This window comes from Nocardioides sp. Leaf307 (assembly GCF_001423135.1).
In the GTDB taxonomy this organism is placed as follows: domain Bacteria; phylum Actinomycetota; class Actinomycetes; order Propionibacteriales; family Nocardioidaceae; genus Nocardioides; species Nocardioides kribbensis.
In genome coordinates this window covers 689,484-746,553 of sequence record NZ_LMNY01000002.1, presented here as the reverse complement: position 1 = coordinate 746,553, position 57,070 = coordinate 689,484, and the positions used below count along the sequence as shown (strand labels likewise).

The 57,070-nt window shown below is 74.9% G+C and carries 53 protein-coding genes (2 of these 53 only partly in view); 36 read left to right on the top strand and 17 right to left on the bottom strand.

The window, feature by feature from the left end:
• Together fdxA and dapC are read left to right on the top strand one after the other, a co-directional pair.
• Positions 1-227: the 3' portion of a ferredoxin gene (fdxA, locus tag ASF50_RS12720; protein WP_056862274.1), read on the top strand. The gene continues 100 nt to the left of window position 1, outside the view; 227 of the gene's 327 nt are visible here — the last part of the coding sequence; its start codon lies off the left edge, out of view; its stop codon occupies positions 225-227.
• Positions 224-1,348, top strand: a complete 1,125-nt coding sequence (dapC, locus tag ASF50_RS12715) for a succinyldiaminopimelate transaminase (protein WP_056905011.1) — start codon at positions 224-226, stop codon at positions 1,346-1,348. Before fdxA ends, dapC begins: the two co-directional genes overlap by 4 nt.
• Positions 1,349-1,357: 9 nt before the next feature.
• On the opposite strand, the gene ASF50_RS12710 is transcribed toward dapC, so the two are convergent.
• On the bottom strand, positions 1,358-2,326 hold the full coding sequence (locus tag ASF50_RS12710; protein WP_056904671.1) for a hypothetical protein: 969 nt from the start codon (positions 2,324-2,326) through the stop codon (positions 1,358-1,360).
• Between the two features lie 76 nt (positions 2,327-2,402).
• A complete protein-coding gene (dapD, locus tag ASF50_RS19690) occupies positions 2,403-3,380 on the bottom strand; it encodes a 2,3,4,5-tetrahydropyridine-2,6-dicarboxylate N-succinyltransferase (protein ID WP_056904670.1) in 978 nt (325 codons plus the stop codon).
• 201 nt (positions 3,381-3,581) lie between these two features.
• Here dapD and ASF50_RS19685 point away from each other — a divergent pair, with 201 nt between their 5' ends.
• A complete protein-coding gene (locus ASF50_RS19685; protein WP_056904669.1) occupies positions 3,582-4,841 on the top strand; it encodes an ATP-binding protein in 1,260 nt (419 codons plus the stop codon).
• A 147-nt stretch (positions 4,842-4,988) separates the two neighbouring features.
• A complete protein-coding gene (locus tag ASF50_RS12695; protein ID WP_056904668.1) occupies positions 4,989-6,014 on the top strand; it encodes a lipase in 1,026 nt (341 codons plus the stop codon).
• Between the two features lie 95 nt (positions 6,015-6,109).
• Here ASF50_RS12695 and ASF50_RS12690 read toward each other — a convergent pair whose 3' ends face one another.
• Entirely contained in the window at positions 6,110-7,564 is a 1,455-nt protein-coding gene (locus ASF50_RS12690; RefSeq protein WP_414855741.1) for a SulP family inorganic anion transporter, read from the bottom strand.
• 314 nt (positions 7,565-7,878) lie between these two features.
• Between ASF50_RS12690 and ASF50_RS12685 the strand changes: the two genes are divergently transcribed.
• Positions 7,879-8,328, top strand: coding sequence for a MerR family transcriptional regulator (locus ASF50_RS12685; RefSeq protein WP_200920136.1), 450 nt, complete (start codon positions 7,879-7,881; stop codon positions 8,326-8,328).
• 99 nt (positions 8,329-8,427) lie between these two features.
• Here ASF50_RS12685 and ASF50_RS19915 read toward each other — a convergent pair whose 3' ends face one another.
• Positions 8,428-9,141, bottom strand: a complete 714-nt coding sequence (locus ASF50_RS19915) for a PepSY domain-containing protein (protein WP_156718263.1) — start codon at positions 9,139-9,141, stop codon at positions 8,428-8,430.
• Between the two features lie 464 nt (positions 9,142-9,605).
• On the opposite strand from ASF50_RS19915, the gene ileS reads away from it, so the two are divergent.
• Positions 9,606-12,923: an isoleucine--tRNA ligase gene (ileS, locus tag ASF50_RS12675; protein WP_056904666.1), complete on the top strand. Its 3,318-nt coding sequence runs from the start codon at positions 9,606-9,608 to the stop codon at positions 12,921-12,923.
• Between the two features lie 64 nt (positions 12,924-12,987).
• Positions 12,988-13,656, top strand: coding sequence for a VOC family protein (locus ASF50_RS12670; protein WP_056862281.1), 669 nt, complete (start codon positions 12,988-12,990; stop codon positions 13,654-13,656).
• 10 nt (positions 13,657-13,666) lie between these two features.
• Here ASF50_RS12670 and ASF50_RS12665 read toward each other — a convergent pair whose 3' ends face one another.
• The gene (locus ASF50_RS12665) at positions 13,667-14,482 is read right to left on the bottom strand and encodes a TetR/AcrR family transcriptional regulator C-terminal domain-containing protein (RefSeq protein WP_082499895.1); all 816 of its coding nucleotides are present in this window, start codon (positions 14,480-14,482) and stop codon (positions 13,667-13,669) included.
• A gap of 179 nt (positions 14,483-14,661) precedes the next feature.
• Positions 14,662-15,291, bottom strand: a complete 630-nt coding sequence (locus ASF50_RS12660) for a hypothetical protein (RefSeq protein ID WP_056904665.1) — start codon at positions 15,289-15,291, stop codon at positions 14,662-14,664.
• A 149-nt stretch (positions 15,292-15,440) separates the two neighbouring features.
• Here ASF50_RS12660 and ASF50_RS18525 point away from each other — a divergent pair, with 149 nt between their 5' ends.
• The 7 genes from ASF50_RS18525 (at position 15,441) to ASF50_RS12635 (ending at position 20,584) form a co-directional block, all read left to right on the top strand.
• Positions 15,441-15,614 carry a CsbD family protein gene (locus ASF50_RS18525; RefSeq protein WP_082503152.1) on the top strand — a complete coding sequence of 58 codons (174 nt, stop codon included), beginning with the start codon at positions 15,441-15,443 and terminating at the stop codon, positions 15,612-15,614.
• 288 nt (positions 15,615-15,902) lie between these two features.
• Positions 15,903-17,015 (top strand): succinyl-diaminopimelate desuccinylase, encoded by a 1,113-nt coding sequence (dapE, locus tag ASF50_RS12655; RefSeq protein WP_056904664.1) that lies wholly within the window; start codon positions 15,903-15,905, stop codon positions 17,013-17,015.
• Complete coding sequence (locus ASF50_RS12650) at positions 17,012-17,743, top strand: TIGR00730 family Rossman fold protein (protein WP_056862284.1); 732 nt, start codon at positions 17,012-17,014, stop codon at positions 17,741-17,743. Before dapE ends, ASF50_RS12650 begins: the two co-directional genes overlap by 4 nt.
• Complete coding sequence (locus ASF50_RS18520; RefSeq protein ID WP_082503151.1) at positions 17,743-18,135, top strand: DivIVA domain-containing protein; 393 nt, start codon at positions 17,743-17,745, stop codon at positions 18,133-18,135. The genes ASF50_RS12650 and ASF50_RS18520 overlap by 1 nt, the downstream gene beginning before the upstream one ends.
• 15 nt (positions 18,136-18,150) lie before the next feature.
• Positions 18,151-18,573, top strand: coding sequence for a hypothetical protein (locus ASF50_RS12640; RefSeq protein ID WP_056904663.1), 423 nt, complete (start codon positions 18,151-18,153; stop codon positions 18,571-18,573).
• A gap of 231 nt (positions 18,574-18,804) precedes the next feature.
• A complete protein-coding gene (locus ASF50_RS18515) occupies positions 18,805-18,972 on the top strand; it encodes a DUF3117 domain-containing protein (protein ID WP_082499897.1) in 168 nt (55 codons plus the stop codon).
• A 7-nt stretch (positions 18,973-18,979) separates the two neighbouring features.
• Entirely contained in the window at positions 18,980-20,584 is a 1,605-nt protein-coding gene (locus ASF50_RS12635) for a leucyl aminopeptidase family protein (RefSeq protein WP_056904662.1), read from the top strand.
• A 176-nt stretch (positions 20,585-20,760) separates the two neighbouring features.
• On the opposite strand, the gene ASF50_RS12630 is transcribed toward ASF50_RS12635, so the two are convergent.
• Complete coding sequence (locus ASF50_RS12630) at positions 20,761-21,402, bottom strand: O-methyltransferase (protein ID WP_406603384.1); 642 nt, start codon at positions 21,400-21,402, stop codon at positions 20,761-20,763.
• A gap of 413 nt (positions 21,403-21,815) precedes the next feature.
• Here ASF50_RS12630 and sigE point away from each other — a divergent pair, with 413 nt between their 5' ends.
• From sigE to ASF50_RS12615, 3 genes are all read left to right on the top strand, one after another.
• A complete protein-coding gene (gene sigE, locus ASF50_RS12625) occupies positions 21,816-22,451 on the top strand; it encodes an RNA polymerase sigma factor SigE (RefSeq protein ID WP_056862877.1) in 636 nt (211 codons plus the stop codon).
• A complete protein-coding gene (locus ASF50_RS12620; RefSeq protein ID WP_056904661.1) occupies positions 22,448-23,056 on the top strand; it encodes a zf-HC2 domain-containing protein in 609 nt (202 codons plus the stop codon). The genes sigE and ASF50_RS12620 overlap by 4 nt, the downstream gene beginning before the upstream one ends.
• A gap of 194 nt (positions 23,057-23,250) precedes the next feature.
• The gene (locus ASF50_RS12615) at positions 23,251-24,660 is read left to right on the top strand and encodes a S1C family serine protease (protein WP_056904660.1); all 1,410 of its coding nucleotides are present in this window, start codon (positions 23,251-23,253) and stop codon (positions 24,658-24,660) included.
• A 49-nt stretch (positions 24,661-24,709) separates the two neighbouring features.
• On the opposite strand, the gene ASF50_RS12610 is transcribed toward ASF50_RS12615, so the two are convergent.
• On the bottom strand, positions 24,710-24,949 hold the full coding sequence (locus ASF50_RS12610; RefSeq protein WP_056862290.1) for a helix-turn-helix domain-containing protein: 240 nt from the start codon (positions 24,947-24,949) through the stop codon (positions 24,710-24,712).
• A 101-nt stretch (positions 24,950-25,050) separates the two neighbouring features.
• Between ASF50_RS12610 and ASF50_RS12605 the strand changes: the two genes are divergently transcribed.
• Both ASF50_RS12605 and ASF50_RS12600 read left to right on the top strand, forming a co-directional pair.
• The gene (locus tag ASF50_RS12605; RefSeq protein ID WP_156718261.1) at positions 25,051-25,764 is read left to right on the top strand and encodes a hypothetical protein; all 714 of its coding nucleotides are present in this window, start codon (positions 25,051-25,053) and stop codon (positions 25,762-25,764) included.
• 3 nt (positions 25,765-25,767) lie between these two features.
• A complete protein-coding gene (locus tag ASF50_RS12600; protein WP_056904658.1) occupies positions 25,768-27,105 on the top strand; it encodes an AAA family ATPase in 1,338 nt (445 codons plus the stop codon).
• 75 nt (positions 27,106-27,180) lie between these two features.
• On the opposite strand, the gene ASF50_RS12595 is transcribed toward ASF50_RS12600, so the two are convergent.
• Genes ASF50_RS12595 through ASF50_RS12585 form a run of 3 tightly spaced genes read right to left on the bottom strand, consistent with a single transcriptional unit; the run spans position 27,181 to position 29,863 of the window.
• Positions 27,181-28,020 carry a thioesterase family protein gene (locus ASF50_RS12595; RefSeq protein WP_056862293.1) on the bottom strand — a complete coding sequence of 280 codons (840 nt, stop codon included), beginning with the start codon at positions 28,018-28,020 and terminating at the stop codon, positions 27,181-27,183.
• Positions 28,017-29,414 (bottom strand): hypothetical protein, encoded by a 1,398-nt coding sequence (locus ASF50_RS12590; protein WP_228943282.1) that lies wholly within the window; start codon positions 29,412-29,414, stop codon positions 28,017-28,019. The genes ASF50_RS12595 and ASF50_RS12590 overlap by 4 nt, the downstream gene beginning before the upstream one ends.
• A 2-nt stretch (positions 29,415-29,416) precedes the next feature.
• Entirely contained in the window at positions 29,417-29,863 is a 447-nt protein-coding gene (locus tag ASF50_RS12585; protein WP_056862294.1) for a hypothetical protein, read from the bottom strand.
• 276 nt (positions 29,864-30,139) lie between these two features.
• Here ASF50_RS12585 and ASF50_RS12580 point away from each other — a divergent pair, with 276 nt between their 5' ends.
• From ASF50_RS12580 to pruA, 3 genes are all read left to right on the top strand, one after another.
• Entirely contained in the window at positions 30,140-31,714 is a 1,575-nt protein-coding gene (locus ASF50_RS12580) for a WS/DGAT/MGAT family O-acyltransferase (protein WP_082503150.1), read from the top strand.
• On the top strand, positions 31,711-32,127 hold the full coding sequence (locus tag ASF50_RS12575; RefSeq protein WP_056904656.1) for a DUF6912 family protein: 417 nt from the start codon (positions 31,711-31,713) through the stop codon (positions 32,125-32,127). The genes ASF50_RS12580 and ASF50_RS12575 overlap by 4 nt, the downstream gene beginning before the upstream one ends.
• A 63-nt stretch (positions 32,128-32,190) precedes the next feature.
• The gene (pruA, locus tag ASF50_RS12570) at positions 32,191-33,819 is read left to right on the top strand and encodes an L-glutamate gamma-semialdehyde dehydrogenase (protein ID WP_056904655.1); all 1,629 of its coding nucleotides are present in this window, start codon (positions 32,191-32,193) and stop codon (positions 33,817-33,819) included.
• Between the two features lie 115 nt (positions 33,820-33,934).
• Here the strand turns inward: pruA and ASF50_RS12565 are convergent, their stop codons facing one another.
• Positions 33,935-35,044 carry an alkene reductase gene (locus ASF50_RS12565; protein WP_268778357.1) on the bottom strand — a complete coding sequence of 370 codons (1,110 nt, stop codon included), beginning with the start codon at positions 35,042-35,044 and terminating at the stop codon, positions 33,935-33,937.
• A 66-nt stretch (positions 35,045-35,110) separates the two neighbouring features.
• On the opposite strand from ASF50_RS12565, the gene ASF50_RS12560 reads away from it, so the two are divergent.
• Positions 35,111-35,395, top strand: coding sequence for a hypothetical protein (locus tag ASF50_RS12560; RefSeq protein WP_056904654.1), 285 nt, complete (start codon positions 35,111-35,113; stop codon positions 35,393-35,395).
• Between the two features lie 29 nt (positions 35,396-35,424).
• On the opposite strand, the gene ASF50_RS12555 is transcribed toward ASF50_RS12560, so the two are convergent.
• The 3 genes from ASF50_RS12555 to ASF50_RS12545 form a co-directional block, all read right to left on the bottom strand.
• Positions 35,425-35,919 carry a DUF2505 domain-containing protein gene (locus ASF50_RS12555; RefSeq protein WP_056862298.1) on the bottom strand — a complete coding sequence of 165 codons (495 nt, stop codon included), beginning with the start codon at positions 35,917-35,919 and terminating at the stop codon, positions 35,425-35,427.
• Between the two features lie 118 nt (positions 35,920-36,037).
• The gene (locus tag ASF50_RS12550) at positions 36,038-38,560 is read right to left on the bottom strand and encodes a glycoside hydrolase family 65 protein (RefSeq protein ID WP_235557687.1); all 2,523 of its coding nucleotides are present in this window, start codon (positions 38,558-38,560) and stop codon (positions 36,038-36,040) included.
• Between the two features lie 101 nt (positions 38,561-38,661).
• On the bottom strand, positions 38,662-39,447 hold the full coding sequence (locus tag ASF50_RS12545; RefSeq protein WP_228943275.1) for an HAD family hydrolase: 786 nt from the start codon (positions 39,445-39,447) through the stop codon (positions 38,662-38,664).
• A gap of 103 nt (positions 39,448-39,550) precedes the next feature.
• On the opposite strand from ASF50_RS12545, the gene ilvD reads away from it, so the two are divergent.
• The 3 genes from ilvD (at position 39,551) to ASF50_RS12530 (ending at position 43,539) form a co-directional block, all read left to right on the top strand.
• Positions 39,551-41,230 (top strand): dihydroxy-acid dehydratase, encoded by a 1,680-nt coding sequence (ilvD, locus tag ASF50_RS12540; RefSeq protein WP_056862300.1) that lies wholly within the window; start codon positions 39,551-39,553, stop codon positions 41,228-41,230.
• A gap of 5 nt (positions 41,231-41,235) precedes the next feature.
• Positions 41,236-42,261, top strand: coding sequence for a hypothetical protein (locus tag ASF50_RS12535; RefSeq protein WP_056904653.1), 1,026 nt, complete (start codon positions 41,236-41,238; stop codon positions 42,259-42,261).
• A gap of 144 nt (positions 42,262-42,405) precedes the next feature.
• Complete coding sequence (locus ASF50_RS12530; protein WP_235557661.1) at positions 42,406-43,539, top strand: FUSC family protein; 1,134 nt, start codon at positions 42,406-42,408, stop codon at positions 43,537-43,539.
• A gap of 242 nt (positions 43,540-43,781) precedes the next feature.
• Here the strand turns inward: ASF50_RS12530 and eis are convergent, their stop codons facing one another.
• On the bottom strand, positions 43,782-45,059 hold the full coding sequence (eis, locus tag ASF50_RS12525) for an enhanced intracellular survival protein Eis (protein ID WP_056904652.1): 1,278 nt from the start codon (positions 45,057-45,059) through the stop codon (positions 43,782-43,784).
• A gap of 70 nt (positions 45,060-45,129) precedes the next feature.
• On the opposite strand from eis, the gene ASF50_RS12520 reads away from it, so the two are divergent.
• From ASF50_RS12520 to ASF50_RS12475, 10 genes are all read left to right on the top strand, one after another.
• Positions 45,130-46,347, top strand: coding sequence for a kynureninase (locus ASF50_RS12520; RefSeq protein ID WP_056904651.1), 1,218 nt, complete (start codon positions 45,130-45,132; stop codon positions 46,345-46,347).
• A 172-nt stretch (positions 46,348-46,519) separates the two neighbouring features.
• On the top strand, positions 46,520-47,527 hold the full coding sequence (locus ASF50_RS12515; protein ID WP_056904650.1) for a S66 peptidase family protein: 1,008 nt from the start codon (positions 46,520-46,522) through the stop codon (positions 47,525-47,527).
• 539 nt (positions 47,528-48,066) lie between these two features.
• Positions 48,067-49,308 carry an FAD-binding domain-containing protein gene (locus ASF50_RS12510; RefSeq protein ID WP_056905005.1) on the top strand — a complete coding sequence of 414 codons (1,242 nt, stop codon included), beginning with the start codon at positions 48,067-48,069 and terminating at the stop codon, positions 49,306-49,308.
• 129 nt (positions 49,309-49,437) lie between these two features.
• The gene (locus tag ASF50_RS12505) at positions 49,438-49,854 is read left to right on the top strand and encodes a VOC family protein (protein ID WP_056905004.1); all 417 of its coding nucleotides are present in this window, start codon (positions 49,438-49,440) and stop codon (positions 49,852-49,854) included.
• Positions 49,851-50,675, top strand: coding sequence for a 4a-hydroxytetrahydrobiopterin dehydratase (locus ASF50_RS12500; protein ID WP_056904649.1), 825 nt, complete (start codon positions 49,851-49,853; stop codon positions 50,673-50,675). The genes ASF50_RS12505 and ASF50_RS12500 overlap by 4 nt, the downstream gene beginning before the upstream one ends.
• Positions 50,676-51,432: 757 nt before the next feature.
• Positions 51,433-53,187, top strand: coding sequence for an acetolactate synthase large subunit (locus tag ASF50_RS12495; RefSeq protein WP_056904648.1), 1,755 nt, complete (start codon positions 51,433-51,435; stop codon positions 53,185-53,187).
• Positions 53,184-53,738 carry an acetolactate synthase small subunit gene (gene ilvN, locus ASF50_RS12490; RefSeq protein WP_056862306.1) on the top strand — a complete coding sequence of 185 codons (555 nt, stop codon included), beginning with the start codon at positions 53,184-53,186 and terminating at the stop codon, positions 53,736-53,738. The genes ASF50_RS12495 and ilvN overlap by 4 nt, the downstream gene beginning before the upstream one ends.
• Positions 53,739-53,790: 52 nt before the next feature.
• Positions 53,791-54,819, top strand: a complete 1,029-nt coding sequence (gene ilvC, locus ASF50_RS12485; protein WP_056862307.1) for a ketol-acid reductoisomerase — start codon at positions 53,791-53,793, stop codon at positions 54,817-54,819.
• A gap of 175 nt (positions 54,820-54,994) precedes the next feature.
• Positions 54,995-55,708: a DsbA family oxidoreductase gene (locus ASF50_RS12480; RefSeq protein ID WP_056904647.1), complete on the top strand. Its 714-nt coding sequence runs from the start codon at positions 54,995-54,997 to the stop codon at positions 55,706-55,708.
• A 102-nt stretch (positions 55,709-55,810) separates the two neighbouring features.
• Complete coding sequence (locus tag ASF50_RS12475; protein WP_056904646.1) at positions 55,811-56,779, top strand: esterase/lipase family protein; 969 nt, start codon at positions 55,811-55,813, stop codon at positions 56,777-56,779.
• Here ASF50_RS12475 and ASF50_RS12470 read toward each other — a convergent pair.
• A protein-coding gene (locus tag ASF50_RS12470; protein WP_082503147.1) for an ABC-F family ATP-binding cassette domain-containing protein crosses the window boundary here: on the bottom strand, positions 56,758-57,070 show its final stretch. It continues 1,346 nt past the right edge of the window; 313 of the gene's 1,659 nt are visible here — the last part of the coding sequence; its start codon lies beyond the right edge, outside the window; its stop codon occupies positions 56,758-56,760. The genes ASF50_RS12475 and ASF50_RS12470 overlap by 22 nt on opposite strands.

Sequence of the window (57,070 nt, the reverse complement as noted above, 5' to 3'; positions counted from 1 at the left end):
ACATCCACCCCGACGAGTGCGTCGACTGCGGTGCGTGCGAGCCGGTCTGCCCGGTCGAGGCCATCTTCTACGAGGACGACACGCCGGAGGAGTGGAAGGACTACTACGACGCCAACGTGAAGTTCTTCGACGAGCTCGGCTCGCCCGGCGGCGCCGCGAAGATGGGGGAGATCGACCACGACCACCCCTTCATCGCCGCCCTCCCCCCGCAGAACCAGGACCACTGAGCGACACGGCCGGGCCGGGCGCGCGGGGCACCGTCTCCGCGCGCCTGCCCGACTTCCCCTGGGACGCCCTCACCGGGCACGCCGCCCGGGCGCGCGCCCACCCCGACGGCGTCGTCGACCTCTCCATCGGCACGCCGGTCGACCCGACCCCCGAGGTCGTGCGCCGGGCGCTGGCCGGCGCGACCGACTCGCCGGGGTACCCGACCACCGTCGGCCTCGAGCGCACCCGCCAGGCCGTCGTGGACTGGCTGGCGCGCCGCCACGGCGTGACCGGCCTCGGGACCGACCAGGTGCTGCCGTCGATCGGCTCCAAGGAGCTCATCGGCGCGCTGCCGCTGCACCTCGGTCTCGGCCCCGGCGACCTCATCGCCTACCCCGCGCTGGCCTACCCGACCTACGAGGTCGGCGCCTCCCTCGTCGGCGCGCGGGCCGTGGCCACCGACTCGCTGACCTCCCTGGGCCCCGAGACCCCGGCGCTGGTCTGGCTGAACTCGCCCTCGAACCCCTCGGGCCGGGTGCTGCCGCCGGAGCACCTGCGCAAGGTCGTCGACTGGTGCCGCGAGCGGGGCGCCCTGCTGGTCTCCGACGAGTGCTACCTCGAGTGCGCCTGGGAGACCACCCCGGTCTCGGTGCTCCACCCCGACGTCAACGGCGGCTCGCTCGAGGGGATCCTCGCGGTCCACTCGCTGTCGAAGCGCTCCAACCTCGCGGGCTACCGCGCCGCCTTCGTCGCCGGCGACACCCCGGTCGTCGCCGAGCTGCTGGCCGTGCGCAAGAACCTCGGCCTGATCATGCCCGGGCCGGTGCAGGTCGCGATGGCCGCCGCCCTCGACGACGACGAGCACGTCGTGGCCCAGCACGCCGTCTACGCCGCCCGGCGCGCCCGGCTGCGCGAGGCGCTGCTGCACGCCGGTTTCCGCGTCGACCACTCCGAGGCCTCCCTCTACCTCTGGTCGACCCGCGACGAGGACTGCTGGGACACCGTGTCCTGGCTCGCCGAGCGCGGCATCCTCGTGGCTCCTGGCGCCTTCTACGGCGCGGCCGGTCGCCAGCACGTGCGCGTTGCCTTCACCGCCAGCGACGAGCGGGTCGACGCCGCCGTCGAGCGCCTCACGCGCTGACCGAGCGGGTCAGTCGAGGACGTCGACGTGCACGTGGTCACGGTGCTCGAGGATCGCGGCGGTCTCGGGGGAGCGGCCGGAGGTGTCGGGGGTGTAGTCGCGCCAGCCCTCGTCGGCGCGCCCGGAGGTCCAGATCTTCGCGTCGTAGATGACGGTGGCGACGTCGAGGCGCTCGGCCTGCGCCACGAGGTACTGCGCCACCGCCCAGCCGCGCACCAGGTTGGTCGGGTTCACCGGGCGGTAGAAGAGGTCGACGGCGCGCCCCTCGTAGTGCGCCGAGCCCTCCATGTGGCCGGTGCTGACCCCGCCGGGGGCGAAGCCGCCGACGGCCTGGCGGCCGAAGTGTCGGTCGACGTCGCGTCGCACCCGCTCGGCGCGGGCGACCAGGCCGTTGTCGCCGAGGGTGTCGGAGGCGGCCTCGGCGGAGTCGTCGCTCTCGCAGGTGAAGGCGGCCGGTGAGTTGCCGGTCAGCGCCGAGGCGATGACGCGGGCGTCGTCCTCGTGGTCGGCGTAGGCGTCGGGGAAGGCCGAGCGCTGCACGGCCTGGGCGGCGACGGTGATCTCCATCGACTCGTAGCCGTCGACCTCCTCGAGCTCGTCGTAGAAGGCGTTGGTGGCGTAGGTCGGGTCGAGGATCTGCTCCACGGTGCCCCAGCCCTGCGAGGGGCGCTGCTGGAAGAGGCCGACGGAGTCGCGGTCGCCGTAGTCGATGTTGACGATCTTCGACTCCTGGTAGGCCGTGGCCAGGGCGATCGACGCCGCGCGGGCGGGCATGCCGCGGCGCACGGCGGTCGCGACGATGAGCGAGGCGTTCTCGGCCTGCTCCACGCTCAGCTCGACCGAGCGGCCGTCGACGGTGGCGACGCAGGTCTCGCCGTCGAGCGAGGGCGCCACCTCCTGGTAGACGCCGTAGCCCACGGCCCCCACGACCCCCAGCGCGGCCACGGCGGAGCCTGCGGCGATCACGGAGGTCCTCATGGGTCGATTGTCCTGGGACCGGCCAAGAACCACCTGAGAACGCGCCGGTCGGCGGCTGTGGGTCCTCGACCGCGCCTCAGTTGGCGTGCAGGTCGGCGTTGAGCGCGATGCCCTGCCCGGTGCGGGCGACGGCCTCGACGGCGCCGGAGACGGAGTTGCGGCGGAAGAGCACGTTGTCGGAGCCGGAGAGCTCGAGGGCCTTCACCACGCGGGGCTCGCCGGCCTCGTCGCGCTCGCCGACCAGGGTCACCTTGGTGCCGGCGGTGACGTAGCAGCCGGCCTCGACCACGCAGTCGTCGCCGAGCGAGATGCCGATGCCGGCGTTGGCGCCGAGCAGGCAGCGCTCGCCCAGCGAGATGACCTGGGTGCCGCCGCCGGAGAGCGTGCCCATGATCGAGGCGCCGCCGCCGACGTCGGAGCCGTCGCCGACCACCACGCCGGCGGAGATGCGGCCCTCGACCATGCTGGCCCCCAGCGTGCCGGCGTTGAAGTTCACGAAGCCCTCGTGCATGACGGTGGTGCCCTCGGCGAGGTGGGCGCCCAGTCGCACGCGGTCGGCGTCGGCGATGCGCACGTTGGCGGGCACGACGTAGTCGACCAGGCGCGGGAACTTGTCGATCCCGAAGACGGTGACGTGCTGGCCGCGGGCCTTCAGCCGGGCGCGGGTCAGCTCGAAGCCCTGCACGGCGCAGGGGCCGGCGGAGGTCCACACGACGTTGGCCAGGTGGCCGAAGACGCCGGCCATCGAGATCGTGTGGGGGCGCACCAGGCGGGAGGACAGCAGGTGCAGGCGCAGCCAGACGTCCTCGGTGGAGGTCGGCTCGGCCTGCAGGTCGGCGATCTCCACCAGGCGCACCTCACGGCGCACGCCACGGGCCTCGTCGCCGCCGACCAGGTCGGCGAGCTCGCGCGGCGCGGTCGCGTCGGCCGGGGTGTCACCGAGGCGGGGCTCGGGGAACCACACGTCCAGCACGGTGTCGTCGCTCGTCACGGTCGCCAGGCCGTGGGCCCAGGCGCGGGTCGGGGTGGCGGTCGGGTCGTTGGCCTCAGTCACGGCGGCAAGCCTAGGCGGGCCCGCCCCGCGGCTCGTCCGCGGTCCACGACCCCGGACTGCAGCGCCCGCCACCGCGGGCGAGGCGCGCTGCCACCCGCCCCGACCCCGATCCTGGGGAGGCGGTGTGGTGCTCGCCGCCGTGGGGCTTAACCTGGAGACGTCCGGCGGGGGGTCGGACGAGCCGGTGCTTCGGGGGGAGCCATGAGCGAGCAGCACGCCGCGGCGTCCGCGAGGGCGACACCGTCCACCACAGCCGGCGCAGGCGGGTCCGCCGCCTCGCTCCCGTCGGCCCTGCCGGGCCGCACCCACCTGCTGCCCGAGATCGCCGACGCCGTGCACAGCGCCGGGGTGCTCGTGCTGCGCGGGCGACCGGGCATCGGGGTCTCGGCGGCCCTGGCCACCGTGGTGCCCCTGGCCGCGGCCACCGGCGTCCGCTGCCTCGCCACGGCCGCCGACCGCTGGGCCGCCGACGACGTGGGCGTGCTCGACACCCTCCTCGGCGAGCTCGACGGCCGCCCCGCGCTGGTGCGCCCTGCCGACGCCGACGAGGTGAGCCGGCGCCTCGCCGGCCGCGGCGTCTGCGCGCTGCCCGGCCCGGGCGGGATCGCCCCCGACTCCCCGGTCGTGCTCGTGGTCGACGACGCCCACCTGCTCGGACCCACCGCCCAGTCGCTGCTCGCGGTCGCGGCGCGGGAGTCCGGCGTCGCCGTCGTCGTCGGCGCCCATGGTGCCGTGCCCGCGCTCGAGGACCTCCCCGGCGCGCGCGTCCTCGACCTGCCCGGCCTCGACCGGGCCGCGGTCGCCGAGGTGGTGTCGCGGGCGCTGGGGGAGCAGGTCGAGCCGGGCTCCTCGCTGGCCGCCGGCTACGCCCGCGCCAGCGGCGGCGAGCCCGGTCGCCTGACGGCGGTGCTCGACCTGCCCGACGCCCGCGCGGCCCTCGACCTCGTGCGCTGGGCGCCCGACCCGTCGCAGACCGCGATCCGTCTCGAGGACGTGCTGCCCGTCGTCGTCGGCGGGGTCGTGGCCGGGGGCGGCGACCGCGACCTGGACGCCTGGGCCGTGCTCGCGCTGGCCGGGGCGGGGGCGCCGAGGGGGCTGCTCGACCACGCCCTGGGGGCGGGCTGGCAGAGCGCCGGGGTCGCGGCCGGCCTGCTGCGCGAGGGACCCGAAGGGGTCTCCTACCGTCACGACGCCGTGCGGCGCCTGGTCGAGCAGACCGTGCCCCCCGCGGTGCGCGCCGGCCTGCTGCACCGTCTCGCCGTGGCCGCGCTCGAGTCCGGCTGCCCGCCGCGGGTCTCCGCGCGACTGCTCCTCGCCGCCGGCCCCGTCGACGTCGAGCTGGCGGTGCGCACCGCCGAGGACGCCGCGGCCCACCTGCGCGACGCCGGTGAGCGCGCCGAGGCCCGCGCCCTGCTGACCCGCGTGCTCGAGCTGCCGGTCACCGAGCCCGCCGCCCGCTGACCCGTCCGGAGGACGGCGGGTCCGGGTGGACCCGGGCGGCTCCCGGTCGGCCCCGGATCGAGGCCGCCCCGGGCGCTGCCGGGCGTGACCATCGCCACCGGGCGTCGTTGGGCGGGTGATCCCGTCTCCCCCCGAGAGGCCGCTCCCGTGCGCCGTACGCCGCTCCGCCCGTCCACCGCCCGGCTGCGCCCGGCCGCCGCCCTCGCCGCGGCGGCCCTCGCCTTCGTGAGCGCCCTGACCGGCGTGGAGGCCCTCACGGCCGGGCCGGCCGGGGCGGCCGGTGCCGGTGCGCCGGGGCCCGACCTGCGACCCACGCGCGCCCAGGTGCTCGAGGCCCTCGACTGCACCGGTGACCTCACCCGCGGCCGCGCTCCGGTGCTCCTCCTGCACGGCACGACGTCGAGCGCCGAGGCCAACTGGTCGTGGAACTGGGACCGCGCCCTCGACGCCCGCCGCCGCGCCCACTGCGACCTGCAGTCGCCCGACAGCGCCAACGCCGACATCCAGGTCAACGGCGAGTACGTCGTGCGCGCGATCCGCCTCATGCACCGCCGCGCCGGGCGCGACATCAGCATCGTGGGCCACAGCCAGGGCGGCATGGTCGGCCGCTGGGCGCTGAAGTACTGGCCCGACACCCGCGGCATGGTCGACGACTACGTCGGGCTCTCCTCCTCCCACCACGGCACCGAGGTCTTCGGCGCCGTCTGCGAGACCCTCGGGCGCTGCACCCCGGCCAACTGGCAGCAGCTGGCCGGCTCCGACTTCCTCACCGCCCTCAACCGCGGACGTGAGACCTACGACCGGGTCGACTACACCGCGATCAGCACGCGCTACGACGAGGTCGTCGTGCCCAGCACCTCGGCCCACCTCGCCCCCGGGAGCAACGTCACCAACGTCGCGGTGCAGGACCTCTGCCCGACCGAGGTCGTCGACCACTTCGGCATGGCCTACGACAACGCCGCCTGGCTGATCGGCCTCGACGCCCTCGAGCACCGCGGGCCGGCCCGCCTCGACCGCGTGCCCACCGCGACCTGCGGCCAGCCGCTGATGCCCGACGTCGACCCCGTCACCTTCCCGGCCGAGGTGGCCGCGGCCCTCGCGCAGACCGCGCGGTCGAGCGCCACCTCGCCGATGGTCACCGCCGAGCCGCCGCTGGCGCCCTACGCCCGCTGACCCCGGGCCGCGGTGGCCCGGCCCGTCTCGGTGGGCCCGGCTCGCAGGCCGGCAAAGCGGGCCCGGATCAGTGGGCCCGGATCAGTGGGCCCGGCTCAGTGGGAGCCGAGCCGTCCGGTGAGCCGCCCGTGGCGCTCGGCGCTGGCCTCGTTGAGCCCCACGATGTCGGCGCGCTTGCCCTTCGCGGCGTACTTGGTGGTGATGGCGTCGAGGGAGGCCACGGTTGAGGCGTCCCACACGTGCGACTCGCTGAGGTCGATGACGACGCGCGCGGGGTCGCCGACGTAGTCGAACTGGCGGTAGAGGTCGTTGCTGGAGGCGAAGAACAGCGCCCCGGTGACGCGGTAGACCGCCGTGGGCTCGCCGTCGGGGCCGACGGTGAGCTGGCGGTCGACCTCGGTGAGGTGGGCGACGCGGCGGGCGAAGAGGGTCGTCGCGACGAGCACGCCGACGACGACGCCGATGGCGAGGTTGTGGGTGGCCACGGTGACCGCGACGGTAGCCACCATCACGGTGGTCTCCGAGCGCGGCATGCGGCGCAGCGTCCGCGGGCGCACCGAGTGCCAGTCGAAGGTGCCGACCGAGACCATGACCATCACCGCGACCAGCGCGGCCATCGGGATGATCGAGACCACGTCGCCGAGACCGACCACGAGGACCAGCAGGAAGACGCCGGCGAGGAAGGTGGAGATCCGGGTGCGGGCGCCGGAGGCCTTCACGTTGATCATCGTCTGGCCGATCATCGCGCAGCCGCCCATGCCGCCGAAGAAGCCCGTGATCACGTTGGAGGCGCCCTGGCCCCACGACTCGCGGGTCTTGTCGGAGTGGGTGTCGGTGAGGTCGTCGACCAGCTTGGCCGTCATCAGCGACTCCAGCAGCCCGACCAGCGCCATCGCCAGGGCGTAGGGGGCGATGATCTGCAGGGTCTCCAGCGTCAGCGGCACGTCGGGCACGAAGAGCGCGGGCAGGGAGTCGGGCAGCTCGCCCTCGTCGCCCACGTCGGGCACCGACAGCGCGGCCAGCACGGTGAAGCCGGTGAGCGCGACGATCGCGACCAGCGGGGCCGGCACGACCGTGGTGACGCGCGGCAGGCCGACCATGACGGCGATGCCGACGGCCACCATCGGGTAGACCAGCCACGGCACGTCGACGAGGTAGGGCAGCTGCGCGAGGAAGATGAGGATGGCCAGCGCGTTGACGAAGCCGACCATGACCGAGCGCGGGATGAAGCGCATCAGCCGGCCGAAGCCGGCCAGGCCGAGCACGACCTGCAGCACGCCGCCGAGCAGCACGGTGGCGATGAGGTAGTCGTAGCCGTGCTCGCGCATCACCGGGGCGATGACCAGGGCGACCGCCCCGGTGGCCGCGGAGATCATCGCCGGACGCCCGCCGAGGAAGGCGATGGAGACGGCCATGGTGAAGGACGCGAAGAGGCCGACCTGCGGGTCGACGCCGGCGATGATCGAGAACGAGATGGCCTCGGGGATCAGCGCCAGGGCGACCACGAGGCCGGCCAGCACCTCGGTGCGCAGCAGCGCGGGGGAGCGCAGCGCCTCGCGGACGCCGGGCTGGCGGGGCGGCGGCGTGGCGTCAGGCCGGGCGTCCGGCACGTCGGCCGGCAGGGAGGGGGGCGTGGTCACGAGGCTCCGTTCGGGGGCAGGGCACACCGGCACGCCCCGGTCCGCGCGGCGTGCGCGGGCGGTCGGGAGCGTCGGTGGACGGGATGGGAGGGTGGTGCGCGCCGGGCGCGCTGCCGGCGTCGTCGCCGGCGGAAGTCTGAGCGCAACCCTACCCTTACGTGAGGGTAGGGTTGAAATCGCTCCCACCCGACGCGCAAGCACACCCACCGACCGAGGAGACCCAGGTGAGCGAGGAGACCGCCGGCCCCGCGGCCGACCCGTCCGACCCGATCCCGGAGGCGCGCGCCATGCACATCGGTGAGGTCGCCACCCGCACCGACCTGTCGCTGCGCAGCCTGCGCCACTGGGACGAGGTGGGCCTGCTGCGTCCCTCCGGTCGCACCGACGGCGGCTTCCGGCTCTACACCGAGCGCGACGTCGAGCGGATCCTGCTCATCCGCCGCATGAAGCCGCTCGGCTTCAGCCTCGAGGAGATGGGCGCCGCCCTGGCCGACCTCGACCTCCTCGCCGAGGAGGGCCCCGGTCCCGACACCGGCCCCGGCGCCCCGGGAGCCGCAGCCCGTGAGCGGCTCGCCGCCGTGCAGGCCGAGGCGGCCGCCCGCCGCGAGAAGCTCGTGCGGCAGCTCGCCATGGCCGACGAGTTCCTCGACCTCCTCGGCCGCCACCTCCCCTGACCACCCACCCCGCCGGGGCCGGACGACGAAGGACCGGGCCCGTCACGCAGCGACGGGCCCGGTCCGGCCGGGGGGCGCCTGGAGGGCGCGGGGGTGCGGTCAGTCGTCGTCGTTGTCGGTCTCGGTGCCGCTGACGTCGCCGGAGACGGCGTCGATGCGCACGGTCTGCTCGGTGGTGCCGTCCTGCACCTGGACCTCCCACTCGGCCGCGCCGTTCTCCAGGTCGAGGTCGACGTCCTCGACCACGCCGCCGGCGACCTCGCCGCGCGCGGCCTCGACGGCCTGGCGGTAGTCGACCTGCACGTCGTTCAGCAGCTGCTGGCGCTCGGCGAGGTCGTCTTGGTCGTCGGCGTCGTCCTGGTCCACGTCGGGGCCGCGCTCGACCGAGGAGCCGTCGGCGGAGACGACCACGTCGTTCTCGACGCCCTGACCGTCGACGACGGTGATCTCCCAGCCGCCGGTGTCGTCGCGGTCGATGGAGAAGAGCGTGCTGCCCTGCACCGAGCCGACGGCGGTCGCCGCGGCGGCGAGGAGCGCGCGCTCGTCGCCGGAGCCGCCGGCCGAGCCGCCGGTCGAGGCGTCGTCGGAGGCGTCGTCGGAGGAGCCGGTCGACGGCGAGGCCGAGGCGGTCTCGGTGACGGTGGCGGTGGGCGCCGGGGCGGTGACGTCGTCGTTGTCGTCGTCGGAGTCGCCGCAGGCGGCGAGGCCGAGGGCCAGCGGGACGACGGCCGCGACGGCGAGGCTGCGGCGCAGGCGACGCCCGGGGGTGCGGCCGGTGGGGAGGGCGGTCGTGGTGCGGACGGTCTTCGTCATGGTCGTCTCCTGGATCGGGGTGGTCTTCCTCGAGGTCTCCTCGAGCACAGGCACCACTCTGCGTCGGTGCGCACCAACGCGGCTCCAAGGGAAGGTCAAGGCGACGCTAAGACGCGCGCCGGCCCCTCGCCGGACCACCGCGGGAGCCGAGCGGTGCGACGTACGACGGGGAACCGGTTGGCCGCGGACGGGCCCGGCTGGCTACCCTGGGAGCACAGGCGCTCGAGCCGTCATCAGCGGCGAGCCTCCGGAAGAACGGGTCGCGCGGTCCCCGACCGCGCGACCTCACTAGACCCGGACGGGTAGGCCCGTCACAGCCCGCAACGAGCGGCCCCGCCCGACGCACGCGCCCAACGGCGCGCACGGCGCGGCAGGGCAAGCGAGGTGGTACCGCGGTCCCCGTCAGGGAGTCGTCCTCGTGGTGAGGCAGCCCACGACCCGACGCACCGCAGGAGATGACCCCGATGACCTATCCCCAGGTCTCCACGGCCGGCCAGGCCGCCGTCCCGTCCGCGCCGCGCTTCCCCGAGATCGAGGAGAAGGTGCTGGCCTACTGGGCCGCCGACGGCACCTTCCAGGCCTCGGTGGAGCAGCGCAGCGCCGGCGACGACGGCTCGGGAGAGTTCGTCTTCTACGACGGCCCGCCCTTCGCCAACGGGCTGCCGCACTACGGCCACCTGCTCACCGGCTACGTCAAGGACCTCGTGCCGCGCTACCAGACGATGCGCGGCAAGCGCGTCGAGCGCCGCTTCGGCTGGGACACCCACGGCCTGCCCGCCGAGCTCGAGGCGATGCGGCTCAACGGCATCAAGACCACCGACGAGATCGTCGAGATGGGCATCGACAGGTTCAACGACGCGTGTCGCGAGTCGGTGATGAAGTACACCGGCGAGTGGCGCGACTACGTCACCCGCCAGGCGCGCTGGGTCGACTTCGACCACGACTACCGCACGATGAACCCCGACTACATGGAGTCGGTGATCTGGGCCTTCAAGAGCCTGCACGACAAGGGCCTGGTCTACGAGGGCTTCCGGGTGCTGCCCTACTGCTGGAACGACGAGACGCCGCTGTCGAACCACGAGCTGCGCATGGACGACGACGTCTACCAGAACCGCCAGGACCCCGCGGTCACCGTCGGCTACACCCTCCACGCCCGCGACGGCGTCGAGGGCGACGCCGAGCTCGACGGCGCGAAGGTGCTCATCTGGACCACCACCCCGTGGACCCTGCCCTCCAACCTCGCCGTCATGGTCGGCTCCGACATCGACTACGTCGTCGTCGAGGCGCCCGTGCCCGGCACCGAGGCGACCGCGCGCTACCTGCTGGCCGAGGCCCGCCTGGGCGCCTACGCCCGCGAGCTCGGCGACGAGCCGGTCGTGCTCGCCCGCCGCCGGGGCGCCGACCTGGTCGGCCTCACCTACACCCCGCCCTTCTCCTACTACGCCGACCACGCCCGCGCCTTCCGCGTCGTGGCCGCCGACGACGCCGTCACGACCACCGACGGCACCGGCGTCGTCCACACCGCCGGCGCCTTCGGCGAGGTCGACAAGGAGGTCACCGACCGCGAGGGCATCGAGGCGGTCATGCCCGTGGGCAAGGACGGTCGCTTCACCGCGCCGGTGGCCGAGTACGCCGGCATGCAGGTCTTCGACGCCAACCCCCACGTCATCGACCACCTGCGCGCGGCCACCCGCGGCGCCACCGGCGAGGAGGCCGGCGCGGTCACCGCCGGCACCGTCCTGCTGCGCCGCGAGACCTACGACCACTCCTACCCCCACTGCTGGCGCTGCCGCGAGCCGCTGATCTACAAGGGCGTCTCGTCGTGGTTCGTCGAGGTCACCGCGATCAAGGAGCGGATGCTGGAGCTCAACCAGCAGATCCGCTGGGTGCCCGAGCACATCCAGGACGGCCAGTTCGGCCGGTGGCTGGAGAACGCCCGCGACTGGTCGATCACCCGCAACCGCTTCTGGGGCTCCCCGGTGCCGGTGTGGAAGAGCGACGACCCGGCCTACCCCCGCCTCGACGTCTACGGCTCCTTCGCCGAGCTCGAGCGCGACTTCGGCGACCTGCCCCGCAACGCCGACGGCGAGCGCGACCTGCACCGCCCGTGGGTCGACGAGCTGACCCGTCCCAACCCCGACGACCCGCGCCCCGAGGGCGAGCGCTCCACCATGCGCCGCGTCACCGACGTGCTCGACGTGTGGTTCGACTCGGGCTCGATGTCCTACGCCCAGGTGCACTACCCCTTCGAGAACGCCGACTGGTTCGACGGCACCGCCGCGGCCAAGGGCCACTTCCCGGGCGACTTCATCGTGGAGTACATCGGCCAGACCCGCGGCTGGTTCTACACCCTCCACGTCCTGGCCACCGCGCTCTTCGACAAGCCCGCCTTCTCGGCCTGCGTGAGCCACGGCATCGTCCTGGGCTCCGACGGCAACAAGATGAGCAAGTCGCTGCGCAACTACCCCGACGTGCGCGAGGTCTTCGACCGCGACGGCGCCGACGCGATGCGCTGGTTCCTCATGTCCAGCCCGATCCTGCGCGGCGGCAACCTCGTGGTCACCGAGCAGGGCATCCGCGACTCGGTGCGCCAGGTGATGATGCCGCTGTGGAACAGCTGGTACTTCTTCCAGCTCTACGCCAACGCCGCCGGCGAGGGCGGCTACACCGCGCAGCGCTCCACCGCCTCCAGCGACCCGCTCGACCGCTACCTGCTGGCCAAGACCCGCCAGTACGTCGAGCAGATGACCGACGCCCTCGACGACTACGCCGTCGCCGAGGCCTGTGACGTCACGCGCTCCTTCCTCGACGTGCTGACCAACTGGTACATCCGCCGCTCCCGCGAGCGCTTCTGGCAGGGCGACGCGGCGGCCTTCGACACCCTCCACACCGTGCTCGAGGTCGTCTGCCGCACGACCGCCCCGCTGCTCCCGCTCACCACCGAGGAGATCTGGCGCGGCTTGACCGGTGGCCGCTCGGTGCACCTCACCGACTGGCCGACGCCCGAGGAGCTGCCCGGCGACGACGCGCTGGTCGCGGCGATGGACCAGGTGCGCGACGCCTGCTCGGCCACCTCCGCGCTGCGCAAGGCCGGCCAGCTGCGCAACCGGCTGCCGCTGCCGGCCCTCACCGTGGTCGTGGCCGACCCCGCGCTGCTCGCCGGCTTCGAGTCGATCCTCGCCGACGAGGTCAACGTCAAGACCGTGCGGCTGCTGGGCGCCGATGCGCCCGAGGCGGCGTCGTACGGCGTGTCGCAGCGGCTCACCGTCAACGCGCGCGCCGCCGGGCCCCGGCTCGGGCGCGAGGTGCAGGTCGCGATCAAGGGCTCGAAGTCGGGCGACTGGTCGGTGGCCGAGGACGGCACCGTCACCGCGGGCGGTCTCGCGCTGGTCGAGGGGGAGTACACCCTCGAGACCGTCGCCGGCGCCGCCGACGACACCACCGCGGTCGGCCTGCTGCCCCGCGGCGGCGGCTTCGTGGTGCTCGACACCGCCGTCACCCCCGAGCTCGCGGCCGAGGGCCTGGCGCGCGACCTGGTGCGCGCGGTGCAGCAGGCCCGCCGCGACGCCGGCCTCGACGTCTCCGACCGGATCGCGCTGACCCTCACCGGCGGCCCGGCCGTGCGCGGGGCCGCCGCCACCCACGAGGCCCTCATCGCGGGGGAGACCCTGGCCACGTCGTTCTCGGTGGTCGACCCCGACCAGGGCGGCACGCCCACCGGGGCCACCGAGGTGGTGGTCGGCGACGGCGAGAAGGCCGGCGTGCACGTCGCCCGCGCCTGAGCCCGGCCGGGGCCCCACGGGCCGGTGACCCCGGCCCGTGGCCGGCCCGTGGCAGGGTGGGCCCATGGTGCTGGCGACGTGGAAGGACCTGTGCCTCGACGCGGTCGACGTGGAGGCGCAGTCGCGCTTCTGGGCGGCGGTGACGGGCCTGGAGGAGCGCGACGACCCCACGCACCGCCACCTGGTCGGCCCCACGCCGCGCCACACGATCTGGGTCAACGCCGTCGACCGGCCCCACGTGACGAAGAACCGGCTGCACCTCGACGTCGACTCCGGCCCCGTCGAGGAGCTCGTGGCCCTGGGCGCGCGCGTGCTCTCGCGGCCCGCCGCCACCGGCTTCGGGTGGCACGTGATGGCCGACCCCGAGGGCAACGAGTTCTGCGCCTTCGAGCGCGACGACCCGCCGGCGGTGCGCCTGCACGGCGTCGGGGTCGACTGCGTCGACCCGGGCCGCGTGGCCCGCTGGTGGGCGGACGTCCTCGGGGCCGAGGCCGTGCACGACGAGGGCGGCTGGTGGACCGTGGCCGGCGTGGCCGCCGACGAGCGGATGACGCTGGACTTCAACGCGGTGCCCGAGCCCCGCACGGTGCCGCACCGGGTGCACTGGGACGTCACCGGCGACGTCGAGGCCCTGCTCGCCGCGGGCGCGCACCGGCTGTGGGAGACCGAGCGCTGGTCGGTGCTCGGCGACCCCGAGGGCAACGAGTTCTGCGTGTTCGCCCCCGAGGGCTGACCGGGACCGGTCAGTCGTCGGCGAGCTCGACCTTGGTGGCCGCGATCCGCTCGAGCAGCTGCTCGAGGGCCTCCTCGAACTCGGTGGCCGAGTGGTCCTGGGCCAGGTCGGCGCGCAGCCGCGCCACCGTCGGGTGCTGCCGCAGCGCCTCGTTGTCCTCCTCGCCGTCGTCGACGACGTCGAGGGGGCCGATGTCGGCGCCGTGGGAGGCGACCTCGAGCAGCAGGTTGCCCAGCAGGAAGCTGGTGAACGAGCGGTAGGCCGCCACCGCGGCCGCGTCGCTGAAGCCCTCGGAGGTCAGCCCGGCCAGGAACGACTCCACCCAGTCCAGGCTGCGCAGCGGCGGGCGCAGCCACGGCGCCTCCGGCGGGCGCGAGGCCACGAGCGGGAAGGCCTGGATGTGGGCGAGCGCCACGCGCCGCACCCCGTGGGCCATGCGCTGGAGGAAGTCCTGCCAGCCGTTGTCGGGGGTGCTGAGCACCTCGGGATCGGCGTACATGCCGGAGATGAGCGACTCGACGACGGCGTCGAGCAGGTCCTCCTTGCCCGGCACGTAGCGGTAGAGCGACATCGCCTCGACGCCCAGGCGCTTGCCCAGACGGCGCATCGAGAGTCCGCCGGGACCGACCTCCTCGAGGAAGACCAGCGCCTCGGAGACGATCCGGTCGCGGTCGAGCGGCACACGGGCCGAGGGGGGTGCGCCGCCGGCCACGATGGCCGCGTCGGCGTCGGGCAGCGGGGGCTCCTGGCCGTCGCCGGGGGCAGGGCCGACCGCGGCCGCGTCGGTGACGGGCCGGTCGTGGTCGGGGTGCTCGGCGGACGACATGGGGGTGCTCCTCGGCTGGGGGTTCCACGGTAGCGACGACCGCGGTGACGCCGTCGTCCGGGCCGACCCTCCGGCACGTGGCGACGTGCGAGGGAGGGTGGACCCGGACGACGGGGTGGAGCACGCGACCGGGGGGAGTCGCGGTGGTGGTGCGGGGGGGGGGCTGGGGTCGGCTGGGGTCAGCGACCGAGGCCGGCGCGGTCGACCTTGCGGTGGAAGTGCATGCCGGCCAGGCCGCCGAGCAGGGCGCCGACCAGGCTGACGACGACGACGCCGACGAGCACGGCGATGGCCTGCAGGGTGAGGTCGCCCGCGTCGACCGGGATGCGCGGGAAGGAGTTGATGTCGCCCAGCACGTCGTACTGCGAGCCGGCGACGGCGCCGAGGATCGCCACGACGATCGCGGCCACGACGGCCCAGGCCCACACGGCGAAGCCCTGCTTCATGCCGTCGAAGCGCGCCATGCGGCCGGCGACGTAGCCACCGGAGTAGTAGGAGAGGAAGACGACGACCAGCACCAGGATGACGCCGGCCCAGCCGATCTCCTCGGCCTGGAGGCCGTTGCCGGTCGCCGCGTCGGCGACCTCGGAGGCGCTGGAGACCAGGCCCACGCCGGCGCCGGCGGCGGCGACGAGGGCGGTCAGCAGCACGGCCATGCCGGTGGCGGTGAGCCAGCCGAAGAAGGCGACGAAGGGCTTGATGCCCCCGAAGCGCTCGCGCTCGCGGTCGACGACGTCGCGGCGCGACTCGGTCGGGATCGCGTCGTGGTTGTGATCGTGTCCGGACCCGAGGGGTGAGGTGGCGGTCATGGCGTCCTGCTTTCGTCGAAGTGGTGACCGGGCCGCCCGTTTGACCGGGGGGCTACGGTGAAACTGACTTACGACGTAAGTCAACCGGAGCGGCCGCCGCGGCTGCTCACCCCGAAGGCCCGACCTGGGCCACAGACGAAGGAGTAGCCATGGGTATCGCCGACAAGGCCAAGAACGCCGCTCAGGACGCCGCCGGCAAGGTCAAGGAGGCCGTGGGCGACGTCACCAACAACGAGAAGCTCGAGGCCGAGGGCAAGAAGGACCAGGCCGCGGCCTCTGCCAAGAAGACCGGCGAGGGTGTCAAGGACGCCTTCAAGGGCTGACGTGGGCAAGCCCAAGCGCACGATCTTCCAGCTGCTCGGCTGGCTGGTCTGGAAGCTGCTGGCCCTCTTCGGGGTCAAGTTCGCCAAGGACAAGCTCAAGCAGGGCGAGCGCCGTCGCTGAGGTCCCCGAGACCACCGCGACCGAGCGCCGCTCGCGCGCAGCCACCACGACCCCCGACGGCCGTCGGGGGTCGTGGTGCGTCCGGACACCGCCCGGTCGCCCGGCGTACGCCGGGGCGTCGCGCGCCGCCGGGGCCCGGCGCGCGCCCCGGCTGGTTGACTAGCGCCATGCCGCAGACGCCCGTGACGACCCCCGTGCTCGACCTGACCGCCGACGCGGTCACCCTCACCCGCCAGCTGTGCGACATCGAGTCGGTCAGCCTGGGGGAGCGCGACATCGCCGACGCGGTGGAGGAGGCGCTGCGCGCCCTGCCCCACCTGGAGGTGGTGCGCCGCGGTCACACGGTGGTGGCGCGCACCGACCTGGGCCTGGGCGACCGCGTCGTGATCGCGGGCCACCTCGACACCGTGCCGGTCAACGACAACATGCCCAGCCGTCTCGACGAGGCCACAGGCCTGCTGCACGGCCTCGGCACCTGCGACATGAAGGGCGGCGACGCCGTCATCCTGCGCCTGGCCGCCACCGTGACCGCGCCGGTGCGCGACGTGACCTACGTGCTCTACGAGGCCGAGGAGATCGACGCCGAGTTCAACGGCCTCCACAAGCTCTCCCAGTCGGACCCCGAGCTGATGACCGGCGACTTCGCGATCCTCATGGAGCCCTCCGACGCCGTGGTCGAGGCCGGCTGCCAGGGCACGCTGCGCGTCGAGGTCCGCACCCGCGGGGAGCGCGCCCACTCCGCGCGCAGCTGGAAGGGCGTCAACGCCATCCACGGCGCCGCCGACGTGCTGGCCCGGCTCGCCGGCTACGAGGCGCGGCGCCCGGTCATCGACGGGCTGGAGTACCACGAGGGGCTCAACGCGGTCTTCATCCGCGGCGGGGTCGCGGGCAACGTGCTGCCCGACGAGTGCGTCGTCGAGGTCAACTTCCGCTTCGCGCCCGACCGCTCCGAGGCCGAGGCCGAGGCCTTCGTGCGCGACTTCTTCGACGGCTACGACGTCACCCTCACCGACACCGCCCCCGGCGCGCTGCCCGGGCTCGACCAGCCCGCCGCCAAGGCCTTCCTCGAGGCCGTCGGCGGCGTGGCCAACCCCAAGTTCGGCTGGACCGACGTCGCCCGCTTCAGCGCCCTGGGCGTGCCGGCGGTCAACTACGGACCCGGCGACCCGCTCCTGGCCCACAAGCAGGAGGAGCACGTGCCGGTCGAGCAGGTGCTGCGCTGCGAGCGACAGCTCGCCGCCTGGCTGCGCGGGGAGCAGGGCGGGGAGCAGGGCGCGTGAGGCACAAGTTCAAGGGTCCGGTCATCCAGCGCCGCGACCAGGTCGACGGCTCCACCACCGACCAGCGCCTGCTCGACTCCCGCGGGCCCTCCGACTGGGTCCACACCGACCCGTGGCGGGTGCTGCGCATCCAGGCGGAGTTCGTGGAGGGCTTCGGGGCGCTGGCCGAGCTCGGCCCGGCGATCGGCGTCTTCGGCTCCGCCCGCACCCCGCTCGACCACCCCTCCTACGCCCAGGGCGAGGAGCTCGGCCGTCGCCTGGTCGACGCGGGCTTCGCCGTGATGACCGGCGGCGGGCCCGGCGCCATGGAGGCCGCCAACAAGGGCGCCAGCGAGGCCGGCGGCCTCAGCGTCGGGCTCGGCATCGAGCTGCCCTTCGAGTCCGGCCTCAACGAGTGGGTCGACATCGGGGTCAACTTCCGCTACTTCTTCGCCCGCAAGACGATGTTCGTCAAGTACGCCCAGGGCTTCGTCGTCCTGCCCGGCGGCCTCGGCACCCTCGACGAGCTCTTCGAGGCCCTCACGCTCGTGCAGACCCAGAAGGTCACCCGCTTCCCCGTCGTGCTGCTCGGTGTCGACTACTGGTCGGGGCTGCTGGCCTGGCTGCGCGACACCGTGCTCGCCGACGGCAAGATCTCCGCCGCCGACCTCGACATGATGGTGCTCACCGACGACCTCGACGAGGCCGTCGACCTCATGGTGCGTGCCCGAGAGGAGCGTGCGTCGTGATGTGGTTCCTCGCCGTCCTCGGCGTGCTCCTCCTGGGCGGGATCGCCGTGGTCGCCTCGGGCCGCGGCACCCCGCTCGCCCCGGCCTACGACGACCGGCCCGACGCCCTCGTGCCCGCGGCCGGACCGCTGCGCCCCGACGACCTGCGACGCGTGCGCTTCTCCCTGGCCCTGCGCGGCTACCGCATGGACGAGGTCGACGCCCTGCTCGCCCGGCTCGCCGACCAGCTCGCCGACCAGCACGACGGGGCCGGTGGGACCGGTGGGACCGCCGCGGGTGCGGTCGCTGCCGCGGAGGGACCGGGCCCCGCCGACGGCGACGCTGCTGCGCCGTACGACGGCGGTGGCCACGACCGGGCCGCGAACGGTCGTGGCGACGCCCCACAGCCGTAGGGCACACTCTCCCGCGTGCTCGAACCGGCCGTCTACGTCCTGACCGCCCTCGCGGCGCTCGTCGTCGTGCTGACCAGGCTGCGGCTCGGAGGGGCCGCAGGAGGGGGCGGGCGCCACGTCGTGCCGCGCCGGCTGCTCACGGTGCACCTGCTCGCCGGGGTCCTCGCGCTGGTCGTCTGGACGGTCTTCCTGGTGTCGCCCGACGACTCCGCGCCCGGCAGCGCGCTGGTCGGGGTGGTCGGGCTCGGCTTCTGGTGGGTCGTGGCCGGCGCCGGGCTGCTGCTGCTGGCCCGCTGGCTGCCGAGCAAGGGGCGCCACGCGGGGGACGGCGCCTCCGACGCGTGGGCAGGAGGGCCGTGGCTCTCCCTGCTGGCCCACCTCGGCATGGCCGCGGGGGTCGTGGTGTTCACCTACGCCTACGTCAGCTCCGCGGTCTGAGGCCGCCCCCGGCGGGCGTCGGGGGGAGGACCGGGTCGCCGCGCGGAGGCCCGCGCGGCGGCGCACGAGGACGGTCGCGAGCCGCGTCCGCGAGCGCGCGGCCGTGACCAACCACGAGGCGGTGCTCCCGGTCGGAGGGTCCATGGGGGATAATGGTCACGCACGACCGGGACGCACCCGCGACCCCGGCGCGCACACCTGAGTTCACGACATGTGGGGAAGAGGTGCCGGATGGCGGCGATGAAGCCGCGGACGGGCGACGGTCCGCTGGAGGTCACCAAGGAAGGACGCGGCATCGTCATGCGCGTCCCGCTCGAGGGTGGTGGCCGACTGGTGGTCGAGCTCAACGCCGAGGAGGCCGGGAATCTCGGCGACGCCCTCAAGGACGTCGTCGGCTGATCGGCTGATGCCCCCCACGACGGCTCCGACAGCGGGTCACACCCTCCCCACCCAGGTCACCCCGCCGGGGTTCGCGCTCAGCGACCTCGGCCCCCACGCGATCCTCGGCGTCGACGTGGTCGCCCTCCCGGTCCTGCAGACCGACGAGGACGACCGCGACGCCGGCGAGCGCCGTGCGGACGACCCCGGGCCCCGGCTGCTGCTGGGCCCGGGCGCCGAGGAGCTCTCCGAGCTGCTCGGCGTCGACCTGATCGCCCTGCTGGAGGCCGAGAAGGCCACCGGCAGGGCAGGAGAGATCACCCGTCTGCCGGTGCCGCTGGGGGGCCCCGACAACGCCGAGCTCCGCTCGGTCCTGCTCGTCGGCACCGGCAGGCAGAGCCCCACCGACCTGCGCCGCGCCGGCGCGGCGCTCGCCCGGGCGACCAAGGGTCGCTCGGCCGTGGCCACCTCCGTGCCGGCCGTCGCCGACTCCGCGGGCCTCGAGGCCTTCGTGGTCGGCCTGATGCTGGGCTCCTTCGTCTTCCACTGGAAGTCCGAGCCGCCCGCGCAGGGCCCCGTCGAGAGGGTGGTCCTCACCGACCTGCCCGACTCCGAGGCCCACGTGCTCGCCCGCGCCATCGCCGTCGGTGGCGCCGGGTGGCGCGCCCGGCTGCTGGCCACCGTGCCCTCCAACCTCAAGAGCCCCGCCTGGCTCGCCGACCAGGCCGTCGCCGCGGCCGAGGAGGCCGGGCTCGCCGTACGCGTCTGGGACGAGCGCGAGCTCGTCGCCGAGGGCTTCGGCGGCATCGTCGGCGTCGGTCAGGCCTCGGCCACGCCGCCGCGGCTGATCCGGCTCGACTACACCCCCGACGGCGCGTCGCGCCGCACCCCGACCGTGGTGCTCGTCGGCAAGGGCATCACCTTCGACACCGGTGGCCTCTCGATCAAGCCCGGCGAGGCCATGACGACGATGAAGCGCGACATGACCGGCGGCGCGGTCGTGATCGCCACCATGGCCGCGCTCGGCGCCGTCGGCTGCCCGGTCAGGGTGGTCGGCCTCGTGCCCGCCGCCGAGAACGCCGTCTCCGGCGACTCCGTGCGACCCGGCGACGTGCTGCGTCACTGGGGCGGACGCACCTCCGAGGTCACCAACACCGACGCCGAGGGCCGCCTGGTCATGGCCGACGCCCTCGCCTACGCCGCCGCCGAGATCGAGCCCGCCGCCATGGTCGACGTCGCCACCCTCACCGGGGCGATGAAGGTCGCGCTCGGGCAGCGCACGGGCGGCTACTTCGCCAACGACGACGCCCTGGCCGGTGCGCTCGAGGACGCCGCCGAGTCGGCGGGCGAGCCCTTCTGGCGCTTCCCGCTCGCCGAGGTCTACGAGGAGAAGATCGCCTCCAAGGTCGCCGACGCCGACAACGCGGGCGGGGGCCCGGGCGCCATCACCGCCGCGCTCTTCCTCCAGCACTTCGTCGGCGACGTGCCGTGGGCCCACCTCGACATCGCCTCCGCCGGTGACGCCCCCTCCGACTTCCACGAGTGGACCGCCGGCCCCACCGGCTTCGGTGCCCGCACCCTGCTGGCCTGGCTGGGCGGCGACGACCCGCTCGCCGGGGTGCGCGGGGCCTGAGGCCCGCCCGGGGGCTGCACGCCCCCGGCGACCGGCGGCGCTGGTGCGTGCGGTCGGGCCCGTCGCGGGCTCCGACCGGCGCGGGACCGGCGCGCGGGCCCGGGGTGCGCGCGGGCCCGCCCGGCCCGCGGGGTCGGGGGCGCGGGCGGTCGGGCGCCAGCGGCGTCCGGGGTCGGTCAGACCGCGGCGGGGTCCCAGACCTTCTTGGCGCACAGCAGGCCGTCGCCGACCGGCAGCAGCACCGAGAGCAGCCCCTCGTGGGCGGCGATCTCGCGGCCCAGCTCGCGGATGGCGACGGTCTCGGAGTCGCGCTGGGCGGGATCGGCGACCTTGTCGTGCCACAGGGCGTTGTCGAAGGCCACCACGCCGCCGGGGCGCAGCAGGCGGAGGGCCTCGGCGAGGTAGGCGGAGTACTCCGACTTGTCGCCGTCGCAGAAGACGAGGTCGTAGTGGCCGTCGGTGAGGCGGGGGAGCACGTCGAGGGCGGAGCCGGAGATGGTGCGGGCCCGCTGGCTGGGGATGCCGGCCTCGGAGAAGCCCTGGCGCGCCAGGCGCTGGTGCTCGGCCTCGATGTCGACGGTGGTCAGCACACCGTCGGAGCGCATGCCCCGCAGCAGCCACAGGCCCGAGACGCCCGTGCCGGTGCCGATCTCGACGACCGCGCGCGCGTCGAGCACCGAGGCCAGGAAGCGCAGGGCCGCGCCGCCGCCGGGGCTGATGGCGACCACGCCGACCTCCTCGGCGCGGGCGCGCGCGGCGGAGACCACCTCGTCCTCGGCGACGTGGGCCTCGGCGTAGGACCAGCTCGCTGCGGTGATCGGGGTGGTGATGACGGCCTCCTGAGGGACGGTCCGGCGGGGCGGGTGCCCCGCGCGGCACGGTGGGGGTGCCCAACCTATCGCCTGCGGTGCGGGTGGTGCGACGCCCCGCGCGCGGGCCCGCCCCGGCCGGTCCCGCCGCCCGGCCCGCCGTACCCGCCGGCCCCGCCGCCCGCACCACCGGCACCACCCGTCACAGCTGTCGGCCCGGACCCGCACCTGTCGGCCCACGCGTCGGCCGACAGGTGCGGGTTTCGCCAGCCGGCTGGTGAAACCCGCGCCGGGAACGCCCAGCCCCCCGAGCGCGTTGAGCAGGGCGAGGCACGAAGCGCACCGGCTCACAGGATTTCCTCAGACAGGGTCCCTACGGTGTGGGGGAGGACGCGATGCTGCTCAGGTCGAAGGGGACCGCGATGGAGGCTCGACAGGTCGACGACACGGTCGTCGGGTCCGGCACGCCGCCGGAGGTGCCGAGCTGGGACGAGGTGGTCGAGCGCCACTCCGACCGCGTCTACCGCCTGGCCTACCGTCTCACCGGCAACCGCCACGACGCCGAGGACCTCACCCAGGAGGTCTTCGTGCGGGTCTTCCGCTCGCTGGACTCCTACACCCCCGGCACCTTCGAGGGCTGGCTGCACCGCATCACCACCAACCTCTTCCTAGACCAGGCGCGTCGCAAGCAGCGGATCCGCTTCGACGCCCTCTCCGACGAGCGGGCCGACCGGCTCACCAGCAGCTCCCCGGCTCCCGACGCGGCCTTCGCCGACCAGCAGTTCGACGACGACATCGAGCGGGCCCTGGCCACGCTGCCCCCCGACTTCCGCGCCGCGGTCGTGCTCTGCGACGTCGAGGGCCTGTCCTACGACGAGATCGCCCAGATCCTCGACGCCAAGCTCGGCACCGTGCGCTCCCGCATCCACCGCGGCCGCGCCATGCTCCGCACCGCCCTGTCCCACCGCGCCCCCTCGGCCGGCCGCCTGCGCTACTCCGGTCCGGCCGCCGACGCGCCGCCGGTCGCGGTGCAGGTCTCCGGCGGGGCGCAGCGGTGATCGGGCACCTCGGCCCCCGCGTCAGCGCCCTCCTCGACGGCCAGCTGTCGGGCGAGGAGGAGGAGCGCGCCTGGGCCCACGTGCACAGCTGCCACTCCTGCCGCGACCTCGTCGAGCGCGAGGGCTGGATCAAGACCCGGCTCTCGGGACTGTCCGGCGACCCGGCCGGCTCGGCGCCGTCGGCGCTCAAGGGCTCCATCCTCGGCGTCCCCCCGTACGCCGGGCCCGGGCCGGCCCCGTCGCTGGGCGCCATCGGCGCCGACCACGTCGCGGGTGGCGCCCCGCGCGGCTGGTCGCACCCGCCCGCCCGGTCGCGTCGCGCCCCGGCCGTCGTCGCGCTGGGAGGCGGCGCCCTCGGGGCGGCCGTGCTCGGGGTGCTGGCCCTGGGTGTCGCGCCGGCCACGGCGCCCACCGGCGACCGGCGTCCGCCGGCGGCCTCGATCGACCGGCCGGTCGACACCGCGTCCCCGTCGACCTCCTCGCCGCGCTCCGCCGACCCCGCGCCCGCCACCGTGGCCTCGATCGCCTCCGCCGGGCTCGGCCCCGTGGCCGGACCCGCCCTGGGCTGGTCGGTGGCCACCGCCGCCGACCCCGACCGGCGCTGAGCCGCAGCGAGCCCGACCCGCGCCGACCCCGACCGGCGCCGACCCGCACTGGCCCGCACCGACCCCGACCGACCCGGACCGGCGCCGAGCGGCACCGGCGCCGACCCCGACCGGCGCCGGCTCGCGCCCGGCCGCAGCGGTGGTCCACCCCTCCGGGCCTGCAGCGGTTGCGGGCCACCGGTCATGATGGTGCGGTGAACGACGAGCACCAGCACGGCCAGGCCGACGGCGAGCCCACGCAGCCGGTGGGTCCGCTGCCTCCTGCCGCGCACGACCCGGCGGGGTCCTGGCAGGCGCCGGCGCCCCACGAGGCTCCCGCCGACCGGTCGACCCCGCCCTCCTGGGTGCCCCCGCAGCAGCAGCCGGCGCCCTACCGCGAGCCGTGGGGCGGCTACCCCGCGCCCGGCACCACGCCCTTCCCCGTGGGGGGCTTCGCAGGCCGGCCGGCCCAGCCCGGCGGTCACCCGGGCCAGCCGCACGCGCGCCACGCGACGACCAAGGGACGCGTGAGCGGCTGGGTGTGGCCCGTGGTCGCCGTGCTCGCGCTGGTGGTGGGCGTGCTCGGCGGCGTGGCCGGCAGCGTCGGCTACGAGAACCTGCGCTCCGACGACACCCCGGGCACCGTCGCCGACGGCCTCGCGGGCGTCGACACGGTCACCGAGGCCCCGCTGGCCGCCGAGGACGGCACGGTCGCGGCGGTCGCCGACGCCCTGCTGCCGAGCACGGTGCAGATCGTCGCGGAGTTCGAGGGCCAGGACGGCGGCGCCACCGGGTCGGGCTTCGTGCTCGACCGGCAGGGTCACATCGTCACCAACAACCACGTCGTGGCCGACGCCGCCGACGACGGCGGTCCGATCGAGATCGTCGACCAGGACGGCAACCGCTACGACGCCACCGTCGTGGGCCGCAGCCCCGTCTACGACCTGGCCGTCCTCGTCAGCGAGGAGGCCACCGGGCTCGAGCCCGCCTCGCTCGGGGCGTCCGGCAAGCTCCGCGTCGGCGAGACCGTCGTGGCCTTCGGCTCCCCGCTGGGCCTCAGCTCCACCGTGACCGCAGGCATCGTCAGCGCCCTGCAGCGCCCCGTGACGACCGGCCAGTCGGCCGACCAGTCCTCCTACATCAACGCCGTGCAGACCGACGCCGCCATCAACCCCGGCAACTCCGGCGGGCCGCTGGTCAACCTGCTCGGCCAGGTCGTCGGCGTCAACTCCGCCATCGCCACCACCGGCGGCGGGCTGGGCGGGGAGTCGGGCAACATCGGCGTCGGCTTCGCGATCCCCGTCGAGCAGGTGCGCATCACCGCCGACCAGATCCTGCGCACGGGCGAGGCCAGCTACCCCGTGATCGGTGCCGAGGTGCAGACCGGCGGGCAGGGCGGCGACGGTGCCGAGATCAGCCGGGTCGTGGCCGACGGCGCCGCGGCCGAGGCCGGCCTGGAGGAGGGCGACGTGGTCACCGCGGTCGACGGCGAGCGCGTCACCGACGGCATCGCCCTCATCGTCAGCATCCGCTCGAATCAGCCCGGCGAGACCATCGAGCTCACCGTGCAGCGCGGCGGCGAGGAGCGGCAGGTCGACGTCGTGCTGCGCTCCGAGGTCGGCTGACCCCGGAGGCGTCGGCCGCCTGGCGACGGCCGGCCACGCACCACCACCGCTAGGGCTCGGGGCGCTCGGCGGCCTCGACGTAGGGGTGCTCGTCGACGAACGTGCGGGTCTCGGCGTACATCCGCTCGATGAACTGCTCCAGCTGCTCCGACTCCACGCGCCACTGGCCGCGGCCGCCGATCTTGATCGCCGGCAGGTCGCCGCGGCGCACCAGCGCGTAGACCTGGGCGCTGGAGGTGTTGAGCACCTCGGCCACGTCGGCGAGGGTGAGGAAGCGAGGCGACGCCATGGCCCCATCGTCGCACCTGCCTCCGACGCACGGCACGAGCGGTGGTCCGGACCTGTGGAGAGACGATGTCTGTCTCCGGCGCCGCTGGGCATGATGGCACCGTGGCCAGGAAACTCGGGAGCACTCCGTCACCACCCCAGCCGTCGGCGGCCCTCGCGCCGCCCGCCGCGCAGCGCACGCGGTCACCGGGGTGGCGCGACCCGCGGCTGTGGATCGGGGTGGCCATCGTGGCGGGCTCCGTCGTGCTCGGTGCGCGCCTGCTGGCCGCGGCCGACGAGACGGTCGCGGTCTGGGCGGCCGCCGACGACCTCGGCCCGGGTGAGCGGATCGACGCCGGCGACCTCGAGGCGCAGCGGGTGCGCTTCGCCGACGACACCGACCTCGCGCGCTACTGGAGCGCCGACGAGGAGCTGCCGGCCGACCTGACCCTGGTGCGGGGGATCGGGGCGGGGGAGCTGCTGCCGCGCGGGGCCACCGGTCCGGCCGGGGATGCCGACCTGCGCGTCGTGCCCGTCGCGGTCGACCCCGGGCTCGTGCCGAGCGGGGTCGGGCCCGGCGTCGTCGTCGACATCTACGTGCTCGACGGTGCCGGCGCGCTCGCGGAGGGCGACGCGGGCGCGGCGGGAGGCGCCGACGCCGAGGAGAGCCGCATCGAGGGCCTCTCGGTGGTGGGCGTGGCCGCCGACTCCGAGGGCTTCGCCGCCTCGGGCCAGCAGCGTCTCGACCTCGCGATGAGCCCTGAGCAGGCCGACCGGTACTTCGCCCTGCTGGCCTCGCTGGGCGACCCGGTCGTGACCGTGCTGCTGGGGGGCTGACCCGTGCCTGACCGCACCGCCGTCGTCCTGGTCGTCGCCTCCGGGGCGGCGTGGGAGTCCCCGGCGCTGCAGCACCTCAACGCCCGCCCCGGCGTGGTCGTGCTCAAGCGCTGCGTCGACGTCGACGACCTGCTCGCCTCGGCCGCCGCCGGTCAGGCCGACGTCGCCGTGCTCGGCCTGGACTCCCCGGGCCTCGACCTGGCCGCCGTCGACCACCTGCGCCGCCACGGCGTGCGGCCGGTCGCCGTCGTGCCCTCCGCGCTCTCCCCGGAGGCGGCCCGGCTGCGGGCCTCGCGCATCGCGATCTCCTCGATCGTGCCGGAGACGCGCCTCGACTCCCTGCCCGAGGCGGTCACCGCGCCGGAGGAGCCGCCGCCGCCCACACGCCCGGCCGGCGGCGGCGACCCGGTCCCCGCGGCCCCCACCGCGCCGCGTCCCGCTCCGCCGGAGCCCGACTCAGCGCGCGACCGGCCCGCCGCGGCCCCCGCGTCCCCGTCGGCGCCCGGCCGCGTGGTCACGGTGTGGGGCCCCGCCGGCGCCCCGGGTCGTACGACGATCGCCGCCGGTCTCGCGGCGGTCCTGGCCGGGCGCGGCGCGCGCACGGTGCTGGTCGACGCCGACCCCCAGGGAGGGGCGGTGGCCCAGCAGCTGGGCATCCTCGACGAGGTCTCGGGCCTGCTCGCCGCGGCGCGTCTGGCCTCGGCGGGCATGGTCGAGGAGCGGTTCGCCAGTGTGCAGCGCTCCCTGGGGCCGCACCTCTCGGTGGTGACGGGCCTGCCGCGTGCCGACCGCTGGGCCGAGGTGAGGGCCGGCGCCCTGGAGCACCTGCTGGAGGTCGGCAGGGAGCAGGCGCAGGTGGTGGTCGACACCGGGTCGAGCCTCGAGGGTGACCTCGGTGCGGAGCTGTCGGGGCGACCGGGGCGCAACCACCTCACCCTGGCCGCCGTCGACGTGGCCGACACCCTTGTGGTGGTGGGCACGCCCGACCCCGTGGGCCTCTCGCGGCTGGCCCGCGGCCTGGCCGAGCTCCACGAGCACACCGGGGGGCGTCCCGTCCACGTCGTGGTCAACCGGATGCGGTCGACCCTCGGCTGGAGCGAGAAGGACGTCGCGGCGATGGTGGCCGGCTTCGGCCGGGTGGAGGGCCTGCACTTCCTGCCCGACGACCGGGCCGGGGTCGACCGCGCCCTCGTCGCGGGTCGCACGCTCACCGAGTCGGGGGACACCCCGCTCGTGCGCGCCCTGGCGCCGCTCGCCGACGCCCTCGTCCCCGACGTGGCGCGCGAGCACGCCTCACCCCGCCCGGGCCGGGGCGCGCGGGCGCGCCGACGCACCCGGTGAGCCGCGGGCGCGACCCGGCGACCGGTGGGTCCGCCGCCGCGGCGCTCCGCAGCGACTTCAGCGCCCGCAGCACCCTCAGCGCGGGCGGAGGGTGAGCACCTGCGCCGCGCGGCCCACGGGTCCGTGGAGGTCGTGCAGCACGCTGCTGGTCAGCCCGACGCCGTCGGGGCCGAAGACCACCGTGGTGTCGAGGCCCAGCCACACCGGGTCGCCGTCGGCCACCCGCGGCTCGCGCACGAGGTGCACGGTGAGGTCGAGGTTGGGGAAGGCCCACTCCTGCGGCGAGGTGCGCACCGCCAGCCCGTTGGCGGTGTCGACGAGGCCGAGCAGCCGCGCCAGGGCGCTCGCGGGCTCACCGGCCACGAGCGCGGCCGTGGTGGAGATCCACGACCGGCCCCGGCCGGGCTCGACCTCCCCGGCGGCGCGCACGTCGAGGCCGGCGATGTAGCCGCCCGGCCAGACGTCGGTCATGGCTCGCGTCGGCAGGTCGTGGGGCGGTGGGAGCGGCTCCCCGGCCCCACCGGCGACCACCGAGGTGTCGCCGGTGGCCAGCCGCCACACCCGGGCACGGGCCGCCGCCCGGCCGGCGCTGCGCAGGGTGGCCTCGACCAGCTCGATGGTGCGGCCCGGGCGCAGCACCTCGACGTCGACCTGCACCTCCTCGGGCCCGATGACCCCGAGGATGTCGACCGACACCCGGCTCACCGTCATCGCCCGCGCGCCGCCGGCAGCACCGGTGGGGCCGGCGGCCCGGGCGGCGGCGTCGCGCTCGACCTCGTGCACCAGCAGGCCCACGAAGGGGCTGATGTGCTGCTCCGCGGTCGACCACGCGCCGCCGGTGAGGTCGGTGGGCAGGAAGCGGCCCTCGGCGAGCCGGTCGAAGAACCGGTCGGGGCGCTCCACGTCGCGGCTCACGCCGCGAAGAGGAGGTAGAGGCCGCCGGCGGTGAAGGCGACCATGACGAAGAGCAGCGGCAGCTGCCCGGTGAGCTGGTGGCGTCGCGGCAGCAGCTTGATGGCCCGGTCGTGGGCGGCGACCACGCCCAGCACGTGGCCCAGCACGACCGCGGCGACCTTCGTGTTGGCCAGCAGCGTGGGGTGGTTGGAGAGCCAGTAGTTCGGCGTCCAGCTGCCGGTGCCGAGCAGGTCGGAGCCGTTGCTCAACGGGTCGCTGGCCTGGATGAGGGTCTGCTGGCCGTACTCCACCCAGTAGGACAGGTAGTGGGCGATGATGTAGCCGACGATGATCGGGACCACCGAGTGGGCGAACAGCATCGGCAGCGCCCGCCGCGACCGGCCCTCCTCGACGCCGGTGGTCATCGTGCCGAGGGCGAAGAGCCCCCCGACCCCGGCGCAGAAGACGACCAGGCCGATGTTGTTGGCCACGTCGGGCGCCCAGGAGCGGGAGTCGATCCACGCGGTGTTCTGCAGGAACGAGACCCAGCGCAGGGAGTCGCGGAAGGAGTCGAAGGCGGTGGACCCGAAGAGCACCGCCACCACGGCCACCAGCCCCGGACGCGGCACGAGGGAGTCGAGGTTGGCCAGCGGGCTGCGCAGCAGCACCACCCCGTCGCGCCGGCCCCACACCGAGAGCTTGGCGACGAGGCTGGAGTAGACCTCGAAGGGGTCGGCGCGCTCGTACCAGACGTTGCCGAAGACCGCCCCGCCGACGAGCATGGCCGCGACGTAGACCGCCGCCCACAGCCGCACCGGCCCCAGCTCGGTGGAGTAGGGGTAGACCAGCTCCAGCCACACGAAGGCGAAGAGACCGATCGCCGCCGGCCAGTAGCCGAGCCGCTCGGGGTAGCGCAGCAGGCCGACCTCGGGGTCGCCGCCGGAGATCTTCGCCAGCGCCAGGTTGATCGTGCGGGCCGGGCTGATGGCCTTGAAGACCGGGCCCAGGAGCACCGAGGCGGGCACGATCCCCACCCACAGCCACACGTAGAACATGCCGAAGAAGGGGTTGAGCAGCAGGTCGCGGCCGAAGACCGCGGCGAGCGCCCCCCAGCCGAAGACCGCGAGACCTGCGACGCGCAGGGCCACGCGCCACGGCACGGAGTCGACCACGCGCGTGAGCAGCGGCAGCGGCCGGCCGCTGGTGGCGGCGTCGTAGCGCGGGCTGCGCCACGCCACCGCGAGCACGGTGAAGGAGACCGTCAGCGCCGCCACGGCGCCGGCGATGGCCAGCTCCGGGGAGATGGGCAGGTCCTTGGCGCCGCCGATGCCGTGCGCCTGGGTGACCCGGTCGTCGGTGACCCCGGCGGCGAGGGCCGCCTGGAGGCCGGCGTGCAGGCCGGTCAGGCCCGCCACGGTCAGGAGACCTCGAGCTGCAGGATGGTCAGCCCGAGGTCGTGGGACTCGACCTCGACCACGCCGGGCTGCTCGAAGGTGAGCTCGAGGTCGGTGGTGCCCTCGTCGTACTCCAGCTCCTGCTCGGGGGTGGAGTGCACGTGGATCTCGCCCGGGGCGTCGGCGGTGATCTCGAGGGTGACGGTCTCGTCGAGGGAGACGGGCAGGCGCTGGGCCTCGGGGGAGACGGTGTCGCCCTCGATGGTGATCGGGACGACGGTGCCGGCCGGCTCCTCGGAGCCCTCCGAGGCAGAACCGGAGGGCGAGGCGCCCGAGCCCTCGGTGGCGCCGGTCGTCGCGCTCGACGTCGCCGCACCGGGGGTGTCGTCGGAGACCGTCTCGGCGTCCCCGCAGCCGCTGGCGAGCAGCAGGACGCAGGTGAGGGCGGCGGACGAGGCCAGCAGACGCATGGTGCGGGTTCCTTCGCAGACGGGGACGTGGCGGACCGGGGGGAGGTCGGCCGGGGGCCGGCCGTGGTCGTCGGCCCGGTGGTGCACGGGCCTCTGACAGAATCGCACGACGAGCAACTCCGGGGAGAGCCGGGCCGGTGGGTTCAGCAGCCCCTCAGCGCGGTCTCAGCGGGTCCTCAGCCCGCCCCCGGCCGGGGGCGCCGAGGGCCCGGGTCGGCCCCGGTCCCGCCCGCCCCGTCCCGGTGGAGGGACCCCCGTCAGCACAGAGAGGCACCGATGAGTGAGCGTCTGCGGTCGCGGGACCTCGCGTTCCTGACCGAGGAGTCGTTGACCACCCCGAGGCACAACGCGACGGTCGAGATCTTCGAGCCGGGCGACTCGGGCTTCGACTACGACCGGCTGGTGGAGCTCATCGCCGACCGGATCTCCTTCGTCCCGCGCTACCGCCAGCGCGTGCAGAGCGTGCCGGGCTGGCTGGCCAACCCGGTGTGGGTCGACGACGAGCGCTTCGACCTGGGCTACCACGTACGCCGCTCCGCGCTGCCCCGCCCCGGCTCGCTCGACCAGCTGCGCGAGCTGGTCGCCCGCATCGTGTCGCGCCCGCTCGACCGCAGCCGCCCGCTGTGGGAGGTCTACTTCGTGGAGGGCCTCTCCGGTGGTCGGGTGGCCCTGCTCTACAAGTCCCACCAGGCGCTGGTCGACGGCGTCGGCACGGTCGACCTGGCCCAGGTGCTGCTCGACTCCTCCGCGGAGCCGAAGTCGCTGGGCCACGACGACTGGGCGCCGGAGCCCCGCCGCTCCACCCCGGGCCTGGTGGCGGAGGCGCTCGGTGACTCCCTGCGCGACCGCGCGACGGTGGTCGACACCCTGCGCAGCAGCACCGGCGCCCTGACCCGCACCGCCACCGGTGCGGCCGAGCGCGCCGGCCGTGTGGTCGGCGGGCTGACCGGGCGGGGCCAGGCCCCGGAGACCCCGCTGGCCGGCCGGCTCTCCCAGCAGCGGCGCGTGGTCTCGGTGACCACCCAGCTCGCCGACTACCGCCGCATCCGCGACGTGCACGGCGGCACGGTCAACGACGTCATCCTGGCCACGGTCGCCGGCGGCCTGCGGGCGTGGCTGATGACCCGGGGCGCCTCGCTCGGGTCGCTGAGCCAGGTGCGCGCCGTCGTGCCGGTCTCGGTCATCGACCACGAGCTCGAGGCGACCTCCCTCGGCAGCCAGATCGCGCCCCACCTGGTGCAGCTGCCCCTGGGCGAGGCCAGCCCCGTCGTGCGGCTGCACCAGCTGAGCTACTCCTTCCTCTCCCACCAGGAGACCGGCCGCAGCGTCGCCGCCAACCGGCTGGCCGGGATCGCGGGCTTCGCCCCGTCGACCTTCCACGCCATCGGCAGCCGCGTCGCCGCGGCCGAGACTCGCCGGGGTGCGCAGATCACGATCACCAACGTGCCGGGCCCGCAGTCGCCGCTCTACGCCGCGGGCGCCCGCATGCAGGCGACCTACCCCGTGCCGCCGCTCCCGCCGGGCCAGACCCTCGCCTTCGGCGTGACCTCCTACGACGGCGGCGTCTACTACGGCATCACCGCCGACCGCGACAAGGTCCCCGACGCCGAGGTCCTGGGCCAGTGCCTCTCCGAGGCCCTCGACGAGCTGCTCGACACCGTGACCGGCGCCCGCTCGCGGGTGCCACGGGGCCGCCGTCGCGGCGGCGCCGGCACGACGGCCCCCCGGTCGACCCGCAGGGTCACCCGGCCCGCGAGCAGCCGCCCCACCGGCGGCGCGACCCCGCCCACCAGACCGTCCGCGGGCCCGCCCACCAGCCCGCCCGACGGCCCCGCGGGGGAGGAGTCGTGAGCCCGCGCTCCGGCGCCGTCCGCGCCTACGTGCCGCTCACGTCCTCCTCGCTCGCCGCCCTCGTCGCCGCGGGCCGCCTCGAGGGCCCGCTGCGCGCCCACGCGGTGACCGAGGCGCTGCGCGCGGAGTGGCCCGACGGCGACGAGGAGGGCTGGGAGTACGCCGCCCTCATGGCCGCCGCCGCCACGTCGCGCACGCTGCTCACCCCCGCCGACCGGCCGCGCCGCGTGGTGCTCGCCGTCGACGTGCCCGCGGTCGAGGCCGTCGCCGGCGACGACCCGACGCTGGTCGACGTCGCCGCCGACGTGCCCTGGCGCACCGTCGCCTCGGCCCACGTCGACCCGGTCGACGACGCGCCGGACGACGACGACCTCGCGTGGTACGCCACCCAGGAGATCGCCCACCTGCTCTGACCCCCGCGGGGGGAGGGGGCCGGGACTCGGAGCCCGGGGCACGGCCTCGTTAGAGTCGCGCCCATGGACGCCCTCACCTTCCCGCCGGCACCCGTCAACGAGCCCAACCTCACCTATGCGCCCGGATCGGCGGAGCGCGAGGCGCTCCAGGCCGAGATCGCGCGGCTGGAGTCGGAGCAGCGCGACCTGCCCGCCCACATCGGCGGCGAGGCGCGCCCCGGCGGCGGGGCCGAGATCCGCGTCGTGCAGCCCCACGACCACCAGCACGTGCTGGGCGTGACCCGCAACAGCACCCGCGCCGACGCCGAGGCCGCGATCACCGCCGCCCAGGACGCCGCTCCCGCCTGGCGCGCGATGGCCTTCGACGAGCGCTGCGCGGTGATCCTCAAGGCCGCCGACCTGCTCGCCGGTCCGTGGCGCCAGCGCATCAACGCCGCCACCGTGCTGGGGCAGTCGAAGACCGCCTTCCAGGCCGAGATCGACAGCGCCTGCGAGCTCATCGACTTCTGGCGCTTCAACGTGCACTACGCCAAGCAGATCCTCACCGACCAGCCCATCGCCAACTCCCCGGGCATCTGGAACCGCACCGACCACCGCCCCCTCGAGGGCTTCGTCTACGCGATCACCCCCTTCAACTTCACCGCCATCGCCGGCAACCTGCCGACCGCGCCGGCGCTGATGGGCAACACCGTGCTGTGGAAGCCCTCGCCGACCCAGCAGCTGGCGGCGTCGCTGACCATGGAGCTGCTCGAGGAGGCCGGCATGCCGCCGGGCGTCATCAACATGCTCCCCGGCGACGGCCTGGAGGTCTCCGAGGTGGCCCTGGCCCACCGCGACCTCGCCGGCATCCACTTCACCGGCTCGACCCCCACCTTCCAGCACCTGTGGCGCACGGTGGGAGAGAACATCGCGGGCTACCGCTCCTACCCCCGCATCGTCGGCGAGACCGGCGGCAAGGACTTCGTGGTCGCCCACCCCTCGGCCGACCCCGACGTGCTGCGCACCGCGCTGATCCGCGGCTCCTTCGAGTTCCAGGGCCAGAAGTGCTCGGCGGCCTCGCGCGCCTACGTCGCCCGCTCGGTGTGGGACCGGATCAAGGACGACCTGGTGGCCGAGGTCGAGGCGATCAGCGTCGGCGACCCCACCGACTTCTCCCACTTCATGGGCGCCGTCATCGACGACCGGGCCTTCGCCAAGCACCGTGCCGCCATCGCCCGCGCCCAGGAGACCCCGCACCTCACGGTGATCGCCGGCGGCCAGACCGACGACTCCACCGGGTGGTTCGTGCGTCCCACGGTCGTGGAGTCGACCGACCCCACCGACGAGATGTTCTCGACCGAGTACTTCGGCCCCATCCTCGTCGTGCACGTCTACGACGACGCCGACTTCGAGTCGGTCGTGCACCAGATGGAGTCCTTCGCCCCCTACGCCCTCACCGGCGCGATCATCTCCCAGGACCGCGCGGCCATCGCCTGGGCTCGCAAGGAGCTGCGCTTCGCGGCCGGCAACTTCTACATCAACGACAAGCCCACCGGCGCGGTGGTGGGCCAGCAGCCCTTCGGCGGCGGGCGCGCCAGCGGCACCAACGACAAGGCCGGCGCCGCGGTGAACCTGCTGCGCTGGACCTCGCCGCGCTCGATCAAGGAGACCTTCGTGCCGCCGACCGACTACCGCTACCCCTACATGGGCTGAGCCCCGGCGCGCACGCCCGCAGACGCCACGAGGCCCCACCGGACGACCGGTGGGGCCTCGTGCTGCGTCGGGCCCTGGTGCGGGACCTGGGTCGACCCGCGGGGGAGTCGGAGGCTCAGGCCTCGAGGGCGGGGTAGTCGGTGTAGCCCTCGGCGCCGCCGCCGTAGAACGTGTCGGGGTTCGGCTCGTTCAGCGGGGCGTCGGTCTGCCAGCGGCGCGGCAGGTCGGGGTTGGCGATGAAGAGCCGGCCCACGGCCACGGCGTCGGCGAGGTCCTGGTCGAGGATGCGCTGCGCGTCCTCCTTGGTGGTGACGGTGCCGAAGCCGTCGTTGGCGATGACCACACCGCCGAACTCCTTGCGCAGACCCTGGATCAGGTCGAGCTCGGGGTCGGCGAGGAAGCTCAGGTAGGCCAGGCCCAGCGGGGCGATGGCCTGGACGAGCGCGGTGTAGGTGGCCTCGACGTCGGCGGGGTCGGTCTCGGTGCAGCCCTGGATGTTGTGGGCCGGCGAGATGCGGATGCCGACCTTGTCGGCGCCGATCTCGGCGGCCACGGCCCGGGTGACCTCGATGGCGAAGCGGGCACGGTTCTCCGGCGAGCCGCCGTAGGCGTCCTCGCGGTGGTTGGAGCCCGGAGCCAGGAACTGGTGGATGAGGTAGCCGTTGGCGGCGTGGACCTCGACCCCGTCGAGACCCGCGTCGATCGCGCCGCGGGCGGCGTCGACGTACTCCTGCACGACCGAGGCGATCTCGTCGGTCTCGATGGCGCGCGGGGTGGGGGAGGGCTTCATGCCCCCGGCGGTGAACATCTCGTCGGGGGTGGCGATCGCGCTCGGCGCGATCAGCTCCTGGCCCCCGGTGTTGTCGGGGTGCGCGACGCGGCCCGCGTGCATGAGCTGGGCGACGATGCGACCGCCGCCGGCGTGCACGGCCTCGGCGACGCGCTTCCAGCCGGCGAGCTGCTCGGCGGTGTGGAAGCCGGGGGTGTTGAGGTAGCCCTGGCCGTGGGCGCTGGGCTGGCTGCCCTCGGTGATGATGAGCCCGGCGGAGGCGCGCTGCGCGTAGTACTCCACGTTGAGGTCACCGGGCACGGTGCCCTCGGCGCGGTTGCGGGTGAGCGGCGCCATCACGAGGCGGTTGGGGAGCTCCCAGTTCTTCACGGTGAGGGAGTCGAAGAGGTCGGCCACGGTGGTGTCAGCTCCTGTACGTCGGGTGCGGTCGGTCACGAGCACGAACGCCCCGGACGCCCCACCTCATCCCGGTCTCACCCGGGGAGGTGAGAATGGGGCGTGATGAGCACCGCAGCCCTCGCGCCGACCGCCGACACCGCCACCGTGTGGCTGGTGGCGCTGCACCTGGGCGCCCTGCACCCGGTGGAGCAGGCGCTCACCGTGGCGCTGGCCTTCGGGCCCTTCCTGGTGCTCGGCGTCGTCGTGGCGCTGCGGCGCCGCTCCGACCGGGCCGCCGAGGAGGCCGCGGGCGAGGAGGTCGCCGACGACGGCGCCCGGGCGGCCCAGGCACCCGACGCCGGCGACGGACCCCGAGGTGCCCCCGGCCGCGACCCCGGCCACGACTGAGCGACCGGGGCGACCCGGGGCGGCCTCGGTCAGCGGGCGAGGTACTCCCGGCCGACCTTGTTCTCGGCCTTGAGCGCCTTGAGGAGCATGTCGCTGACCAGGCCCTCGATCTTGCCGCCGACCAGCGGGATGCCGACCTTGATCTCCAGGTCGACGGTCTCGGTGGTGACCCCGCCGGCCTCGCGCAGGGTGGCGGTGCCCTTCATCTCGCCGGGCTTGCCCGGGATGGTCACGAGCACGGCGCCGCGGTCGATCGTGCTCCACGACTCGGTCTGCACGATGTTGATCTCGTCGCCGACGAACTTGGTGGCGAAGGAGGGGATGCCCTTGGCCGGCTGCACCTGGTCGATGACGACCTCCATGCCGTCCTCCGGCCGGTCGCCCTTGGGGGTGACGGTCACGGTGCGCGAGAGCACCCGCTGGTAGTCGCAGACCTCCTCGCGGAAGGACCGGTCGGCCAGCATCGCGGCCACCTCGGCCAGGGGGGCGTCGTAGGTCAGGTCGTGCTTGAGTCGCTTGCTCACTTCTCACCTCTCGTGGCCGCGCCGGGGGCGCGGGGCCGCGTGCGTGCGGATCGGTCGGTGCACATCATGCACGGGTGTGCACCGAGTCGGCAGGCCCGACCGGGTGACGTGCGCCCGGTCAGCTCTGCGGGACGTGCGGCCCGATCGCGGGCAGCTCCTCCTCCTCGGCGAGGATCTCGGCGTACGTCGGGTCCTCGAAGGAGATCGGGTCGGGCACCCCGGCGGTGATGCGGGTGCCGTCGGAGCGCACCCCGCCGAGCTGCGGCTCGTCGCCCAGGTGACCCGAGAGCCGGTCGCCGTGGCCGTCGAGCGCGACCACGAGCGGGGCGCCGGCGCGCACGACGTGCTCGCGGCCCGCGACCGCGATCTCCACGTCGGGGGCGTCGTCGCCGTCGAGGGTGAAGCTGATCGCGGCCTCGGTGAGCTCCACGCGCACCCGGGTGCCGCGCCAGGTGACCGCGAAGCGCAGCCGGCCCCAGGCGTCGGGCAGCCGCGGGTCGAAGGACAGTCGCGGACCGCGGTCGCGCATGCCGCCGAAGCCGAAGACCAGCGCGCTCCACACACCGCCGGTCGAGGCGATGTGCAGGCCGTCGACGGTGTTGCCGTGCAGGTTGCACAGGTCGACGTAGAGCGACTGCAGGAAGTACTGGAACGCGACCTCGTGGTAGCCCACCTCGGCGGCCATCACCGACTGCACGACCGCCGACAGCGTGGAGTCGCCGGTGGTGATCGGGTCGTAGTACTCGAAGTCGGCGCGCTTCTCGGCCGCGGTGAAGCGGTCGCCCTGGAGGAAGAGCGCGAGCACGACGTCGGCCTGCTTGAGCACCTGGAAGCGGTAGATGACCAGCGGGTGGTAGTGCAGCAGCAGCGGGCGCAGCTCGTCGGGCGTGCGCGTGAGGTCCCAGACCTCCCGGTCGAGGAAGAAGTCGTCCTGCGGGTGGATGCCCAGGCCCTCGTCGAAGGGGATGTGCATGCCGGCCGCACAGCGGCGCCACTCCTCGACCTCGTCGTCGCTGAGGTGCAGCCGGCCCACCAGGCGTGCGTGCTCGACGGGGTGCTCGGCGCGCAGCAGCTCGACGGCGGCCACGGCCTGCTCGAGGTTGTAGCGCGCCATGACGTTGGTGAAGAGGTTGTTGTTGACGACCGTCGTGTACTCGTCGGGGCCGGTCACGCCGTGGATGTGGAACGACAGCGAGCCGTTGCTGCGCCAGAAGCCGAGGTCGACGTACATCCGCGAGGTCTCGACGAGCACGTCGATGCCGTCGCGCACGAGGAAGCCGGTGTCGCCGGTGGCCGCGACGTACTGCGTCAGGGCGTAGGAGACGTCGGCGTCGATGTGGACCTGGGCGGTGCCGGCGGCGTAGTAGGCCGAGGCCTCCTCGCCGTTGATGGTGCGCCAGGGGAAGAGCGCGCCGCTCTGCGCCATCTCGCGGGCCCGGTGGCGCGCGGCGGGCAGCATCCGGGTGCGGAAGTGCAGCAGGTTCCGGGCCAGGTGGGGCTGGGTGTAGGTGAGGAAGGGCGCGACGTAGATCTCGGAGTCCCAGAAGTAGTGCCCCTCGTAGCCCGAGCCGGTCACCCCCTTGGCCGGCACGCCCTGCTGGTCGGCGCGCGCGCTGGCCTGGGCCAGGGAGAAGAGGTTGAAGCGGATCGCCTGCTGGGTGGCGAGGGTCGCGTCGACGTCGGTGCCGTCGGCGGCCTCCACCTCGACGTCGGCGGCCGACCAGAACCGGTCGAACCACGCGCGCTGCTCGGCGTGGTAGTGGGCCACGCCGTGCAGCGCGGCGCGGTCGAGGGTGCGGTCGCAGCGGTCGGCCAGCTCGCGCACGGGCACGCCGCGCGAGGTGTGGTAGGCCACCGTCTTCTCCAGGCGCACGGTGCGGCCCTCGCGGGCCTCGACGCGGAAGACCATCTTGGTGAGGTCCTCGTCGTCGCGCAGGATCACCTCGGGCTCGTCCTCCGACTCCAGCCGGTGGTCGGCGCCGACCGCGATGGTCATCTTGGAGTTGGCGCACATGTAGCCGAGCATCATCCGGTCGTGGCGCGCGTAGCTGAGCCGCGGCAGCAGCACCCGGTCGTCGAACGACGCGGCCTTGCGCGGGTCGACGCCCTCGCCCATCGACTGCGAGGAGACGTGGTACTCGTCCTTGCCGTCCTGGCGGTTGAGCACCTGCGAGGAGATCACGATCGGGGCGTCGCCCTCGAGCATCGTGACCTCGAAGGTCATCACCGCGAGGTGGCGCTGGGTCATCGAGACCATGCGGGAGGACTCGACCTTGACCCGCTTGCCCGAGGGGGTGCGCCACACCAGCGAGCGGCGCAGCACGCCGTCGCGGAAGTCGAGGCTGCGCTCGTAGTGCTCGAGGTCGGCGGTGCCGATGGTGAGCGGCTCGTCGTCGACGTAGAGCTTCATCAGCTTGGCGTCGGGCACGTTGACGATGGTCTGGCCGGTGCGGGCGAAGCCGAACGCCGCCTCCGCGTGGCGGATCGGCCAGGTCTCGTGGAAGCCGTTGACGAAGGTGCCGTGGGCGTAGGCGTCGCGGCCCTCGGCGGGGTTGCCGCGCATGCCGAGGTAGCCGTTGGCGACGGTGAAGAGGGTCTCGGTGACCCCGAGGTCGTCGGGGTCGTAGGCGCGCTCGACCAGGCGCCACGGGTCGACGGGGAAGCGGCTGCGGTCGACGGGGTCGGCCGCGACGTGGCGGCCGTGGCTGCCCTGGGCCTGACCCTGCCCGGGGGTGCGCGCGCTCACGGGACCAGCTCGGCGAGGTCGGCGACGACCAGCGTGGCCCCGGCGCCGGTGAGCACCTCGGCACCGGCGCCGCGGTCGACGCCGACCACGACCGCGAACCCGCCGGCCGCGCCGGCGCGCACGCCGGACACGGCGTCCTCGAGCACCACGGCCGAGCCCGGGTCGGCGCCCAGCACGGTGGCGGCGTGCACGAAGGTGTCGGGGGCCGGCTTGCCCGGCAGGCCGAGCTCCTCGGCCACCGCGCCGGACACGACGGTCGCGAAGCGGTCGGCCAGGCCGGCGGCCTCCAGCACGGCGGGGGCGTTGGCCGAGGAGGACACGACCGCCAGCGGCGTGCCGAGGTCGCGCAGGTGGTCGAGCAGTGCCACCGAGCCCGGGAAGGCGGTGACGCCGTCGCGTGCGAGCACGGCGTTGAAGGCGTCGTTCTTCCGGTTGCCCAGGCCCTTGACGGTGGGCGCCCGGTCGGGGGCGCCGGAGTCGGTGGCCTCGCCCTCGGGCAGCGTGATGCCGCGCGAGGCCAGGAAGTCGCGCACGCCGTCGTAGCGGGGCTTGCCGTCGACGTGGGCGAAGTAGTCGGCCTCGGTGTAGGCCGACCAGTCGCCCGCGGCGTCCTCGGAGCGGTGCTCGGACAGGAAGGCGTTGAACATCTCCGACCAGGCGCGCATGTGCACCTCGGCGGTCGGGGTGATCACGCCGTCGAGGTCGAAGAGCACGGCGGCGTGCGCCGACCAGTCGACCGGGGTCGTGCCGGCGGGCTCGGGCGGGGTCGCGGGAGTCGTCACCGCAGCAGGGTAGGCCGCGCGTGTGTCGCGGGTGTGAAGGCCCGGCGTACGCAGGTCGGGACGGTGACGGGCGCAACGCCGCGGCGGACGTAGGCTGCTCGGCATGGACGACCAGCCGGACCTGAAGCCCCGCTCCCGCGACGTCACCGACGGCCTCGAGAGAGCGGCCTCGCGCGGCATGCTCCGCGCGGTCGGCATGGGCGACGACGACTGGGAGAAGCCCCAGATCGGCGTGGCGTCGAGCTGGAACGAGATCACCCCCTGCAACCTCTCGCTCGACCGGCTGGCCAAGGCGGTCAAGAACGGCGTGCACGCCGCCGGCGGCTACCCGCTGGAGTTCGGCACGATCTCGGTCTCCGACGGCATCTCGATGGGCCACGAGGGCATGCACTTCTCGCTGGTCTCCCGCGAGGTCATCGCCGACTCGGTGGAGACGGTGATGATGGCCGAGCGCCTCGACGGCTCGGTGCTGCTGGCCGGCTGCGACAAGTCGCTGCCCGGCATGATGATGGCCGCGGCCCGCCTCGACCTGGCCTCGGTCTTCCTCTACGCCGGCTCGATCATGCCCGGGCAGGTCGACGGCAACGACGTCACGATCATCGACGCCTTCGAGGCCGTCGGCGCCTGCCTGGCCGGCAAGATCACCCGCGAGGAGGTCGACCGCATCGAGCGGGCCATCTGCCCCGGCGAGGGCGCCTGCGGCGGCATGTACACCGCCAACACGATGGCCGCCGTCGGCGAGGCCCTCGGCATGTCGCTGCCCGGCTCGGCCGCCCCGCCGGCCGTCGACCGGCGCCGTGACGGCTTCGCCCACCGCTCCGGCGAGGCCGTGGTCGAGATGCTGCGCCGCGGGATCACGGCGCGCCAGATCATGACCATGGAGGCCTTCGAGAACGCCATCACCGTCGTCATGGCCCTCGGCGGCTCCACCAACGCCGTGCTGCACCTGCTGGCCATCGCCCGCGAGGCCGAGGTCCCGCTGACCATCGACGACTTCAACCGCATCGGCGACAAGGTCCCGCACCTGGCCGACCTCAAGCCCTTCGGCCGCTACGTCATGAACGACGTCGACAAGATCGGCGGCATCCCGGTGGTCATGAAGGCGCTGCTCGACGCGGGCCTCATGCACGGCGACTGCCTCACCGTCACCGGCCGCACCATGGCCGAGAACCTCGAGGCCCTTGCGCCGCCGGCCCTCGACGACGACGTCATCCGCCGTCTCGACCGCCCGATCCACGCCACCGGCGGGCTCACCATCCTCAAGGGCTCGCTGGCCCCCGAGGGCGCCGTCGTGAAGTCGGCCGGCTTCGACGAGTCGGTCTTCACCGGCACCGCCCGCGTCTTCGACGGCGAGCGCGCCGCCATGGACGCCCTCACCGCCGGGCAGATCACCGCCGGCGACGTGGTCGTCATCCGCTACGAGGGCCCCAAGGGCGGCCCCGGCATGCGCGAGATGCTCGCCATCACCGGCGCCATCAAGGGCGCCGGCCTGGGCAAGGACGTCCTGCTGCTCACCGACGGCCGCTTCTCCGGCGGCACGACCGGCCTCTGCGTCGGCCACGTCGCCCCCGAGGCCGTCGACGGCGGCCCGATCGCCTTCGTGCGCGACGGCGACCGGATCACCCTCGACGTGCTCAACCGCAGCCTCGAGGTCGAGCAGGGCGACGACTGGGAGTCGCGCAAGGAGGGCTGGGCGCCCCGCGAGCCGAAGTACACCCGCGGCGTGCTGGGCAAGTACGCCCGCACCGTCGCCTCCGCCGCGCACGGCGCCGTCACCGGCTGAGCCGCGTGAGCGTCCCGCGACGGGCGCCGAGCGAGCGCCGGGCGCTGCTCGGCGCCCTCGCCGGGCTGGTCGCGCTGGTGCTCGCCGCGGGCCTGGTCACCCACCTGCCGCGGTGGCTCGCGGGTGACGACCCGGTCGCGGAGGGCGTCGGGCGCCCCGGTGCGGCCCCGGGGGCGGGCCCGGGCCCGGGCGGCGGCCGCGGCGACCGGCGTACGCCGGAGCAGGTGCGGGCCGCCAACGCCGCGACGCTGCTGCCCAACGGCACGCGCCGCGTCTTCGGCGCCGACGACTTCCTGGTGGCCTACTACGGCACGGCGCAGACCCCCGCCCTCGGGGTGCTCGGGGAAGGAGCGCCCGAGCAGGTGCGCGAGCGCCTCGACGCCGCGGCGCGGCCCTTCGCCCGCCCCGGCTCGCCCGTGCAGCCGGTCTACGAGCTCATCGTGACCATCGCCGACGCCGGGCCCGGTGACGACGGCGACTACGCCCACGACGTGCCGCGCGCCGAGGTGGAGCGCTGGATCGCCGCGGCGCGCCGGCACGACGCGCTGCTGCTGCTCGACCTGCAGCCGGGCCGCACCGGCTTCCTCGACACCGCCCGCCGCTGGGAGTGGGCGCTGCGCGAGCCCCACGTCGGGCTCGCCCTCGACCCCGAGTGGCGGATGGGGCGCCGCGAGGTGCCCGGGCAGGTCATCGGCAGCGTCGGCGCCCGCGAGGTCGACCGCACCTCGGCCTGGCTGGCCGGGCTGGTGCGCCGCTGGGAGCTGCCGCAGAAGCTCTTCGTGCTCCACCAGTTCCGCACCGACATGGTGCGCGACCTCGCGGCCGTCACCTCGCGCCGGGAGCTGGCGACGGTGCAGCACGTCGACGGCTTCGGCGCGCCCCGCGAGAAGCTCGCGACCTACCGCGCGGTCGTGCGACCGCAGCAGTTCCGTCGCGGCTTCAAGCTCTTCTACGACGAGGACGTCGACCTGATGGGCCCGCGCGAGGTGCACGCGATCCGGCCCGCGGTGAGGTTCGTGAGCTACCAGTGAGCCAGCCGTGAGCCACCCGACGGGCTCGGGCGCCCTCCAGCCCGACCCCGGGCGGGTCACCGGGCGTCGCGGGCACCACCGCCCCGACCTCCACCCAGTGGAAGCCCGCGGGAAGGTGGCGCGGCCCCGACGGTTCGACCGGACGTGCCTGAGGTGACGACCGAGCCATCACGCCCGCCCACGACGACGCCGCGCCGGCCCGGTGGTGGTGGCGGTGGCCGGCTGCGCGACCAGCTCCTCGCCCTCGGACCCCACGACGGCGCGCACCGCGTCGCGGCCCGCGCGGGGGTCTCGATCCTCGTGCCGCTGCTCGTGCTGCTGGCCGCGGGTCGTCTCGAGTGGGCGCTCTACGCCACCTTCGGCGCCTTCGCCGCGCTCTACGCCCGCGACCGCGGCGGCGCCGAGCGACGCCGCATGCAGCTCACGCTCGCGACGCTCCTGGTGCTCGCCGTCGGGCTCGGCACGATCGTGGCGACCTCCCCGCACCGCGCCTGGCTGGCCGTGCCGCTGGCGGCCGGCGCCGCCGCGCTCGGCTCCACGCTGTCGGACCGCCACGCCTGGCACCCGCCCGGGGCGCTCTTCCTCGTCTTCGCCTTCGGCGCCACCGCCTCGGTGCCCTCCACGGCGGGCGACGTGCCGGTCGCTCTGGGCGTGGCGGCGGCCTCGGCCGCGCTCGCCGTGGTCGTGGGGGGCCTCGGCGCGGCGGTGCGCGCCAGGCTTGTCGGGTCGGGCGCCGCCGGTGGGCCCGGTGCAGCGGTGGGTGCGCAAGCGGCGGCGGGTGCGACGGCAGGTGCGACGGCCGTCGCGGCCGCCCGGGTCGCGCCGACCGACGTACGACGCCACGCGCTGCGGGCCGCCCTCGGCGTGGCGCTGGCCGGTGCGCTGGCCACCGCGACCGGCATCGGCCACCCCTACTGGGCGATGGTCTCGGCCGTGGTGCCGCTCGCCGCGCGCGACCCGCGGGCCCAGGCCGTGCGGGGGCTGCACCGCCTCCTCGGCACAGGCGTCGGTCTGCTGGTCGCCGCGGCCCTGCTCGGCCTCGACCTCGAGGGGCTGGGCCTCGTGCTCGTGGTGGTCGCGCTGCAGGTGGGCGCAGAGCTGCTCGTCGGGCGCAACTACGCCCTCGCGCTGGTCGCCATCACGCCGCTGGCGCTGCTGATGGTGCACCTGGCCAGCCCGGTGCCCGTCGGCACGCTGCTGCTCGACCGCGCCGTGGAGACCCTGCTCGGCGTCGCCGTCGGGCTGGCGGTGGGTCGGGCGCTGCGGCGCCGGCCCTGACCCGCGGTCGCCGTCGGTCGCGTGGGTTGCTGAAGCGGCGCAATTGCGTGGTGGTGCGGGGGGTGGGGTGGGGGGGTGCGCGGCTGGTGCCGGTGGTGGGTCGCGTGGGTTGCTGAACCGGCGCAATTGCGTGGTGGCGCCGCCGGTCGGGTGAGGGGTGTGCGCGGCTGGTGCCGGGGTGGGTCGCGTGGGTTGCTGAACCGGCGCAATTGCGCCGTTGCGCACCGGACCGACCGGGCGGCTCAGAAGTAGTCGCGCACGTGCAGCGGGCGGCCCGCGAGCAGCAGGTCGAGCAGGGTGTCGTGGTGGTCGGGCCCGGTGAGGTGGTCGAGCATGCGCAGGTTGGCGCAGGTCTGCACGCCCGCGAAGAGGAGGGCCAGCCCCTGCGGCGTGAGGGTCGGTACGTCGACCCCGCCCGGCGCACCGCCCGCGACCCCACCGGTGGCCAGCCGCTCGCAGCGGCCCGGCCCGTCGCCGAGCGTGAGCCGGTAGCGACCGTCGGCGCCGAGCCGGTCGCCGGCCACGGCGAGGTCGATCGCGACACCTGACCCGGCAGCCCCGTCCCCGGTCCCGCCCCCGGCCCCGCCCCGCGGGCCGGGACCCGCGGGGAGGGCGAGACGTCGAGCGGTGAGGGCGCCGGCGACGTCGTGCACCCGCAGCATGTAGGGGTGGTGGGCGGCGGGGTCGGGTGACCAGGTGACGCCGGGCAGGAGGAGCCGTGCGGGGTCGGCACCGGAGGTGCGCAGCGCGAGGGTGGGGGCGACGGAGGCGGAGCTGGCCAGCACCTGCCACAGCGCGCGGTAGCCGTCGGCGCTGACGGCGAGGAGGTCGTGCACCTCGAGCACGCCGTCGGGGCCGTAGCCGCCGTGGCGCGACCAGCTCGCGTAGCCGACCACCCGCCCCGCGGCGTCGACGGCCAGGGTGGTCGCGCCGCGGTCGGCGTGGAGCTCGGCGTCGGGCCGGTCGAAACGCGGGCCGGTGCGGGTCAGCGGACCGTTCTGCGCCGCGGCCCAGGCGGCGTACAGCCCCTGCACCGCGCGCACGTCGCCCACCTCGGCGCGCCGCGTGGTGACGCCGGTGGGCGGGCGCACGCGCGACAGCAAGGCGGTCGGCAGGGTGACCCGGTCGAGGGCGGCGACCAGCTCCCAGCCCAGCGAGCGGTAGATGCCGGGGGCGGTGGGGTAGAGCGTCGAGAGGACCTCGCCGCGCGCGGCGGCCTGCGCGAGGAGCGGGGCCATCACCGCGGCGAGCAGCCCGCCGGAGCGATGCTCCGCGGCGACGGCCACGCCCGCGATGCCGCAGGTGGCGAGCTCGACCCCGCCCCACCACGACGCCTGCTCGAGCGCGACCACCTTGGCCACGAGCCGGCCGCCGTCGAGAGCGCCCCAGCCGTGGCGACCCGGCGGCGGCTCGGCCGGGCGCGTGCGGGGCGGGCTGCCGGCCGGCGGGGCGCCGAAGGCCTCCTCGGCCAGGGCGGCCTCGCCCTCCCAGTCGTCGGGGGTCAGCTCGCGGATCTCCACGACCCCGAACCTAGCCGGGCGCGCCGGGCCGGTGGCGGGCCCGGGGCGGGCGCGCGTGTAGACATGCGCCGTGAGCGACCTCGACCCCGCCCCCCGCGACGCCGCCGACCCGCTGGCCCCCCACCGCGACCGCTTCGTCGGCGCGAGCAGCCCGCTGGTCTACCTCGACGGCAACTCCCTGGGCCGCCCCCTCGCCGTCACCGGCGCCCGCCTCGCCGGCTTCGTCGACCACGAGTGGGGCGGGCGGCTGATCCGCGGCTGGGACGAGGACTGGTTCGACCTGCCGCAGCGCGTCGGCGACGACATCGCCCGCACCTGCCTGGGCGCCGCCGCGGGCCAGACCACCATCGGCGACTCCACGACCGTGCTGCTCTACAAGGCGATGCGCGCCGCGGTGGCGCTGCGTCCGGGCCGCGACGAGATCGTGGTCGACCGCGACAACTTCCCCACCGACCGCTACCTCGCCGAGGGCGTGGCCCGCGAGTGCGGGCTGACCCTGCGCTGGGTCGAGGTCGACACCGCGCTCGGGGTGAGCGAGGAGCTGCTGGCCGACGCCGTGGGGGAGCGTACGGCGCTCGTCGTGCTCAGCCACGTGGCCTACCGCTCGGCGTACCTCGCCGACGGCGCGACGCTGACCCGTCTCGCGCACGACGCGGGCGCGCTGGTGCTCTGGGACCTCAGCCACTCGGTGGGCTCGGTGCCGGTGGAGCTCGACGGCTGGGACGCCGACCTCGCGGTGGGCTGCACCTACAAGTACCTCAACGGCGGCCCCGGGTCGCCGGCCTTCGTCTACGTCGCCGAGCGGCTGCTCGCCGAGATCGAGCAGCCGCTGCAGGGCTGGATCGGTGCGCACGACCCCTTCCTCATGGGCCCGACCTATCGCCCGGCCGAGGGCATCCGGCGGATGCTGTCGGGCACGCCGCCGGTGGTCGGCATGCAGCCTGTGCGCGACATGCTCGAGCTCCTCGACCGGGTCGGCATCGCCGCGGTGCGCGAGAAGTCGGTGGGGCTGACCGGCTACGCCCTCGACCTGGCCGACGACCTGCTCGCGCCGCTCGGCGTGGGCGTGGCCACCCCGCGCGACCCCGCCCTGCGCGGCGGCCACGTCACCCTGGTGCACGAGCGGATGCGCGAGGTCACCACCGAGCTGTGGCGCCGCGACGTCATCCCCGACTACCGCGACCCCGGCGGCCTGCGCCTCGGCCTGTCGCCGCTGTCGACGTCGTACGCCGAGGTCCGCGCCGGTCTCGAGCAGGTGCGCGACGTGCTCGGGGGGCTGCTCGGCTGAGGTCGCCGCCGGCCTGCCGGCCTGCCGGGTGAGGTGCGGGACGTCATGCGGAGGGTGGAGTCGCATCCTCGTGGCGCATGACGTCCGGGTGCACGCGCCGCCCGCCCCGCCCGCAGGGCGCTCGTCGCCCCGCCCGCAGGGCGCTCGTCGGGCCGCGTGGCAGGGTGAGGCCATGCGCTACCCCACGCCCCTGCAGCCCGGCGACACGATCGGCGTGACCGCTCCCTCCTCGGGGGTGGCGGGCCCGCTGCGCCCGCGCCTCGACGCCGCCGTGGCCTCGCTGCGCGAGCGCGGCTTCGAGGTGGTGCTCGGCGACTGCCTCGACGGCTCGTCGGTCACCTCCGCCCCGCGCGCCAGGCGCGCGGCCGAGCTCGGCGCGATGCTCACCGACCCCGCGATCCGCGCCGTCGTGCCGCCCTGGGGCGGCGAGCTGGCCGTCGACCTGCTCGAGGAGCTCGACTGGGCCGCCGTCGAGCGCGCCGAGCCCACCTGGGTGGTCGGGTGGAGCGACCTCGACACCGTGCTGCTGCCGCTCACCACCCGGCTGGGCTGGGCCACCCTGCACGGCTGGAACCTCATGGACACCCCCTACGCCGCCCCCGACGGCCTGCTGCACTGGGTCGACGTCGCCTCCGCCACCGGCCCCCTCACCCAGACCAGTCCGGGCCGCTACCGCGCCGACGGCTGGGACGACTACGTCGCCGAGCCCGGCGTCGACCGCATGACGCTGCCCGACGAGGGCGGCTGGTCGCTGCTGGGCGGGGGAGAGGCCTCCTTCTCCGGACGCCTGGTCGGTGGCTGCCTGGAGGTGCTGAGCCCACTGGCGGGCACGGCGTACGCCGACGTGCGCGGCTTCGGCGAGGCCCACGCCGACGACGGCCTGGTCGTCTACGTCGAGGCCGCCGAGCACGGCGCCTACGACGTCGCCCGCGCGCTGCACGGCCTGCGCCTGGCCGGGTGGTTCGACCACGCCACCGGCATCCTCGTCGGGCGCACCTCCGCCCCCGCCGCCGAGCACCTGACCCAGGCCGAGGCGGTCAAGGACGCCCTCGGGATGCTCGACCTCCCGGTCGTCCTCGACGTGGAGATCGGCCACGTGCAGCCCTTCCTCCCGCTCGTCAACGGCGCCCTCGCCGACGTCGACACCGGCGACCGCACCCTCGTCCAGACCTTCGCCTGACCACGCCGTCGCCCGCCCCCGCCCCCGCCGCGGGACGTCATGCGGAGGGTGGATGCGCATCCACGGTGCGCATGACGTTCGCCGCCGGGGCCCGACCCGCCGCCTGCCTGCCCGCCGGCCCGCCGCCCGCCTGCCGCCCGCTGCGGGATGTCATGCGGAGGGTGGATGCGCATCCACGGTGCGCATGACGTTCGCCGCTGGGGGCCCGAGCCGCCGGCCCGCCACCCGCCGGCCCGCCGCCCGCCTGCCGCCCGCTGTGGGACGTCATGCGGAGGGTGGATGCGCATCCACGGTGCGCATGACGCTCGCCGCCGGGGCCCGAGCCGCCCCCCGCCGACCCGCCGCCCGCGCGCCCGCACCGCCGCCCGCTGCGGGACGTCATGCGACAAGTGGATGCGCATCCACCTCTCGCATGACGCTCGCCCCACCCGACCCGACCATCGACCCGCCCCGCACGAGCCGCCCCGCACGAGCCGCCCCGGGCCGACCGGAGCCACGAGGGTGACCCGAGTGTCGGTGGCGCGGGCGATGCTGAGGTGGTGCCCAGCCTCCCGCCGCCCCCGTCCCTCGCCGACGGCGCGACCCGCGACGACGTCGTCGCGTGGGTCGCGGCCCACCTGGGCGACCTGACCCTCGAGGGCCCCGACGGGGTGCGCGCCGGAGCGCTCACCGGCGGGCAGGGCGCCGCCGACGCCGCGCTCGCGGCCCTCGACATCACCGGCTACGCCCGCAACCGCAGCACGGTGCTGCCCGTGGGGCGCCGCGGCGCGAGCCGCATGTCGCCCTACATCCGCCACGGGCTCACCCCGCTGCCCGCGGTGTGGTCGGCGGTCGGCGACGCTTCCGAGCGCGACCGCCGCAAGTACCGCGACGAGCTGCTGTGGCAGGAGTACGCCCGCCACCTCTACGCCCGTGTCGGGCCCGCCCTGGGCCGTCCGCTGCGCCACGAGCAGCCCGCCGGACCCCGACCCGCCGACGGCCGCGACCCCTGGCCGCGGGAGATGGCGTGCATGGACGCCGTGGTCGGCGAGCTCCACGACGACGGGTGGCTGGTCAACCAGACCCGCATGTGGCTGGCCTCCCAGTGGGCCGTGCGCGAGGGTGCGGCCTGGCGCGACGGCGAGGACGCGATGTTCGCCCACCTGCTCGACGGCTCGCGCGCCGCGAACCGGCTGGGCTGGCAGTGGACCACCGGCACGGGCAGCGGCAAGCCCTACGGCTTCAGCCGCTGGCAGGTCGAGAAGCGCGCGCCGCAGCTGTGCCGCTCGTGCCCCCTGAAGGCCGCCTGCCCCGTGCAGGACTGGCCCGAGGCCTCCACCGGCGCGCGGGTCGAGGGGCCCGGCGCCCCCGACCTCGGTCCCGGCGACATCCCGGCCGGCCCCGAGTCGGTCGAGGGCGGCGGGGCCGAGGAGGTCTGGCTCACCGCGGAGTCCCTCGGCGACACCGACCCCGCGCTGGCGGCCGACCCCGAGCGGCCCGCGGTGTTCGTCTTCGACGAGCCGCTGCTGCGCGGTCTGCGGCTCTCGGGCAAGCGGCTGGTCTTCCTCGCCGAGACCCTGGGCGAGCTCGGCGCGGGCCGCGGTCTCGACGTACGCCGGGGCGACGTGGTCGAGGAGCTGGCCGGTCGCTCGCTCGCGACGACCCACGCGCCGGTGCCCGGATGGGCGCGCCGGGCCGCGGCGCTGGAGCCGGCGGAGGTGCACCCGTGGCCGTGGCTGGTGCGTCCGCGGCGCGCCTCGGTGCGGTCCTTCTCGTCGTGGCGCAAGGGCGTGCGGGCCTGAGCCGACCCGGCCCCGGTCCGGGCGGGCGCCGTCGGCGGTGACCACCTCGTGCGGGACGCCGCCCGGCTCGACCCCGGCCGAGCCGTGCAAGCCATGGCCTCGGGCGGCGCCCTCTGGCAGGGTCGGCGGATGGACCAGCGACTCAGCTTCGTGACCCTGGCCGCGCGCGACCTCGCCGCGAGCCGACGGTTCTACCTCGACGGCCTCGGCTGGCGGGCCGCGCTCGACGTCGAGGGTGAGGTGCTGATGGTCAAGGTCGCCGACCGGTTCGTGCTCTCCCTGTGGGACCGCGACGCCTTCGAGGCCGAGGTCGGTCCGCTCGCCGGCGGGCCCGGTCTGGCGCCGCTCACCCTGGCCCACAACGTCGCCACCCGCGAGGAGGTCGACGCCGTGCTCGCCACCGCCCGCGGCGCCGGCGCCGACCCGGTGCACCCCGGGCAGGAGCGCGCCTGGGGCGGCTACACCGGCTACTTCGCCGACCCCGACGGCTACCGTTGGGAGATCGCCTGGAACCCCGGGCCGATCGGGCAGGAGGTCCTCCCATGAGCAGCGACACGAGCCAGACCGACACCACCGACGACCAGCAGACCGACCCGGACAAGCAGGTGCTCACCGGCCACGACGTGGCCGAGGCCCTGCTCGAGGAGTGGCGCTTCGTGCTCGGGCGCCTCCACGCGCGCTTCCGCACCGGCGACTTCAGCACCGGCGCCCGCCTGGTCGCCGCGATCGCCGACGCGGCCGACGCGGTCGACCACCACCCCGACGTCGACCTGCGCTACCCCCACGTCGACGTGGTGCTCTCCAGCCACGACGTCGGCGGCATCACCCGTCGCGACCTGCGCCTGGCCGCCACGATCACCGACCTGGCCGGCCAGGTCGGCGCTGAGCCGGCGCCGCACGAGGTGCAGGCCCTCGAGTGGGCCCTCGACACCCCCGACCCGTCGGGCATCAAGCCCTTCTGGGCCGCCGTGCTCGGTCTCGACCCGAGCGCCGGGAAGGACGACGAGGTGCTCGACGGCGACGGCCGCTCGGCGCTGTGGTTCCAGCGCTCCGCCGACGGGGCCGCCGACAGCTCCGCTGACAACGCCGCCGACAACGCCGCCGACAGTGGCGCCGACGGGGCCGGCGGCGGGGCCGCCGACCGCGCGGGGGCGTCCGGTCAGCGCTTCCACCTCGACGTCACCGTGCCCCCGGAGCTGGCCGAGAAGCGCGTGCGCGCCGCGGTCGAGGCTGGCGGCACCCTCGTCAACGACGGCTACGCCCCGGCCTTCTGGGTGCTCGCCGACGCCGAGGGCAACCACGCCTGCGTCTGCACCTGGCTGGGTCGCGACGGCTCCGCCACCGCCCCGCTCGCCGACGAAGCCTGAGCCCCGCTCGGCCGCCCCCGGCGGGGCGGCCGAGGGTCCGCGCAGCCACCGGGACTGCGCAACCGGCGCAATTGCGCGGGCGGGCGGGACGGTGCCGGGGAGGTTTGCGCGGTCGGCGCGGACGGCACCGCCGCGGGACTGCGCAACCGGCGCAATTGCGCGGGCGGGCGGGACGGTGCCGGGGAGGTTTGCGCGGTCGGCGCGGACGGCACCGCCGCGGGACTGCGCAACCGGCGCAATTGCGCGGGCGGGCGGGCGGGACGGTGGCGGGGAGGTTTGCGCGGTCGGCGCGGACGGCGCCACCGCGGGACCGCGCAACCGGCAAAATTGCGTGATCGGGAACGCCGCACCCAGCCGCGTGCGCACCCGGGCCGCCGATCGGCACCCTCGACCCGACCACGATGTGGGACCGCCGTCCCGCATCGTGGGACGGGGTGGCAGGGTGTGGTGACGGGAGAGGGGCCACGGGCTACCGTGGTCAGCATGCGCCAGGACCTTCTTGTACGCACGCGACGCGTGAGCTGAGACCACCACACCCGGTCGAAGTCCACGTGTCACCCCTCGTCGCCCTCGGGCCGGGGGGCTTTTTTGTGCCTCGCACACCGGAGGCGACCACGAGCGGCACGCCAGATCCAGCACGCAGCACCGGCAGGCGGATCCAGCGCGCAGGTCCAGGCGGCACGGCCCTCCGGGGCCACCTTCCACGAGCCACACACCGGCCCCCCGCGGGCCACACAGGAGCAAGGGGCACAGAGGCATGAGCGAGCAGGTGACGGGTGCGCAGAGCCTGATCAAGTCGCTGGAGGCGGCCGGCGTGACCGACGTCTTCGGCATCCCCGGCGGCGCGATCCTCCCGGCGTACGACCCGCTGATGGACTCCTCCATCCGCCACATCCTGGTGCGCCACGAGCAGGGTGCGGGCCACGCCGCCCAGGGGTACGCCGCCGCGACGGGGCGGGTCGGGGTCTGCATGGCCACGTCGGGCCCGGGCGCGACCAACCTGGTCACGCCGCTCGCCGACGCCCACATGGACTCCGTGCCGCTGGTCGCCGTGACCGGTCAGGTCGGGGCCTCGATGATCGGCACCGACGCCTTCCAGGAGGCCGACATCCGTGGCATCACGATGCCGATCACCAAGCACAACTTCCTCGTCACCGACCCCGCCGAGATCCCGCAGAAGGTCGCCGAGGCCTTCCACATCGCCTCGACGGGTCGCCCCGGGCCGGTGCTGGTCGACGTCGCCAAGTCGGCGCTGCAGGCCATGACCGACTACCGCTGGCCCACCGAGCTCCAGCTGCCCGGCTACCGCCCGGTGACCAAGCCGCACGCCAAGCAGATCCGCGAGGCCGCGCGCCTGGCCCTGGAGGCCCGCCGCCCGGTGCTCTACGTCGGCGGCGGCGTCATCCGCGCCCGCGCCCACCGCGAGCTGCGCGTGCTGGCCGAGCTCACCGGCATGCCGGTGGTCACGACCCTGATGGCCCGCGGCGCCTTCCCCGACTCCCACCCCCAGCACCTGGGCATGCCCGGCATGCACGGCACGGTGGCGGCGGTCGCGGCGCTGCAGAAGAGCGACCTCATCATCAGCCTCGGTGCCCGCTTCGACGACCGCGTCACCGGCAACCTCGACTCCTTCGCCCCCGGCGCCAAGGTCGTGCACGCCGACATCGACCCCGCCGAGATCGGCAAGAACCGCCACGCCGACGTCCCGATCGTGGGCGACTGCCGCGAGGTGATCTCCGACCTCGTCGTGGCGCTCACCGCCGAGAGCGACGCCGGCACCACCGGCGACTACGAGCAGTGGGTGCAGTTCCTGGCCGGGGTGAAGCAGAAGTACGCCCTGGGCTACGACCTGCCCACCGACGGCAGCCTCTCGCCGCAGTACGTCATCGAGCGGCTCGGCTCGATCGCCGGGCCCGAGGCCATCTACACCTCCGGCGTCGGCCAGCACCAGATGTGGGCCGCGCAGTTCATCGGCTACGAGCACCCCAACACCTGGCTCAACTCCGGCGGCCTCGGCACCATGGGCTACTCGGTGCCGGCCGCGATGGGCGCCAAGGTCGGCATGCCCGACACCACCGTCTGGTCGATCGACGGCGACGGCTGCTTCCAGATGACCAACCAGGAGCTCGCCACCTGCGCGATCGAGGGCATCCCGATCAAGGTCGCGATCATCAACAACGAGTCGCTCGGCATGGTGCGCCAGTGGCAGACGCTCTTCTACAACGAGCGCTACTCCAACACCAACCTCCAGCGCCACGGCGGCCCGGTGCGCATCCCCGACTTCGTCAAGCTCGCCGACGCCTACGGCTGCGTCGGACTGTCCTGCGAGGCCCCCGGCGACGTCGACGCCACCATCGAGAAGGCCATGGAGATCAACGACGTGCCCGTCGTGGTGGACTTCCGGGTGCACCGCGACGCCATGGTGTGGCCGATGGTCGCCGCCGGCACCAGCAACGACGACATCAAGTACGCGCGAGACCTCGCGCCCGACTTCGACGAGGACGACCTGTGAGCGCACACGCCGACTCCCGCAGCACCCTGTCGGTGCTGGTGGAGAACAAGCCCGGTGTCCTGGCCCGCATCGCCGGGCTCTTCAGCCGCCGCGGCTTCAACATCGACAGCCTCGCGGTGGGCCCCACCGAGCACCCGGAGATCTCGCGGATGACGATCGTGGTCGACGTCGAGCGCTCCCCGCTGGAGCAGGTCACCAAGCAGCTCAACAAGCTGGTCGAGGTGATCAAGATCGTCGAGCTCGACCAGGGCGCCTCGGTCAACCGCGAGCTGGTGCTCGTCAAGGTCGCCGCCACCGCGGAGACCCGCGGCCAGGTGCTCGACACCGTGCAGCTCTTCCGCGCCAAGGTCATCGACGTGGCCCCCGACGCCCTCACCGTGCAGATCACCGGCAACGCCGGCAAGATCGCCGACTTCCTGCGCGTGCTGGAGCCCTTCGGGATCCGCGAGCTCGTGCAGTCCGGCATGGTCGCCATCGGCCGCGGCTCCCGCTCCATCTCCGAGCGCAGCCTGCGCCCGGTCGCCACCCCCGCTCCGCCCGCCGCGGTCTGACCCGGCGCCCCCGACGCACCTCCACTGAAACCAACCCGAAGGAGAAGCCCCCGTGGCTGAGATGTTCTACGACGACGACGCCGACCTGTCCCTGATCCAGGGCAAGAGCGTGGCGGTCATCGGCTACGGCAGCCAGGGCCACGCCCACTCGCTGTCGCTGCGCGACTCCGGCGTCGACGTCCGCATCGGCCTGCAGCCGGGCTCGAAGAGCCGGGCCAAGGCCGAGGCCGAGGGCCTGCGCGTGCTCACCCCCGCCGAGGCCGCGGAGGAGGCCGACGTCATCGTCATCCTCGCCCCCGACCAGCACCAGCGGAAGCTCTACGCCGAGGAGATCGCCCCGGCGCTCGCCGAGGGCGACACCCTCGTCTTCGGCCACGGCTTCAACATCCGCTTCGGCTACATCACCCCGCCCGAGGGCGTCGACGTCTTCATGGTCGCCCCCAAGGGCCCCGGCCACCTCGTGCGCCGCGAGTACGTCGACGGCCGCGGCGTGCCCGTGCTCGTCGCCGTCGAGAAGGACGCCTCGGGCTCCACCTGGGACCTCGCGCTGTCCTACGCCAAGGCCATCGGCGGCCTGCGTGCCGGCGGCATCAAGACCACCTTCACCGAGGAGACCGAGACCGACCTCTTCGGCGAGCAGGCCGTGCTGTGCGGCGGCGCCTCGCAGCTGGTGCAGTACGGCTTCGAGGTGCTCACCGAGGCCGGCTACCAGCCCGAGGTGGCCTACTTCGAGTGCCTCCACGAGCTCAAGCTCATCGTCGACCTGATGTACGAGGGCGGCATCGCCAAGCAGCGCTGGTCGGTCTCCGACACCGCCGAGTTCGGCGACTACGTCTCGGGCCCCCGGGTCATCACGCCCGAGGTGAAGAAGAACATGGAGGACGTGCTCGCCGACATCAAGAACGGCGCCTTCGCCGAGCGCTTCATCACCGACATGGACAACGGCTCGCCGGAGTTCACCGAGTTCCGCAAGAAGGGCGAGGCGCACCCGATCGAGTCCACCGGCCGCGAGCTGCGCAAGCTGATGGCCTGGGTCAAGAGCCACGACTCCGACTACGTCGAGGGCACCTCCGCCCGCTGACCCGGTCGGTCCCGCCCGGGACGACCCGCACCACCAGCAGCACCAGCAGCACCAGCAGCACCCGCCGAGCCGGCGCCCCACCCGGGGCGCCGGCTCGTGGCGTCCGGTCGCCCGCCACCCGGCCGGCGCGCGGCCCGCGCGGAATGCCCCGTGCCCCGGGGCCGTTGGGGCAGGCATGCAGATCGAGATCTGGTCAGACGTCGTGTGCCCGTGGTGCTACGTCGGCAAGCGCCGGCTGGAGTCGGCGCTGGCCGACTTCGAGCACGCCGACGAGGTCGAGGTGGTCTACCGCTCCTTCGAGCTCGACCCCTCCGCGCCGCACCACGGCCACGAGAAGACCCTGCCGCAGCTGGCGCGCAAGTACGGCCGCCCCGAGGACGAGATGCGCCAGATGGTGGCCTCGCTGGTCGAGACCGGCGCCGAGGAGGGCCTGGAGCTGCGGCTCTTCGACACCGTGCACACCAACACCGTCGACGCCCACCGGCTGCTGCACCACGCCCTCGCCGTCGGCGGGCCCGCGCAGCAGCGCGCGCTCAAGGAGGAGCTGCTCGCGGCGTACTTCAGCCGGGCCGAGGACGTCGGCGACCACGACGTGCTGGTGGCCGCCGCCCGGGCCGCCGGACTCGAGGAGGGGCCGGCCCGCGCGGTCCTCGCCGGGCAGGCCCACGCCGAGGAGGTCGCCGCCGACGTCGAGCAGGCCCGGGCCTACGGCGCCACCGGCGTGCCGTTCTTCGTCGTCGACCGGCGCTACGGCATCTCCGGTGCCCAGCCGGCCGACGTCTTCGCCCAGGTCCTGCGCACCGCCTGGACCGAGGCCCACCCGCCGCTGCAGGTCGTCGGAGCCGGCGAGGCGGGGGAGGCCTGCGGGCCCGACGGGTGCGCGCTCTGACCCACGGCGGGCGCCGGCGGGTGCGGCCGGCGACGGGCCCCGCCCACCTGTCCCGGTGGACAGGTGTGGCCCCGACGGTGTGACGGCGGTTACGGTCGGCGGGTGACCCGACGCTCGCCGCTGCGCGCCCTCGCCGCCCTGCTCGCCACGACCGCCCTGGGGGCCGCGCTCGCCGGCGGGCCGCCGGCGGCGGCGGCCGATCTCGGCCCCGTGGCGTCGGCCGCGGCGTCGGCGGCGCAGGAGAGCGGCGTCGGGCCGCGGCTGACGTCGTTCCCTGCCGCGCTGCTGCTGAGCAACCTGCTGCCCGACCTCGACCCGCCCGGCGCCAACGACTGGGCCTGCCGGCCCAGCGCCGCCCACCCGCGCCCGGTCGTGCTGGTCCACGGCACGGTCGAGAACCGCTACGACAACTGGGCGCAGATGGCCCCCGACCTCGCCGCGGCCGGCTACTGCGTCTTCGCCCTCGACTACGGCAGCTACACCCGCACGCCCTACCGGGGCCTCTCGGACATCGCCGCGTCGGCCCAGGAGCTCTCGGCGTACGTCGACCGGGTGCTGGCCGCCACCGGTGCGGCCGAGGTCGACCTGGTCGGGCACTCGCAGGGCGGGATGATGCCGCGCTACTACCTGCGCTTCCTCGGCGGCGCCGACAAGGTCGACCAGCTCATCGGGCTGTCGTCGAGCAACTACGGCACGACCTTCTTCGGCGTGCTCCCGCTGGTCGCCGCGCTGCCCGGCGGTGAGGGGCTCGTCGGCCTGGCGGCGCCGGCGATCCCGCAGCAGCGGCAGGGCTCGGACTTCCTGGCCCGGCTCAACCAGGGCGGCGACACGGTGCCCGGCGTGCGCTACACCGTCATCCAGACCCTCTTCGACAACGTCGTGACGCCTTACCGCAACGCCTTCCTCAAGGACCCCGGCGTCACCAACATCCTGCTCCAGTCGCGCTGCCCGCTCGACCAGAGCGACCACCTCAGCATCAGCTACTCGCCCAACGTCGTGCGGCTGGTCAAGAACCGGCTCGACCCCTCCACGGCCCGCCCCCTCTGCGTCTACTCCCCGCCGCTGCTCTGAGGCGTCCCGCCCAGGTCGACGACCCGGTCCACGCCGACGTCCTCGAGGAACACTGGGTCGTGGCTCACCACCAGCAGCGCGCCCCGGAAGGCCGCCAGCGCGCTCACGAGGGCGTCGTAGGAGGCCAGGTCGAGGTTGTTGGTGGGCTCGTCGAGCAGCAGCAGCCGCGGCGCCGGGTCGGCCAGCAGCAGGGCCGCCAGGGTCGCGCGGAAGCGCTCCCCGCCGGAGAGCACGCCCACCAGGCGCCCGGCGGCGTCGCCGCGGAAGCCGAAGCGCGCCAGCCGCGCCCGG

Excerpts from the sequence above, each read along its gene's own strand:
- ASF50_RS12710 (WP_056904671.1), bottom strand. The coding sequence starts at position 2,326 with ATGAGGACCTCCGTGATCGCCGCAGGCTCCGCCGTGGCCGCGCTGGGG.
- ASF50_RS19685 (WP_056904669.1), top strand. The coding sequence starts at position 3,582 with ATGAGCGAGCAGCACGCCGCGGCGTCCGCGAGGGCGACACCGTCCACC.
- ASF50_RS19915 (WP_156718263.1), bottom strand. The coding sequence starts at position 9,141 with ATGACGAAGACCGTCCGCACCACGACCGCCCTCCCCACCGGCCGCACC.
- ileS (WP_056904666.1), top strand. The coding sequence starts at position 9,606 with ATGACCTATCCCCAGGTCTCCACGGCCGGCCAGGCCGCCGTCCCGTCC.
- ASF50_RS12670 (WP_056862281.1), top strand. The coding sequence starts at position 12,988 with ATGGTGCTGGCGACGTGGAAGGACCTGTGCCTCGACGCGGTCGACGTG.
- ASF50_RS12665 (WP_082499895.1), bottom strand. The coding sequence starts at position 14,482 with ATGTCGTCCGCCGAGCACCCCGACCACGACCGGCCCGTCACCGACGCG.
- ASF50_RS12660 (WP_056904665.1), bottom strand. The coding sequence starts at position 15,291 with ATGACCGCCACCTCACCCCTCGGGTCCGGACACGATCACAACCACGAC.
- ASF50_RS18525 (WP_082503152.1), top strand. The coding sequence starts at position 15,441 with ATGGGTATCGCCGACAAGGCCAAGAACGCCGCTCAGGACGCCGCCGGC.
- dapE (WP_056904664.1), top strand. The coding sequence starts at position 15,903 with ATGCCGCAGACGCCCGTGACGACCCCCGTGCTCGACCTGACCGCCGAC.
- ASF50_RS18520 (WP_082503151.1), top strand. The coding sequence starts at position 17,743 with ATGTGGTTCCTCGCCGTCCTCGGCGTGCTCCTCCTGGGCGGGATCGCC.
- ASF50_RS18515 (WP_082499897.1), top strand. The coding sequence starts at position 18,805 with ATGGCGGCGATGAAGCCGCGGACGGGCGACGGTCCGCTGGAGGTCACC.
- ASF50_RS12635 (WP_056904662.1), top strand. The coding sequence starts at position 18,980 with ATGCCCCCCACGACGGCTCCGACAGCGGGTCACACCCTCCCCACCCAG.
- sigE (WP_056862877.1), top strand. The coding sequence starts at position 21,816 with ATGGAGGCTCGACAGGTCGACGACACGGTCGTCGGGTCCGGCACGCCG.
- ASF50_RS12610 (WP_056862290.1), bottom strand. The coding sequence starts at position 24,949 with ATGGCGTCGCCTCGCTTCCTCACCCTCGCCGACGTGGCCGAGGTGCTC.
- ASF50_RS12585 (WP_056862294.1), bottom strand. The coding sequence starts at position 29,863 with ATGCGTCTGCTGGCCTCGTCCGCCGCCCTCACCTGCGTCCTGCTGCTC.
- ASF50_RS12580 (WP_082503150.1), top strand. The coding sequence starts at position 30,140 with ATGAGTGAGCGTCTGCGGTCGCGGGACCTCGCGTTCCTGACCGAGGAG.
- pruA (WP_056904655.1), top strand. The coding sequence starts at position 32,191 with ATGGACGCCCTCACCTTCCCGCCGGCACCCGTCAACGAGCCCAACCTC.
- ASF50_RS12560 (WP_056904654.1), top strand. The coding sequence starts at position 35,111 with ATGAGCACCGCAGCCCTCGCGCCGACCGCCGACACCGCCACCGTGTGG.
- ilvD (WP_056862300.1), top strand. The coding sequence starts at position 39,551 with ATGGACGACCAGCCGGACCTGAAGCCCCGCTCCCGCGACGTCACCGAC.
- ASF50_RS12515 (WP_056904650.1), top strand. The coding sequence starts at position 46,520 with ATGCGCTACCCCACGCCCCTGCAGCCCGGCGACACGATCGGCGTGACC.
- ASF50_RS12505 (WP_056905004.1), top strand. The coding sequence starts at position 49,438 with ATGGACCAGCGACTCAGCTTCGTGACCCTGGCCGCGCGCGACCTCGCC.
- ASF50_RS12500 (WP_056904649.1), top strand. The coding sequence starts at position 49,851 with ATGAGCAGCGACACGAGCCAGACCGACACCACCGACGACCAGCAGACC.
- ASF50_RS12495 (WP_056904648.1), top strand. The coding sequence starts at position 51,433 with ATGAGCGAGCAGGTGACGGGTGCGCAGAGCCTGATCAAGTCGCTGGAG.
- ASF50_RS12480 (WP_056904647.1), top strand. The coding sequence starts at position 54,995 with ATGCAGATCGAGATCTGGTCAGACGTCGTGTGCCCGTGGTGCTACGTC.